Consider the following 47,315-nt stretch of genomic DNA (forward strand, 5'->3'; position numbering starts at 1 on the left):
GAGCCGTATGACGGGAAACTGTCACGTACGGTTCTTAGGCGGGAAGGCGGTGGTAACACCGCTGACCCAGCCGATTACTCTCCGCTGGTGAATCGTCTGAAAGGTCAGGTCATCAAAATCAGCCCCAACAGCACCCAGTTCATCAACCCTATGGACATCAATGCCAACTACTCCGAGGAAGATAACCCGCTTTCCTTGAAAGCCGACTTTATCCTTTCCCTGTGCGAACTTGTGGTGGGTGGCAAGGAAGGGCTGCTGCCGGTGGAGAAAACCGTCATTGACCGCTGTGTGCATCTGATTTACCGCAAATATTTTGCAGACCCCTGCCCGGAGAATATGCCCATTCTTGAGGATTTGTACAACGCCCTGCTCCAACAGGACGAGAAGGAAGCCCACCATGTTGCCACGGCGTTGGAAATCTATGTGAAAGGCTCCCTGAACCTGTTCAACCACCGCACCAATGTTAATGTCAACAACAGAATCGTGTGCTATGACATCAAGGAATTGGGCAAACAGATGAAGAAACTCGGTATGCTCATTGTGCAGGATCAGGTGTGGGGGCGTGTCACCGCAAACCGCAGCAGCGGCAAGTCTACCCGGTATTATATGGATGAGATGCACCTCCTCTTAAAAGAGGAACAGACCGCCGCTTATTCCGTGGAGATCTGGAAGCGTTTCCGTAAGTGGGGCGGTATCCCGACTGGATTAACGCAAAACGTCAAAGACCTCCTTTCTTCGCGTGAGGTCGAGAATATTTTTGAAAATTCAGACATGATCATCATGCTGAATCAGGCGGCGGGAGACCGGCAAATTCTCGCAAAGCAGCTCAACATTTCGCCCCATCAGCTTTCCTATGTGACCCACTCCGGCGAGGGTGAGGGGTTGCTTTTTTTCGGCAATGTCATTCTGCCGTTCGTTGACCGATTCCCCACCGATCTGGAACTCTACCGGATCATGACCACCAAGTTGGGTGAAGTCTCGGAGGGTGCACAGAAATGAGCAAACCGAAACTGAACATCAAAGAGGAACCATCCGTCAAAAAGACCCGTTCTCCCCCGAAAAAAACCAAGGTGGAGCAGTCGGTGCCCAAAAAGAAAAAGCTAAAAACGGATGTAGACAAGGCGGCAGAAAAAGCCCAGCATCTGCGGTTCGGCAAGGCGGAACTGACCCCGGACGAGTTGAGCCGGTTGAGCAAGGCGCAGAAATGGGAAATGTACGCCGCCCATGCCGCCCGGTCTGCGGTGCACCGGGAAGTTGACCAGTACGAGGATGAAAACGTCGGTGTGCAGGCTCTGAGCGAGGGCGAAAAAGCCGCCGAGACCACCCACGATATTGCCAAGAGTCGCTATGCCCGGAAGCTGAAAAAGAAAGCCAAGATGCAGGGCAAGAAGGGCACCAAAACCGCAAAATCTTCTGCACGAGAGCCGACTGCGGCACAAGATGCAGGCGCACCCGGCACCGGTGAGGGCGGCTCCAACTGGCTTTCACGTTGGAAACAGCGGCAAGAAATTCACAAAAGCTATTATACCGCCGCCCGGTCGGGCACGGCGGCGCAGACCGCAGGCGGCAAGGCGGCATCCAACGGTGCATCTGCTGCCCGGTCCGGCGTGGAACAAGCCGTAGAAAAAGGTAAAACCGCCGTCAGCACTGCCGTAAAGGGGCTGATGAATGCCGCCAAGGGCAACGCACACGTTCTGGTGATCGTGGGCGTTTTTCTTTTGCTCATCCTCATGGTGATGTCCGGCTTTTCCTCCTGCGGCATCCTCTTTTCCGGCGGTACACAGGTATCCGGGCAGACCATGTACTCTGCCGAGGACCGGGACATCCGGGGCGCAGAACAGGACTACAAGAAGCTGGAAAAGGAACTGGACAAAAAGATCAAGCGCACTCCCACCGACCACCCCGGCTACAACGAGTACCAGTACCACCTTGACCCCATCGAGCATGACCCGTGGCAGCTCACTTCGTTCCTGACCACCTTGTATGATGACTACACCCGCAGCGAGGTACAGGGAAAACTGAAGGAGACATTCAAAAAGCAGTACAAGCTGACCACATGGGTAGAGGTGCAGATACGGTACAAGACCGTTTGGGTCATCAGTCCGGCAGGAATCCCGGTTCCCACGCAGGTGCCATACGAGTATCGAATTTTTCACACAAAGCTGGTGAACAAAGGGCTGGAAGTGGTTATCCGGGAGGAACTGAATAACGATCAGTGGAAAAGGTACGAGATCTTTCAGGACACCTTGGGTGGCAGACCTTATCTGTTCAACGGTGGTCTGCCGCCCGGTGGCTCGGATGGCTCCGGCGTACCGGGTATTGATTATCAGGTTCCGGCAGAAGCCCTGACAGACGAGGAGTTTGCCGCCATCTACAAGGAAGCCCAAAAATATGTAGGCACACCCTATGTGTGGGGCGGCTCCACCCCGGAAACCGGGTTCGATTGCAGCGGCTATGTCTGTTGGGTGTACAACCAGAACGGCTACAATGTAGGGCGCACCACTGCCAACGGCCTGTGGAACAAGAGCCAGCATATCAGCGAGGCAGAAGCAAAGCCCGGTGATTTGGTCTTTTTCAAGGAAACCTACGACACCCCCGGCATGAGCCACACTGGAATCTATCTGGGCAACGGCATGATGGTGTCCGCTGGCGACCCCATCAAGTACGCAAACATTCACTCGTCCTACTGGGAGAAGCATCTCGCCGGGTTCGGACGGCTTTCAAAATGATTGGAGGGTTCAACTATGAGCGAAAAACTGGATAAGCTGCGAGCAATGCTCAAGAAAGAGCAGGAGCGCCGCATCAAGCTGAACAATCGCATTGCGGTTTTGGAGCGTCGGATTCAGGAGGAAGAAGCCGCTGAGGTCAGCAACATGGTCCGCACGGCGAATGTAACCCCGGAACAGCTTGCTGCTCTGCTGCGGCAGTCGGCAACCGCTACCCCGAACCCGGCTGCGCTGTCTGCCGTGGGTGCAACTTTTGAGAAGGAGGTCGATGCTGATGAAGATTAAGAAACTGGGTGCGCTGCTGGTATCGGCGGCACTGTGCGCTGGCATAGCGGCTCCCGCCTTTGCCTTTGAGGGCGAAGCTGCCCCGGTGGAACAGCCGGTTCTGGAAGAAGTCGTGGAGGAAGATGTTGTCACCATCACGGACGAAACCTCTGGTGCCCTGACCCCGGAGGGCAATCTGACGCTGGTGGACGACTATCACACCTCTTACTCGGACGGCTCTGGACAGCAGTTCATTACGCTGGTGTCGAAGTCGGGTGCCACCTTCTATCTGGTCATTGACCGCAACGCCAAAGGGCAGCAGACCGTCCACTTTATGAATCTGGTGGATGAAGCCGACCTGTTGGCTCTTATGGAGGAAGAAGATGCGGACGCTTATACCGCCGAAAAGGAAGCGGCGGCGCAGGCGGAACAGGACAGGCTGAAAGCCGAGGAAGAAGCGAAGAAAGCCGCAGAAGAAGCGGCGGCATCCGGCGAGGAACAGCCCAAGGAAAACAAGGTCACAAAGATCGCATCAGGCTTTCTGGGGGTAGTCGTGCTGATCGCACTGGCGGCAGGCGGCATTTTCTACGCTTTCGCAAAGCAGAAGCAGAAAAAGCAGGCCGAAAAAGAAGCCCTTGACCCTGATGCAAATTACACCGAGGACAAGGGCGATTTTGAGATTCCGACCGATGTGCCGGACGAGGACGAAGCCCCGGACGAGCAGGACACCGAACCCATCTGATCTCAAGGCGGCATTTGCCGCCGTACATAGAAAAACGATTCAAATCGTCCAAATCGGAACGATATAGTTGTCCCGGTCGATCACACCGACTTTGGGCTTCATGCAGACAATGGCACCTTTTCCGCGCGGAACGGATGCCTTGTCCAGCAGCGAAAACACCTTTGTCAGCTCCGTTCCGGGGTTGGAAGTCTTTTTGATCTCGATGGGATTCAGGACACCATCTTGCTCCAGCACAATGTCGATTTCCTTGGCATCCTTATCCCGATAATAGTACATGAACGGCTCCCTGCCGGTATTCAGATAGGTCTTGGCGATTTCGGAAACGACATAGTTTTCGAGGATAGCCCCATTCATGGCACCGCATTCCAGAACTTCGGCACTGCTCCACCGGGTTAGATAGCAGACCAGCCCGGTATCGTAGAAATAGAGTTTCGGGGTTTTTACCAGACGCTTCAGCAAGTTGTTGGAATACGGGTGCAGATAGAAAATGATTCCAAGCGTTTCCAGAATGTGCAGCCAGTCTTTAGCCTGTTTCTGGTTGATGTCCGCATCCTGCGCAATGTCCGAAACGTTCAGCATCTGAGAACACCGAGCCGCAACCGCCGTCATAAAACGCAGGAACTTCAAAGCATCAATCGCATCCGAAAGCTCTTTGACATCGCGCTCGATATAGGTGGACAGATAGCTGCTGTAAAAAATATGGCTGTTCGTATTCTTTCCGCTTGCGATTGCCGGCATGGAACCTTGATAGATTCGCTCAAAAATACCTTTGGTATCCACAGGCTTGCTCAGACTTTCCCGCTTCAGAAGTGCATCCAGATCTACCCGGAACGGCTCTGTTTCCGTTCCGTTCAGCTCTGACTGCGAAAGAGGGGTCATGGACAGCACAGCAACACGCCCGGCAAGGGATTCCTGTACCCCACGCATCAGCTTGAACACCTGCGAACCGGTCAGCCAAAAGGCACCCGGCTCCTGATGGGTATCGGCATACACCTTGATATAGGTGAACAGCTCTGGGGCGTACTGCACCTCATCAATCAGAACCGGCGGCTTATGCAGCTGCAAAAACAACTCCGGGTCATTTTTTGCCAGTGCCCGCTCGTTCAAATCATCCAGCGATACATAACCGCGGGAACTGCCCTCCATGAGCTTTTTCAGCATGGTCGTTTTGCCAACCTGTCGGGGACCCGTCACAAGGACAACCGGGTATTCCCGCGTGACCTGCTCTACAACCTTTTCAAGACTTCTTCGGATATACATCGTATCATTCACCGCCTTTGTTCTTCGGCTAATTTTTCTTCTGATTCCATTTTAGCCGAAATAGCTGTAACTTGCAAGCACATTTTGTAATCCATAAAAAACAAGGAAGGAGTCGATGCTTATTGCCTTATCGCTTAGTTGTCAGCGAAAAGCCCTCCGTTGCGATGGCTTACGCAAAAGTCCTCGGTGCGACCCGCCGCAAAGACGGTTATCTGGAGGGCGGCGGTTATCTGGTCAGCTGGTGCATCGGGCATTTGGTAGAGCTTGCACCGCCCAACGTCTATGACGAAAGGTTCGTCAAATGGAGCATTGCCGATTTGCCCATCCTGCCGCAGAAGTGGCAGTACCTTGTGTCTGCATCCACAAAGAAGCAGTTTGGCATCCTGAAAGACCTGATGAATCGCCCAGACATTGACAGTATTATCTGCGCTACGGACGCAGGGCGCGAAGGAGAACTGATTTTCCGGCTGGTTTACCAGCAGGCGCAGTGCAAAAAGCCATTCTCCCGGCTCTGGCTTTCCAGCATGGAGGACAGTGCAATCCGGGAGGGCTTTGCAAATCTGAAACCGTCAACTGAATACGATGCGCTGTACAACGCAGCACTCTGCCGGGAACGTGCCGACTGGATGGTCGGCATCAATGCGTCCCGGCTTTTTTCGTGTCTGTACGGGCAACCGCTGGCGGTGGGGCGTGTTATGACCCCGGTGCTTGCCATGACGGTGGTGCGGGAAGCCGCCATCGCCGCCTTTGTGCCGGAGAAATTCTACACGGTGGATCTGGAACTGACCAGCGGCTGCACGGCATCCAGCCGCCGCATTCCCGAAAAATCCGTTGCCGAAAACCTGCTGGAAGCCTGCCGGAAGGAGATGGTGGCAACGATCCAGCGCATCACCCGCAAGGAAAAGTCCGAGAATCCACCGTCGCTGTACGACCTGACCACCCTTCAGCGGGATGCAAACCGCTTGCTGGGGTACAGCGCACAGCAGACTTTGGACTATGTGCAGAGCCTGTATGAGAAGAAACTTACCACTTATCCCCGAACTGATAGCTGCTATATCACCGACGATGACGAGGAAATGCTGGAGGAACTGACTGAGGAACTGGAAAGGTTTCTCGATATTACTCCGGCAGATGTAGACGAGGCTGTGCCCCGGACACGGCGCACCGTCAACCGGGAAAAAGTCACCGACCACCACGCCATTCTGCCCACCCGCAGTATGCTGCAAGCCGATCTGGAGGCTCTGCCCAAGGGTGAGCAGAACGTTCTGAAGCTCATCATCGCCCGGACGCTGATGGCGGTCAGCAAGCCCTTCCGGTATCTGGAAACTCTGCTGACCACCGAATGTGCCGGGGAGGAGTTTACCGCCAAGGGAAAGGAGGTTCTGGACGAGGGCTGGAAAGCGGTGGAGCGCAAGATGCTGGCAGACATCCTGAACCGGAAACAGGAACTCACTGCCCTGCCCAATGCGGCAGAAAACGAGTGCGGAATCCTCAATGCAGAGCTGAAGGAGGGGCAAACGTCCCCGCCAAAGCACTTTACGGAGGACACCCTGCTGCACGCTATGGAAACTGCCAGTGCGGACAGTATGCCGGAGGGTATGGAGCGTCAGGGTATCGGCACTCCGGCAACCCGTGCTGCCACCATCGAAAAGCTGGTGCAGAAGGGCTTTCTGGAACGCAAGGGCAGCAAAAAGACCAAGGTGCTGCTGCCCACCGACAAGGGCAAAGCCCTCATCACCGTAATGCCCGAAGAAATTCAGTCCCCGGAAATGACCGCCGATTGGGAAACGAAGCTGCTGCAAATCGAACGCAACGAAATGGAGCCGGAAACTTTTATGACTGAAATCAAGGAAATGATCTCCTCGCTGGTAACGACCACCGAGGCCGCGAAAGGAGCGAATGCGCTTATGAAAAACAAAATCGTTGGTGTCTGCCCGAACTGTGGTAAGCCTGTCGTGGAACGTGAAAAGGGCTGGTTTTGCGAGAACCGAGAGTGCCGTTTCGTGCTGTGGAAGGACAATGCGTTCTTCAAGCGTCTGGGCAAGCGGCTGGATTCCCATATTGCCGATAAGCTGCTGCGGGATGGCCGTGTCCGCCTGAAGGACTGCCGCAGTGCTAACTACAACGCCACCGTGCTGCTGTCCTGTGAAGCCGATGGCCGCAGCAAGTTTTCTCTGGAATTTGAGGGTGGCTGCTGATGGAACAGAAAACCGAAGCCCTCTACCTCATCAATGGGGACAAATTCCTGCATTTGCGGGAAAACGGTGCCGGTGTCGGCTTTGCAACTTATGATTGTGCCACCGGTGCGCCACAGGAGTTCGGGCAGGTTTCCAAACAGAATCTTCCGCCCGATGGCCGCAACGCCATTCCTGCCGCCCGGAACTGGTATCTGTTTGAGCTTTCCAGTGATGACCGCAAGGCGATTCAGGAGGTCAGCTTGCAGCACCTCGACACCATCCCGCAGTCTGGTGTCCGCAGGCGGCGCATCTGGGATGACCCCACGATTCCCAGAGATGATGTCCGGCTTATCAACAGCCACTATGATGATCTCTACCGTGTGCCGAATCATGGTGTGATTCAGGTTGACCGTTCCGATGGCAGCAGTTACACGGCACGGGTCGAGCATCTGGACGACTATCATTTTGATCTGGGCGAGTACGGAAACGTCTATCACATCTGTCAGTTCGGCGAGATGATGGAGCGCACCGGCTCGACCGCCTATCCTGAAATTCAGACGCAGGACGAGCAGGGTGCATGGGAACTGGGCGGCAAGGGCTATCTTGCTGTTCAGTCCTGCGAGGATGGCTGGGATTATACCCTCTATCACAGCGATTATTCTGTGATGGATGGTGGGCAGATCGACGCACCCGAATTGACGATTCAGGAAGTCCGGGAGCAGATTCTGGAAGCGCACCACATGGAAAAGGGGCGGCGTGTGCTGAAGGACTATGACCTCATCATGGACAAGGTTTCCGAAGCCGAAGAACTGGGGCTGTCTGACCGTCCTTCCACACTGGAAAAGCTGGCAGAACTGGCTGGTGCAAAAGAAAAATGCGATGCCCCGGAATGCAACCCTTTTGGGTGTAAGAAAGCGAGGGATGCCCATGAACTTTGACCATGACGAGCTGATGCTGATGATGCTTTACAACACGGGAAGTCGGCTGGGGCTGATGCAGGAATTGCAGCTCATGCAGTGCTACCTGATGCCGGATGAAACTGCCCTGCGGGAACTGTCCGAGGGCGTTATCGAAAAGCTGAAACTGCTGACCGATGCGGAGTTTTCCAATCTGGAATTTTCCCCGGACTGACTTTTGCCGCCTGCAGGCGGCGTACATAAGGACTACCAATTTCTTGAAAACATGATATACTTATTGCTGTACCTTGTTTCCATCAAGGCCCGTGGGAGATGATTGTAGAAATGAATAAAATAACATTAAAAGAAATCCGTTTCAAAAAATTAAAAGGGTTGTCAAACGTAACCATCAAATTCTCAAAGCCTCTAACAGCTATTATGGGCGTCAATGGGTCCGGAAAAACAACTGTAATACATGCATTATCATGCTTGTACAATCCAGACGGGAACGGTGAGAATCATATATTTCCTGAATTTTTTACTCCAAATACAGATGCTTCATGGTCTGGCAGTGAATTGGAAGCCGTTAACGAAATTATTGGAACCGATGGTGTTCCTACATTGCTTCCACCTAAAAAGTATTACAAGGCGTTCGACCGCTGGGCACCACGTTATCAGACTCGTCCAAAGAGAAACGTATATTATATTGGAATAGAAACCTGCCTCCCGGATATTGAAAAGAAAAACCAAACAACAAAAATTTCATATGTTTCTCAATGCCAAACCAGCAATGTGGCACGAAAAACAATTCAAGGTGCAGCGGGTATTCTAAACAAAAATTATACTGCATTGATGGACAATTGCTATAAAGGAACTCATTTTCCGGGCGTTGAGTTAAGCGATAGTCTCAAATACTCATCACTTAGCATGGGGTCAGGTGAGCAGCGCACAATTAAAATTCTTGAAAAAGTCACTCGTGCAGAAAAATATTCACTAATTTTAGTCGATGAACTTGATTTGCTACTTCATGTATCTGCTTTTCGGAAATTAGTTAAAGAACTCAATAGAATAGCTGTTGAGAAGAAATTACAAATTGTATTCACAACTCACTCATTAGAAATTCTTTCTATGTCTGAATATATCGGAATACAATATATTGAAAATGTAACGTCCCCCACAGGATCAGCAAACTCATTCGTTTATGATAGACTCAGTGAAGAACTGATTTATAACATGTCCGGCGAATGTAATAAACCCGTCAAAATATATGTGGAAGATTCCCTTGCGAAAGATATTGTTCACGAAATTGTTAGAGACTTGCAAATGACATTTCTTGTTGAGATTTGCAAATTTGGCGCAATCGAAAACGCTTTCACCCTTGCCGCAAGCTTTATCATAGAGCAAAGAGATACTAGAAACATCCTTATTGTCACTGATGGTGATAAATACTGTACTGATTCCGAAAGGATGGATCACATTGAGAAAAAATTATGTGGGACAGAAGATGATGCTGAAGACAAACGTCAGGCAGCACTTCAGTTGATTCATCAATTTTCCTTACCCACTAGCACCCCACCAGAAAAATTTTTACATCAAATAATATTGGAAACATTTCCTCAAGATAATAGTATCTATCAAGCTGCTCAAGCGATTCAGGGCGTTAATGATTCGCATGAATGGATTAGTAACATTTGTGATCGATTGGATGAAAGCCAAGAGACAATTATCAGAGAAATTTTTAAATACGCAAGCAGCCATGAACTGTTCCTTTCTTATATTGACAATATAAAGACGTGGCTGAGCCAACACCAAAACATCTAACTGTCTGAAGGTACAATCAAAAGCTGAGATTGATAGTCACTGTGCATCTTCCGAGCCTGTGTTTTTCGCCAACTGATTTTTGCCGCCTACAGGCGGCGTACATAGAAAAAAGTTACAAACCCTAAAAGATGCGGTCTTGATAGCATCACTCCGTTCGTGTTATACTATTATTACTTTACCATTTCAGATTCAAAACAGAAAGCGAGGAAAGCCAATGGACAACGAACGCCGCTCCCCCATCGACCGACTGCTTTTTGCTACCTTCTTGAAGGGTCGTACATCTTCCCGTGACCTTTGGGATGAAAAGGGTGAGATGTCCCCTGAAGATAACCAGAAGATTGTGAACGAGACCAACGAGATCATCAACGATGATTCTACCTACCCGTTCATCAGCTATCTGACCGATCTTCTTGCAAAATCCAAGCCTTCCGATGCCGCTGTCAAAAAGCTGCATGATCTCATCGACCAGATTGCCGCAGCCACCGGGCATGACAGCATCGATATTTTCCGGGTGCTTCTGGCGAAGCTGATTGAAAAGCCCGAAGAACAGCAGACATTCGACACTCTGCTGGAACTGGCTGAAAAGATTGCCGCAAAACACTAAAATAACTTTACATGGAATCCATGGCGAGTGACCTATATGGTTGCTCGCTTTTTTCTTTACCCTAAAATCGGAAGGAGGAACGCAATGCCAAACAAAACCGAAGAATATCTTGCCCTTGCCCAGCGCACGGTCAACGGCCTGACCCGCTACTGGGAAAGCTGGACGGACTACCTGACCACCGCATCCCGGCTGTACAAGTACCCGTTTGCAGACCAGCTGATGATCTACGCCCAGCGCCCGGATGCCACCGCCTGCGCCGACTACGATGTTTGGAACAACCGAATGAACCGCTATGTGCGCCGGGGTGCCAAGGGCATTGCCCTGCTGGACGAATCCAGCGGATTCCCCCGTCTGCACTACGTTTTCGATGTGTCGGACACCGGGGTGCGCCGCAATTCCCGTGACCCGGAGGTGTGGCAGTACAACGATGACCTGAAACAGCCTGTTTCGGAGATGTTGAGCAAGACCTACGGCATCAGCGGAGATCGTGTCAGCCAGCAGCTTGCGGATGTTGCCGGAAAATTGGTGGCGGATTACTGGGACAACAACGGCGGGGACATTCGTGCCATCGTTGACGGTTCGCTCTTGATGGATTATGATGAAGCCGGGGTGGAGATGCAGTTCAAGTCCGCTGCCGCCATCAGCGTCACCTATACGCTGCTGGAACGCTGCGGCTTTGAGCCTGCCGGGTGGTTCGACAAGGACGACCTCCGAGCCATCCACGAGTTTTCCACCCCAGACAGTGTTTACGCCCTCGGCGCAGCCGTCAGCGACATGAGCCGGGAGGCCTTACGCCAAATTGAGCGCACCGTAAAAACAACCATTCGCCGCCGCAATGCAGAAAGGAGCCAGCATGAATATGAGCAGCAATCTGAGTTACACGCAGACCGGGGATTATCTTCTCCCGAACCTGACCCTGTATCAGCCGAAGACCCCGCTGGGCAAGTACGGCAGGATGCGCCTGAGCTTTCTGAGGCAGCAGCACCCGGCACTGTACAACACGATGCTCCTGAACGGGAGCCTGTACCCGCACCTGATGGAGGTGGAGCAGACGGCAGAGAGCCGGATGCAGCAGACCATGGAGCAGCTTCTGAAACAGAACCCGGCCCCGGACAAAGAGAGCCGGCAGATGGCGTGGGTGCAGCACATGAACAGCCTGAAAGCGCAGGCAGAGGAACTGGTGCTGACGGAGCTGATCTACAGCTAAGTTTTCTGGATGCCGTCCTTCCCACCGAAGCCCAGCAAATTGAAGCAATCGACCGAGCGGAGAGCGAAAAAACGCCCTCCGCTTTTGTTTTGTCGCAGGCGGAAATTGAGAACGAACTGCGTAAGCATGGTTCTGGGTTTGCAGGTGGCAAGCAGCGCATTATGGCACTGTACCAGACCCAGCCTGACCGAAAACTCCGTGCCAAAGCGTTGGCAAAGGAGTACGGCATTGGCGGGCACTCCCACGATTTTCTGGACGGTAGCCGGGGTTTTGTGAATCACGACTGGAAGGGACTGGAATTTGACCATTACCCCGACCACCAGAAAATCACCCTGAAATGGGCGCAGGTGGAAAAGTATATCGACCTGATGATCCAGTCCGACCGCTACCTGACAGATGATGAAAAGGAGCAGCGAGCGGCCATACAAGAGGCTGAGCGGCTGCTCCCGATGCTGGATGGTACCACTGTCGAAGAATACCGGGCATTGAAAGAGCAGTACCCGGACACGCTGGTTGGATTTGAGCTGAATGGAAACTATCTGTTCTATGACAAAGATGCCATTGCCGTGGAGCGGATTCTGCACAACCGGTTACTGTCACAGGAGAATGCGCTCGGCAAGGTCAAAGTGACCGGTTTTCCCCGCGGACTGTGGGCAACGGAATCCAAAAAGCTCTGGGCAGAGGGCAATAATATTTACCTCGCCGGGTTGAATGAGGATGGCACCCACCACGAAACAAAGCACCTGCGGGCAGAAGATTATCTCCCCATCGGCAGCATCATCGAGATGGATGGCCGGGATTTTCGCGTGGAACACGTTAATTTCATGTTCAAGTCTGTCGGTTTGCAGGATATGGATTCCGCCAAGAATGGATACCCGATTTTCCGTAACGAGCATCTGCCGCACATCCGGGAACTGTACGAGGAACAGCCGGACAGCGACCGGGAAAACTTCATCAAGTATATGGTCGGAGATGAAGTTATAGTAGACCTGCCCACCAGAACGATTGAGGGAACCATCGGCTATGTTGGTGACACCGATGTGCGCATCGACACCAGTGCGCACGGTCATTCTTGGGATAATGAGGTCATCAACCGGCAGCAGTTCGAGGAGGGACTGCGACAGGAGGAGCCGGACGAGCCTGAACTGACCGATGAGGAACTGGACGAACTGCCCATCTCAACGGTAATTGACGGCGAGGTACAGACTTTCCCGAATGCCGCAGCCTTGGATGAAGCCCTTAACACTGCGTCTGTCCCTGAGCCTGCCGGAAATTTCCGAATCACGGATGAGCATTTGGGCGAAGGCGGCGCAAAGCAGAAGTACACCCGGAACATCGAGGCCATCAAAACGCTGTTCCGTCTGGAAGAAGAACACCGTGGTGCTTCTGCCGAGGAGCAGGAAGTTCTGGCGCAGTATGTCGGCTGGGGTGGTCTGGCGGATGCCTTTGACCCGAACAAATCCAACTGGTCGGAGGAATATGCCGAACTGAAAGGGTTGCTTTCGGAGGACGAGTACGCCGCCGCCCGCAGTTCGGTTTTGAACGCCCACTACACTAGCCCCACCGTTATCCATGCCATTTATAATGCAGTGGAACAGATGGGCTTTAAGGCGGGCAACATCCTTGAGCCGTCTATGGGTGTGGGCAACTTTTTCGGAATGCTGCTGGACACCATGCAGGCCAGCCGTTTGTACGGTGTGGAACTGGACAGCATCACCGGGCGCATTGCGCAAAAGCTGTACCCGCAGGCAGATATTACGGTAGCCGGATTTGAAACCACCGACCGCCGGGATTTCTATGACCTTGCGGTAGGCAATGTGCCTTTTGGCCAGTATAAGGTCAACGATAAAGCGTACAACAAGCTGGGATTTTCCATCCACAACTACTTTTTCGCCAAGGCCATCGACCAAGTGCGGCCGGGCGGTGTGGTGGCGTTCGTCACCAGCCGCTACACCATGGACAGCAAGGACAGCACTGCCCGCAAACACATGGCAGAACGCGCCGATTTGCTGGGGGCCATTCGATTGCCCAACAATGCGTTCAAGGCTAATGCAGGCACGGATGTTGTCAGCGACATCATCTTCCTGCAAAAGCGTGACCGCCCTATCGACCATGAGCCGGACTGGGTGCAGCTCGGCAAGACCGAGGACGGCTTTGCCATCAACCAGTATTTCGTAGACCACCCGGAAATGGTGCTGGGGCAGCTTACCACCGAAAGCACCCAGTACGGACGAGAGGAACTGACCGTTGCGCCCATTGAGGGTGCAATGCTGGCCGACCAGCTTGCCGAAGCGGTACAGCATATTGAGGGACAGTACACGGAAGTCGAGGTGGAAACACCAGATATTGCAGATGCCGAGGCAGAACGCAAGACGCTTCCAGCAGATCCGGATGTAAAAAACTTTTCCTATGCCGTGGTGGACGGCGAGGTTTTCTATCGTGAAAACTCCATTATGACACAGGTGGAACTGTCCGATAATGCCAAGGCTCGTGTCACCGGTATGGTGGAACTGCGGCAGATCGTCAACCAGCTGATTCAGGAGCAGTTGGACGATTACCCGGATTCTGCCGTGCAGGAAACGCAGGTGCGCTTGAACGATGCCTACGATGCGTTTTCCAAGAAATACGGTCTGCTGAACGACCGCCGCAATGCACGGCTGTTTGAGCAGGATTCTTCCTATTATCTGCTCTGTTCTCTGGAAAATCTGGACGAGCAGGGACAGTTGAAATCCAAGGCGGATATGTTCACCAAAAGGACGATTCGCCCGGAGCGCACTGTCACCAGCGTGGATACCCCCAGCGAAGCACTCGCGGTGTCGATGGGCGAACACGGCAGAGTGGACTTGCCGTATATGGCAGAACTGCTCGGCACTCCCGGCGAGTATGAGCGCATCACCACTGAACTTTCTGGTGTGATCTTCAAAGACCCCAGTGCAGACCCCACTGACCCGGAAGCAGGCTGGCAGATGGCAGACGAGTATCTTTCCGGCGATGTCCGTGCGAAACTCCGCTTTGCCCGCCTTGCCGCCGAAACGAACCCGGAATTTGCAGTCAATGTTGACGCGCTCACTAAAGCGCAGCCCAAGGAACTGGAAGCATCCGAAATTGATGTGCGGCTGGGCGCAACGTGGCTCGCACCTGAAATCATCCAGAAATTTATGCAGGAGACCTTTCAGGTTCCGTACTATCTGCGCCATGATGTGAATGTGCGGTTCTCTCCGTATACGGCAGAATGGCGTGTGCAGGGAAAATCCGCATTGGGTCACGGCGATATCATGTCCACGGAAACCTACGGAACGCACCGTGCCAATGCCTACAAGATTCTGGAAGATACGCTTAACCTCAAGGATGTCCGCATCTATGACACCATTGAGGATGCCGAGGGTAAACCAAAACGTGTGCTGAACAAAAATGAGACTACCCTCGCCCAGCAGAAACAGCAAGCCATCAAGGATGCTTTTGCGAACTGGATCTGGCAAGACCCGCAGCGGCGTGTATCGCTGGTAAGGCAGTATAACGAATTATTCAACTCTACACGCCCCCGCGAATACGATGGTTCTCACATTCATTTTGTCGGCATGAACCCGGAAATCACCTTGCGGGAACATCAGCGCAACGCCATTGCTCATGTGCTTTATGGCGGTAATACGTTGCTTGCACACGAAGTAGGCGCGGGCAAGACTTTTGAAATGGCGGCATCCGCAATGGAAGCCAAGCGGCTGGGACTATGCCAAAAATCGCTCTTTGTGGTGCCCAACCATCTGACGGAGCAGTGGGCATCGGAGTTCCTGCATCTGTACCCCAATGCAAAACTGTTTGTGGCACGGAAAAAAGACTTTGAAACGGCGAACCGCAAAAAGTTCTGCGCCCGCATCGCTACCGGCGATTACGATGCTGTTATCATCGGTCACAGTCAGTTTGAGCGCATCCCGCTTTCCTTCGAGCGGCAGGAGCGCATTATTCAGGATCAGATCGCCGAAACCCTTTTGGCTATCAACGAACTGAAAGCCAATGCAGGCGAGAATTTCACCATCAAGCAGATGGAAAAGACCCGCAAAACTCTGGAAGCAAAGCTGGACAAGCTGCGCGCCGACAGCCGCAAAGATGACGTTATCACCTTTGAACAGTTGGGCGTTGACCGCTTGTTTGTGGACGAATCGCACAGTTTTAAGAATTTGTTCCTCACGACCAAAATGCGCAATGTCGCAGGATTATCCACCAGCGAAGCACAGAAGTCCAGTGATATGTTCGGCAAGTGCCGCTATCTGGATGAGATTACAGGCGGGCGCGGAGTTGTTTTTGCGACCGGCACCCCGGTCAGCAATTCCATGACCGAACTGTACACGGTCATGCGCTACTTGCAGTACAGCACTCTCCAACAGAAAAAGCTGACCCACTTTGACTGTTGGGCATCGACCTTTGGAGAGACCACCACCGCCATCGAGCTTGCGCCCGAAGGAACCGGCTACCGTGCGCGCACCCGGTTTGCGAAGTTCTTTAATTTACCCGAACTGATGTCGATGTTCAAAGAGGTTGCCGACATCAAGACCAGCGACCAGTTGCATCTGCCTGTGCCGGATGCAAAGTTTGAAACCGTGGTTGTAAAACCGTCCGAGACCCAGAAAGCAATGGTGCAGGAACTGAGCAAACGCGCCGCCGAGATCCACTCCGGCAACGTGGATGCGTCCGTGGACAATATGCTGTGCGTCACCAACGATGGCAGAAAAATAGGTCTGGATGTGCGCCTGATGAACCCTTTGCTCCCGGACGACCCCAACAGTAAACTCAACATCTGTGTGCAGAACGTCCTGAAAATTTGGGAGGAAGGCAAAGACCAGAAGTTGACGCAGCTTGTGTTCTGCGACCTCTCGACACCAAAAAACGATGGCAATTTCAACGTCTACGATGATATTCGCAAGAAGCTGGTTGCCGCCGACGTGCCGGAAAACGAGGTGGAGTTCATCCACAACGCCGATACCGAAGCAAAAAAGGCTGCGCTGTTCTCCAAAGTGCGCTCTGGTGATGTGCGCATTCTGCTGGGCAGTACCGCAAAAATGGGTGCGGGCACCAATGTTCAACAGCGTCTTGTGGCAGTGCATCATCTGGATGTCGGCTGGAAGCCCAGCGACATGACCCAGCGCAACGGTCGCATTATTCGTCAGGGCAACATGAATAAGGAAGTCAAGGTGTTCAATTATGTCACGGAGGGTACGTTCGATTCGTACCTCTATCAGACTTTGGAGAATAAGCAACGGTTTATCTCGCAAATTATGACCTCCAAATCCCCGGTGCGTTCCTGCGACGATGTGGACGAGCAGGCATTGTCTTATGCCGAGATCAAGGCGTTGTGTGCTGGCAATCCTCTTATCAAGGAGAAGATGGATTTGGATGTTCAGGTTGCAAAGCTGAAAGTGCTGAAAGCCGATCACCAGAGCCAGAAGTTCCGCTTGGAGGATAAGCTGCTGACGAAGTTCCCGGCTGAGATTCAGGAACAGACTGCAAAAATCGCAGCCCTGAAATCGGATGCTGAAATCGCTGCGGCGCATCCGCAGGACAAGGAAACCTTCTGCGGCATGGTCATTAAAGGCATAACCTATGACGAGAAAAAGACCGCTGGCGAACGGCTGATTCTCGCCTGCATGGAACTTCCGAACACCGAGGAGCAGCTGGTGGGCAGCTATCGAGGCTTTGAACTTTCGTTGCGGTTTGATACCTTCCACAAGGAGCATCAGGCGTTGCTGAAAGGAACTCTGAAATACCCGGTATCGCTCGGCTCCGACCCGTATGGCAACATTGTCCGTCTGGACAACGCCCTGAACGCTTTTGCCGACCGCATTACCGCAGCAGAGAACGAACTGGACACCCTGCAACAGCAGCAGGCGGCGGCGCAGATCGAAGTGGAAAAGCCTTTCCCGCAGGAGGACGAACTGGCGCAGAAGTCCGCACGGCTTGCCGAGCTGAATGCTCAGTTGGATGTGGATGAAAAGCACCATGAACCGGAGCAGGACGAGGAAGAACAGGAGGATGCACCTCGTCGCTCTGTGCTGGCCGCTCTGGAAGAAAAGGCAGAAAAAGCGGAACCCGTCAAGCCTTTCAAATCCTATCCCGACAAGGACGGTGATGCCCGGTGAGAGAAAAACGGGATGAGGTCATTATCCTGCGCCTGACAAAAACGGAGAAGCACCGCATCTATGAAAAAATGCGGGGCATGGGCATCCGCAGCCTGAGTGCCTATATCCGCAAGATGACTCTGGATGGTTACTGTCTGCATCTGGACTTGAAAGAACTGCGCCGCATGGCGTATCTACTCCAGATGTGCAGCAACAACCTCAACCAGTATGCCAAATGTGCCAACGAAAGCGGTCAGGTCTACGCCGCCGATCTGGAGGACTTGCGCACCCGGCTGGATGAGTTAATCTCCATTGGCAAGCAGATTCTTTCCCGGTTGGCTGACCTCTGACCCAGCCCCACGGCTTCGGCTGTGGGGTACATACTATCTGGCATCGTTGACAGTGCGCAGAATCTTCTATATACTGAACACAGAAAGGCGGTGTCAATCATGAGGTTCGTGGTAAAAGTTCTTCTGCTCCCTCTGGTGCTGGTGAGTGCATTTCTGGCTTTGATGCTGCGGTGGACGCTGAATCTGTCCGCTTTCATCCTTGCGCTGCCGATGATGTATATTTTCGGCTGTGGGCTTTATACGCTGTACTGCCGGGAGTGGACGCAATTCTTGATCCTGTTGGCAGCAGAGTTCGGTTGTTTCCTGCTCATCACTGCTGGAACGCTCATTGTGGAAGCCGTGGAATGGTTCAGCGGCTGGATTGCAGAACTGTGACGGGCAAAGTTTCTGCATATCGCCCGTATTCCCGCATCGATTTTATAAGTTTTGCGATTTGAAACCGCAAAACTTATTTATTTCTTTCGATTTTGCGGTAAACAATATATCATCATGCCGCCATTGTGCGGCATTTTCTTTTTGCCGGGAGGTGGTAGAACTGGCAGCAACCCGATTGATTGCACTGCACAAAAACAAGGGAAAATCCGTTGCGGCCTGCCTGAAAAGCCGCACGGATTACGCACAAAACCCGAATAAGACGCAGCAGGGCGAACTGGTCAGCAGTTACGAATGCAGTCCCTTGACGGTCGATGAAGAATTTATGCTCTCCAAACGCCAATATGAACTGATGACCGGGCGCAGGCAGAAAAGTGATGTGATCGCCTACCAGATTCGGCAATCGTTCAAACCCGGAGAGATCACCGCCGAAGAAGCCAACAAGGTCGGTTATGAGCTTGCCATGCGGTTTACAAAAGGCAAGTATGCCTTTATCGTTGCGACCCATACCGACCGAGAACACATTCATAATCACATCATTTACAACTCTACTGCGCTGGACAGCACCCGGAAATTCCGGGATTTTTTGCTGTCCGGGCTTGCGGTACAGCGGCTGAGCGATTTGATTTGTCTGGAACATCAGTTGTCCGTTATTGAAATCAAGCCGTACCGGGAGCGGCAGAAGCGCACCCTTTATCCACCCAGAGAAAGTAATCGGGATAAGCTGTGTGCCGTAATCGACAACATCCTGTTGAACGAGAAGCCTGCGGACTTTGAAGTCTTTCTTCAAAAGCTGGAACAGCAGAGCTACGAGGTCAAACGAGAAAAGCACACTTCCGTCAAAGGCACCCGGCAGAAACGCTTTATTCGTTTTCGGACACTGGGTACAGGGTATAGCGAAGATGAAATCAAGGCGGTCATCGCCGGAGAAGCAGAACACCGTCCACATCAGAAGCAGCCGCCGAAAGAGCAGCCGTTCCACCTGTTAGTGGACATTCAAGCAAAACTCTCTGAGGGCAAGGGCGAAGGCTATGCACGTTGGGCGAAACGCTACAATCTGAAAGAAATGTCCAAGACACTGATCTTCTTGCAGGAAAACAAAATTGGCAGCATCGAGGAAATGCAAGAGAGAGTGAATGCGGTAGCTGCTCGATATCATGCGTTAGGCGATTCCATCAAGGCCGCAGAGCATCGCATGGCAGAGATTGCTGTCCTGCGGGCACACATCGTCAACTATGCCAAAACCCGACCCGTGTACGATGCTTACCGCAAAACTGGATACAGCAAAAGGTTTCTGGAAGAACATCGGGAGCAGATCACACTGCACCGGGCGGCAAAAGCCGCTTTTGATGAATCTGGACTGAAAAAGCTGCCAAAGGTAAAGGAACTGAACACGGAATACTCCACGCTGTTTTCTCAGAAGAAAGCCGCTTATCCAGCCTACCGCAAGGCACGGGACGAGATGCAGGAACTGATGAAAGCACAGAAGAATGTAGAGATGTTTTTCGCCGAAGAAAAGGCTACCGAGGAAAAAGTGCAGACCCGATAAACAGAGGCCACCGAGGATTGCTCCTACTTTTGGGGAGAGTCCTCGGTGGCCTTTTTCGTTATAGAAGCATTTGGTACAAATGCGCAGCCTGCATCCAGCGGATGCAGTACACAAAGGGTTTGGGACTACCCCAACAAGCATTTTGCAACGCAAAAATGGCGTTTGTATATACGAACGCCCTGCTTGCACACGCTACGCACCCTTTTAGAGTGCTTCCTTTATACACAGACCGTATCGTGTCAACACGCACTGCCACAAAGGTGGTGCTAAAGATTTGTGGCAGTAGCACATTGATTTTATATATGGAAAAGTGTACAATAACAATTGATTAACAGAACACATCTGACGAAATAAATTATAAATTCACAAGCAAACATTACTTTTCATGGGCAGAATGGTATGTGTCTGATCGGATTGCCGCAGATTTCAGGTATAGTGCTGCTCGTTTACGGAATGTTGGATTGGATAACACAATGAGCAGAGATACCGCACTTTCCAATTTAATAGCTCTGGCACAGAGGCAAGGATATGTTTTGACCGATGACATCCTTGATGAGGGTGACGATCTTTCGCTAATGGACATCGACTGGCTTTCCTCGGCGTTGGTGTCAAAGGGTGTCTTGGTATATGATGAGGCTCCCGCTATAAAAGACACGGTCAGCACAAGCGCAGCAGAAACTTATGATTACGCTCAAAGCGATTATGAAGAAACATACAAGAAAGCAATCGCTTTATCCCCGGAATCTCAAGGCATTATTGACTCAATAAAATCCATACTTCCGCCGCAACGAGGAGAATTTGACACACTAAAATATCAGGTCGTAGATGGAAATTCGTATGCGCGCCAACGTGTTATTGAAATGCACCTTCGTTTTGCTGTGCGCGTTGCAGTGTCGTTTGTCGAAAGATATGGCATACAATTCGAGGACGCGTTTTCTCTCGCCTGCATTGGGCTAGTGACTGCGGTTGATAAATATGATCCAGATACAGACGGCTCCATCGGTTCGTTCATCTCATACTACATGATGCAGGTCATCAATCGTGAGATGCCCTTGCCATGTAAGGAAGTGTACTATCCCGTCCACGTTAAAGAGCGGTGGACACCTGTCTATTTGCAGTTGAAAAAAGATGGTTGTGTCGGGTGCAATGATCTCCCGTGCTGCAAATACGAAAAGGAAAAAATAAAGGAAACATTTCCAGACATATCGTTTCCAGATATTCAGGAGATGATTCGGATGTCTATGAGCGAAATTTCTCTTTCAGAATTAGCTGAGAACGAGGAAGAACCAACTACAACCTCTGCCCTAGAGCAAATTTCCGCTGATTTGAAGCAGCATGAGCAGACTAAAGCCTTAAATAAAGCGTTGGAAACGCTAACACCACGCGAAAAGGATGTTATGATTTTACGGTATGGTCTACTTGATGATAACCCTTTTACTCTCGAAGAAGTAGGTCAGAAGTATTCAGTTACCCGTGAGAGAATCCGGCAAATCGAAGCGAAAGCTCTGCGCAAACTCAACACAAAAAAGACTCTTAGGATACTTGAAGAAAACCTGTAATCTTTTGCGGATTTAAAATGAAAGTGAGAATTTAGATGTGGTGCAAGAACTGCAACATCGAAACGAATGACCCAATCTGCCCGATCTGCGGTAGCAAGACGGTTGAAGATATTCCTGTTGAGGTGTACTGGTGCCCAGAATGTAAAGTGCCAGTTATCAATACAACCACGCAAGCGGATAAGGGACTTTGCCCGCTTTGCGGTCACAAGACGAAGTATTTGTCTGCCGATCTGCGTCCTGTATTCCCGGAGGAACGTCTGTTGCTGGAGCTTTTGCTGGGAAAAAAGCCCTATGAGTATATGCAGAAGTCTGTCTGGGCAGCGAACAGCAGCTATTATATTGATGGTAAGCGCGTGGCACTTCCCGCAAAGTTCTTTGAAAAAGCAGACACAGACGAGCTTTCAAAGCAGTTGGAAGAATATAAAGGCGAAAACAGCTACGAATACTTCAATGTTTACGCAGAACGGTTCTGTGAAGCAAACAGAAACCGCTTGAATTATCTTGTTGATGAAGCATCTGAGTTCGTGCGAAATGCTGCTTCCAAATTTGATGAGGAACGGCTGGTCGTGTCCTTTTCTGGAGGAAAGGATTCCACCGTCACGGCAGATTTGGCAATCAACGCACTGGGGACATCCAGTATTGTTCATATTTTCGGCAACACGACGTTGGAATTTCCTACGACTGGCGAATATGCTGAACGCTATCGCCATAATCATCCTCATGCCATTTTTATGGTGGCAAAAAATGAGGAGCAAAACTTTATAGATGTCTGCGAGGACATTGGGCCACCCGCCCGGATGATGCGCTGGTGCTGCTCAATGTTCAAAACAGGGCCTATTACGCGGACACTAAACAGTCTGTTCCGTAATGAGCAGATTTTGACTTTTTATGGTATCCGCAAAGCAGAATCTGTCAGCCGCAGCAAGTATAATCGTATCGAGGATGATGCGGAGTCTGTTAAAATCCAAAAACAGACGGTTGCATCTCCCATCTTCTTCTGGAAAGATATTGATATTTGGCTGTACATTTTGAGCAAAAAGATAGATTTCAATTACGCATACCGCTTGGGCTATGACCGTGTGGGATGCTGGTGCTGCCCGAACAACAATCAACGCGCACAGTTCTTGTCCAGAATCTATATGCCGGAGAAATCAAAGGCATGGCGAGAATTTTTGGTTCGCTTTGCAAAGAAAATTGGAAAGCCGGATGCCGAGGAATACGTTGACTCTGGCAAGTGGAAGGCGCGTCAGGGCGGCAACGGTCTGGCAACTGCCGGTGATGTGAAGATTAAATTCACGAATTGCACAGCAGAGGATCATGCGAAGATTTATCGACTTGTTCGCCCCTATGATGACGAACTGATTGGGATGTTCGTTCCTTTCGGTCGGGTGGCACCTGAACTCGGTCAGAAACTTCTGAATGAAACTATCGTTCTGGATGTGCGAACGAATGTCCCCATCCTTTCGATTCAACCCTTTACGCATGATGGATATGAGTATGCGGTAAAAGTGCGTACAATGAATGTTGCAGACCACGATGACCTGCAACGGATGGTTGGTTATCAGATTCGCAAGTTTAATGCTTGCCGAAAATGCCTGAAATGCGAATCGCTTTGCAGAGCCGGAGCGATTTCAATCATCGGAGATTACTATTACATCAATCCTGCCAAATGCGTTCATTGCAAAATGTGCGTAACCCCTAAATACCTAGATGGCGGATGTATGATGAACAAATATTTGAAAACAAAATGATAAGGCGGGAATTTTAGCCATGAAATTTAGAGCACATGATACCTTTTTCATCCGAAAAGGATGGTTGAGCAAAGGAATGAAAGCTGTCCAGACGAAACCAGATGTCTTTGTTGCAAAAGATGAGAATCCGATGGATGTTCTTGGCATCGGCTCTAACATGGTAAAGGCTCTCCGCTACTGGCTTGTAGCAACAAATCTTACGGAAGAAGCGATTCAAAACAAAAAAAGAATTCAGAAGTTCACGGATTTCGGAACACAGGTTTACAAGAACGACCGTTACATGGAAGAATACGGTACGCTGTATCTTTTGCACTATATGCTTTCCAAAAATCAAGAGGACGCAACTGCATGGTATTTCTTCTTCAACGAATTCAATATGTCTGAATTTACAAAGGAGGATTTCGTTTCTGCTTTGCAGAATTATGTGTCCATGAATGGCGAATCTGTTGCCATTCGCTCTATGTCAGATGATTTTGCCTGCATCCTCAACACCTATCTTCCGCGCTATAAGACAAGCCCGACACGAGTTAATCCTGAAAACAATATCGACTGTCCGCTGGGTGAACTTGGACTTGTGGATATTTTGGATAAAAGCAAGAAAACCTATCGGAAGTCTATTTCAATGCCAGAAACCCTCCATCCGTGGGTCTTGATGGCCGTTATGTGCGATCAAGCAGAGGGACGAACTGAAATTGGTCTGAATGAGCTGCTTACCGCAAAAAGCAACATTGGTAAAACATTCAATCTGGATGCGATTACTATGTTGGATGCACTTCATCGGGTCGAAAAAATGAGATTGGTCAAGATCATTCGCACCGCAGGTCTTGATGTTATCCGTCTTGAGCAGTGTTACTCTTTTACAGAATGTGTAGATAAATACTACGAGTGCATTTCCAAAATTGATTAAGGGGAAAGTTTAATGAGTGAAATGATTTCGGTAGCGGAAGGTTTTCAGTATTCCGTAAATATTGCCTATGACCTTCACGCAGACGATAAATTAAAAAGCTATATTCCTACACAGTCTGCACTCCAGCTGATGGAGGATATTTTACAGAGTACTCTGCCAACATCTACAGATCGGTCGCGCGTTCTGATTGGCGCGTATGGCAAGGGAAAATCTCATATTGTTTTGACGATTCTCGCCCTTCTGATGAAGCGAGATCTGCGCCTCTTTGAAAAGCTGATGCCGGCAGTCCAGAAGCGTGACAAGCTGAATCGACTCATCCAGAACTATTATGAGAGCAACAACAAGCTGCTGCCCGTTATCATTACTGGCAGCAACACAAGCCTCACGCAGGCTTTTCTTTTGGCACTTCAGCAGACATTAAAGGAAAATGATCTGCTGGACATCATGCCGGAAACGAATTATAAGGCGGCTATTTCTGTTATTGAACGCTGGAAAAAAGATTTTCCTGATACCTATCAGCAGTTCAAGGATAAAATTTCTGATACCTTGCCTTCGTTTATCTCTCGCTTGGAAGATTATGACATCAAAGCGTATGAGGCGTTTGAACGCATTTATCCTAGCTTGACAGCAGGCAGCACATTTAATCCTTTTGTTGGATTTGATGTTGTACAACTGTATGAGAGCGTGGTTCAGGCACTGAAGCCTCTCGGTTATACGGGTGTATATGTCATATATGATGAGTTCAGCAAGTACCTTGAAGCCAATATCTCGGAGGCATCTGTCAGCGACACAAAGATGCTTCAGGATTTCGCAGAAAAGTGTAATCGTAGTGGCACAAGTCAGATGCACCTTATGCTGATTTCCCACAAGGAAATTGCCAATTATATTGACCGACTGCCAAAGCAAAAAGTCGATGGCTGGCGCGGTGTTTCTGAGCGGTTCACTCATGTTCATCTAAACAACAACTTTACGCAGACATACGAAATTATCGCAACGGTCATTCAGAAAAAAGCTGATTTATGGAATCAGTTCAAAGAGAACCATCAGAAAGAGTTCGCTGAATTAGCAAAACGATATGCAACGCATCGAATTTTTGCAGATATGCAGGCTGAAGATATTGAACGTACAGTTCAAGCCTGCTATCCGCTTCATCCGGTGTCTACGTTTGTTCTGCCGAGATTGTCTGAGCGTGTAGCCCAGAATGAGCGTACCCTCTTTACCTTTTTGTCCTCGAATGGGTCGGCAACGCTGCCTTCGTTCTTAAAGCAGTACGATGATACTTCGTTTGAAGTAGTTACGCCGGATCAGATTTATGATTACTTTGAGCCACTGTTCAAGAAGGAAATCGCAAACGGAACCCTGCATGATATTTACTTTCTGACCAGCGTTATCCTGAATCAACTCGACGATGGCTCGCTAGAGGAAAAAATTGTAAAGACCCTATCCCTGATTTATATGCTGGAGCAGTTTGAAAAGCTCACTCCGACAAAAAATGAATTGATTGGAATTTACTCCATCCAGTATCCTGTTCCTGAAATCGAGCGGGCATTAAATAATTTGATCGATGACGAGTATGTCATCTACCTCAAGCGCAGCAATGACTACCTCCAGCTGAAGGAAAGCTCTGGGGTGGATATTGAAGCCAAAATCAAGGATACGATCGCATCTCAGCAAAGCAGCACTGTTGTCAAAAAGGTTCTGAATGCATCGAACTTTGACAGCTGCATTTATCCGCTTCGCTACAACGATGAAAAAGAAGTCACCCGATACTTTGACTTTACATTCATTGATGAATCGGAGATCACGGAAGATGTCAACTGGCAGGCAAAGCAGCTGAATACTGAAGCAGATGGCATCGTATATGCGGTCATCCCCCACAGCAGGGAAGCAATCGGTCGAATCGCAGACATTATCAAGCAAACCAGCAGATACTGCTCGAATTGTGTATTTATTGTTCCTCGCAAATTTGTTCCGATTGACTTTACTGTTCGGGAATACAAAGCAGTGGAAACGCTGAAGGAACTGGCGGCATCTGACAAGGTTCTTTTTGATGAATATGAGGTGATTTACGAAGATCTCCGTGAAATCATCAACCACTATATCAGCGATTATACTCACCCAGAGAAAAGAGCAGCCACCTATATCTACAAGGGCGAGGAAAAGCAGATCGTCCGTAAGGCTGCATTGACCGATTTGCTGTCTACGATTTGCGGCAGTCTTTACTTCAATACCCCTGTTATCATCAATGAGGCAGTAAACAAGAATCATCTGACCGCGAATTCTCTGAATAGCCGCAGTAAAATTGTCATCGGTCTGCTGCGCTCGGAATTAGAGCCTAATCTCGGCTTGGCTGGTTCCGGTCAGGAAGTGTCGATTCTTCGGAGTACGCTGATCCGAACTGGTGTGTTAGAAACCGAGAATGGCGTACCCAGAATCAACCTGCACCCTAAAGATTATCTCATGTCGAAGCTGATGGGTGAGATCGAAGGCTTCGTACAGGAAGCACGAACTCAAAAAATGAGTTTTTCAGACCTGTATGAACGGTTGACTACCGCTAAGTGCTATATCGGATTGAGAAAGGGACTTGTCCCCATTTATGTCGCGGCGGTATTCCACGAATACAAGAAAGAAATTATAATCTATGATCGCTTCTCGCAGGTTCCTCTGAACAACGATACCCTGCTCCAGATTGAAGCGGCTCCGCAGGATTTCACATTGCAGTGTCTGGATTGGAATGGCGAAAAAGACAAGTATGTCGAAGCACTGGCAAATGTGTTCAAGGATTATGTTATCGAAGCGGAAAAAACGGCAGCGGGTTATGGATATGTCGTATCTGCGATGCACAGATGGTATATGGAACTGCCCAAATATGCAAAGGAGTCCAAGCATTCGCCAGATGGACAGCAAATCGATAAGGTAAAGCGTCAATTCCTCCGTATGCTGAAGCAGAACATCGGTACACACACGCTCTTGTTTGAACGGCTCCCCATTCTCATCACGGGACAAGCCGACTGCAATGTAGAAATCGCAGATGCCGTTGCTGAAATCAAGTTCTTCTACGATCAGATTCTTGGGCAGTTGGAGTCCACATTCTGCAAAGAGGTGAAGAAACTCTTTGGCTCTGAACAGGATGATGCGATGATGGAGAAGAAATCTCTGCCGAGTGTGGTTTCCGAATGGGCAGGACAGCTTGATTCGACGATTCGCAATCAGCTTTTTGCAGATGGAACGGACAGAATGCTCCAGCTTTTCTTTGCAGATGAAAGTTTAAGCGAACACGCCCTTACACTGAGATTGGCAAAACTGGCAACAGACCTGAATCTAAGCGATTGGGATGCAGATACGCAGGCGGAAGCACTGGAAAATGTCAAACGCTATAAGGCAACGGCTGAAGGGTTCCATGCCGAAGCCGAAACGGATGCAGCGGAGGCAGTTAATGGCTACCAGCTGACCTATGAGGATGAAACTGGACGTGCTGTGACAAAGCGTTTTGATAAGGTTGAAACCAGCAGCCGCGGAAAGCTGCTTTATAATATGATTGAGACAGCAATCACTGGTATGGGACAGGCTGTTTCTGAACAGGAAAAGCGTCAGATTCTCATGGATGTTCTGAGAGAACTGTGCTAATCCCTAAAGGAGAGAATAAGTATGGCTTACTTTGATAACGCTGCAACAACATACCCAAAGCCAGATAGGGTCTACTCTTTCATGGATGAGTTCTATCGCAAGTGTGGCGGCAATGTTGGGCGCGGTGATTATGGCATTGCTAAATCTGCTGGTGCGCTCGTTGCGGACACAAGAATGCGCCTTCAGGAACTTTTGCACTGTCCGGCAAAGCAGGTCGTATTTACTCCGACAGCAACGATTGCGCTAAATATTATCCTTCAGGGACTGTGCAGGATGGGAAAGAAGAATTTCTATATCAGCCCTTTTGAACATAATGCTGTAACAAGGACACTGCATTATTTTGAAAACACAGGCGAAATCAATGTGACACAACTCGCTGTGACATCCGATTTTCGATATGATCTCGAAAAAATACGGTATCAGTTTGATGATTGCAAGCCGGATGTTGTTGTTGTCAGTCATGCCAGCAATGTGATTGGCTTGATTGCGCCTGTTGCTGAAATCTTTGAATTGGCTAAAAAGTACGGCAGCTACACTGTCCTCGATATGTCACAGACCGCTGGACTGGTAGATTGCGATGTTGGCCGAACTACATTCGATTTTGCAGTGTTTGCTGGGCACAAAACACTGTATGGCCCGACCGGAATCTCTGGATTCGTGATGAAGCCAGAAATTCAGCTGCCGGCAGTGCTATTTGGCGGAACAGGATATGACTCTGCCAATCAGGATATGCCAGACAGCTTGCCCGAAAGATATGAGATGGGCACATCCAACATTGCCGGTATTGCAGGGCTGAACGCAGCGTTGCAGTGGAGTCAAGAAATCGGATTGCAGATAATATTCGAGCATGAACAACAAAATCGTAAAAAGCTGCTGGATATTCTATCACAGTACGATTTTATTACTGTCGTTGGCAATTCTCCTGAGCAGCAGTATGTGGGCATCGTTTCCTGCCTGTTTGAAGGAATCAGCAGTGACATTGCAGGCAACCTTTTAAGCAAACAGGGGGTATCTGTGCGGACAGGTCTGCACTGTGCGCCGCTTGCGCATAAGTTCTTGGGCACCTACCCGGCTGGCACGATTCGGTTCAGCGTAGGGTATTTTACAAGCGAAGATGATTACAAAGCCTTAGTCGAGGCTCTCGATTATATCGAACAAGCCATCTGAAGGAGATCACATCATGTCCTTTCCTGACCATAATATAAAAAGTGAATATCGATCCCTGATTGATAATGTTGTTCAGGATTTTTATCTTCCTATCCTTGGCGATGCAATCTGCTATAAGAGAGCTGTGGGGTTCTTTTCTTCTTCCGCACTGGCAGAAATTTCAAAGGGTATTTGCAAAATGGCTAGTCACGGCGGAAAAATCGAAATCGTAGCATCTCCATATCTTTCGGAAGAAGATATGAAAGCCATACAGCAGGGCTATCAGAACAGGGAAACTTATATCAAGGAAGCGATTTTAAGACAAATTCGTGAGGAAGATGTATCAGACGACTATTATACATTAGAACGACTGAATCTTCTTACGAAGCTGATAGAAGATGATATTCTTGATATAAAAATTGCCTATACCGAAAAAAATGGCGGTATTGGAATGTACCATGAAAAGATGGGTCTTATGGAAGATTCATCCGGAAATACGATAGCGTTCTCTGGCTCAATGAATGAATCCGCAACCGCCATGGAAGTAAACTATGAAACAATTGATGTCTTTTGCGGTTGGAAAAGTGATTATGAACGAGATCAGGTTGCACTAAAGAAGAAGGCTTTTGATTCTATTTGGAACGATAAGGAGTGCGGAATAAAGGTCATTGCTGCCCCGGAAATAACGCAAGCACTGATAAAGAAGTTTCAAAGACAGGCTCCTGTGAGCTTCCGGTTGGATGAAGAACAGTTCAAAAAAGATAAGAAGTCTGCCACAAGAGTTGCCACTGAAAATCCGATTGGCGCACGGATGCCCGAAGAAATACAGTTGAGAGACTATCAGCAAGCTGCCGTTGCTGCATGGGCTGGCTCAAATTATCGTGGAATATTCTCTATGTGTACGGGTGCTGGCAAAACAATCAGCGGTCTGGCAGCTGTCGCAAAGTTATCGCAAGATTTGAACGATTGCCTTGCAACAATTATCGTCTGCCCATACCAGCACCTTGTAGAACAATGGGTCGAAGATATTGTCAAATTCAATATTAAGCCTATCATAGGGTATAGTTCATCCTCTCAAAAAGATTGGAAAAAGAGACTCGAAAAGGCCATTCGAGATCAGCGCATGATACCAAAGAAAAGTTTTTTCTGTCTTGTTTGTACCAATGCAACATTCTCTAGTGCTTTTGTGCAAGAACAGATAGATAAAATCAAAGCTCCAATACTCCTAATGGTTGACGAAGCACATAATTTTGGCGCACAGAGAATCCGAAAGCTCCTTGATGATCGCTTTACATATCGATTGGCTCTGTCCGCAACGATGGATCGCCATCGAGATGAAGAAGGCACGGCAGCTTTGTATAACTTTTTTGGAAAAAAGTGCATTGATTATACGCTGGAACAAGCTATTAGAGATGGGAAGCTGACTCCGTACAAATATTATCCCGTAGTCGTATATCTTTCTGATGACGAGTTGGAAAAATATTCGGAGATTTCTTCGGAAATGGCAAAGCACATCATTCAAGGTCGAAGCGGCAATGCCAAATTAGATTCTTATGGTGAGATGCTGGCAATCAAGCGGTCACGAGTAGTTGCGGGAGCAATCGCAAAGATTTCAGAATTGCGAAAACAGATAGAGCCATATAAAAATCAAAATAACATTTTGGTTTACTGTGGTGCGACCAATATACTTGATGAAAAATCTGACGATTCGGATGTTGATAGTGGAGACATCAAACAAATTGATGCCGTTACTCATATGCTCGGTAATGAATTGGGAATGCGAGTGGCTCGCTTTACGTCACGCGAAAGCATAGAGGAACGAACTACTATCAAGGAAAAATTTCAGGATGATGGCAAACTTCAGGCAATTGTTGCGATAAAGTGTCTGGACGAGGGTGTTAATATTCCCGGAATCAAAACGGCATTTATCCTCGCTAGCACAACGAATCCGAAAGAGTATATCCAACGCAGAGGTCGTGTTTTAAGAAAAGCTCCGGGAAAAAGTTATGCGGAAATCTATGATTTTGTGACGCTTCCAAGACCATTGGATGAAGTACCGGGGTTAACGATTGAACAAGCAAATCGGGATGTTTCGCTTGTGAAGAATGAATGCGCAAGAATGCAGGAATTTGCAGCGCAGGCGCTGAACGGAATGGATGCCCAGACATTGATCTGGGACATTCAGGAAGTCTACCATATTGAAACCATCGAAGATGTTGGGGTTGAAGCTGAGTTTGCAAAAGAAATAAAGTCTAGTGACTGAGTTTAGTATCCATAAAGGAGGATTAACAATGGCGGATTCTAACCAAGTTGATGAAAAAGTTGTTCGTAGGCTGATGAACAAAATCATTATTCAGGAAAATCGGAACAACAAATCGAGGGCAAAATCGGACTCGCAGATGGTTACGGAAATCAAAAAGATGATTGAGGAGGAAGTAAAATGCTTATCGAATCAATAAAGCTGCAAAATTTTCGGCAATTTCAGAACGAGTTTATCTCTTTCGCAGATGGCTCTGATGGAAAGAACGTGACCATTATCCTTGGCGAAAACGGCAGCGGAAAAACGACTTTTGCGCAGGCTTTCTTTTGGTGTATGTACGGTGAGACTTCTTTCTTGGACAAAAAATTGCTCAATACAAAAGTAGCAAGCAAGATGATTCCGGGAGCAAAAGAGACTGTGCGAGTGGAACTCTGCCTCAAGCATGGAGTGCTCGATTATGTTTTGACAAGAGAACAGGTCTATGTGAGAGACTACACTAAGATCACACCTCAAAATTCAGTTTTTGCCGTTGCGACAAAGCAGCCAGATGGAACACTTTCCTATGAAAAAAAGACTGCTTGTGAGGATGCGGTAAAGAATATTCTTCCCAAAGAACTGTCACGCTATTTCTTCTTTGATGGCGAACGCATCGAGAAGATGAGCAAAGACATTGCCGGCAACAAGAAAAGCGACGATTTTGCTCAGGCGGTCAACGGTTTGCTCGGCTTGAACGGAATGCTCTCTGCAATCAATCATTTCAGAGGCTCCTCTGGTGTTATTGGCAGCTTTGACAAAGCCTATGACAGAAACAGTGATTCCAAGATTGCACAATATTCGGAAACGATTGTGCGCTGTCAGGACAGAATTGATGAGATCACAGAGGCGCTTGAACTAGCACGGGAACAACAAGAACAAGCTAGCAAGCGTCTTGTTGAGAAAGCTCAAGAAATCAAGAAATATGATGATGGAAAGAAACTGCAAAAAGAAAGAGAAGAACTTGAGAGAAGCATCGAGACAGCTAAAAAGCATCGTGCGCAGACCTGTCGGGAAATGTTTCAGGCGTTTAATGCAGGAGCAAGTTCATTCTTTTCTAAAAGCCTGATTTACCGTGCCATGCAGGTGCTGAAAGACGAAACCATTCCGAATGCAGATATTCCGTATATGCATGTCAAGACAATCGAATATCTTCTCCGCCAGAAAAAATGTATTTGTGGAACCCATTTGGATGAAGGCACAGTTCCTTATGAGAATGTCAAGGCTCTGATGGATTACCTACCCCCTCAATCAATTAGCACAACGGTTTCTCAATTCAAAAAGGATGCAAAAAGCAGGATTTCTGCGCTTAATAGAACAAATATTCCTGATGCAATTTCGGCATCCTATACTTTTATCAGTGACGATGATGACACAATCACCGATAAGGAAGATGAACTCCGCCGACTGGAAAGTAAGATGGCATCTAGCGATGACATAACAGCAGCCGTCAGAAAATTGGAAATGGAAATCCAGCAGTGCAAGAAATCCATTTCTATGCAGACTAGTACAATTGCAGACCTTACTTCGGAGCGGGATGACAAAATCAGTACGCGCGACAGCGCTGAAAAGGATCGGCGCGAACTCAGTCTAAAGGATGACAAGAACCGTTTGATTGAAGTTTGTCGCCTTTACGCAGGTGAAATTTTCAATCAGCTTACTAGTACATATCAGGCAAGCGAAAAAGAAGTGCGCGATAAACTTCAGGCTACGATCAATAGTATTTTCAACGACATTTATGATGGTGGGTTGGAGCTTTCCATTGATGAAAAGTATCACATTACAGTGACGGTCACTGGCTTTGGCGATGATAATGTGGAAACGTCTACCGCACAGAGCATTTCGGTTATTTTTGCGTTCATTGCAGGTATCATCAAAATGGCTCGTGAAAACAAGAATGCAAGCTCTGAGAACCTGCGGATGCTTGAATCTGAGCCGTATCCTTTGGTAATGGATGCACCTTTGTCCGCATTTGACAAGAAGCGTATTGAGGCTGTATGTAAAGCATTGCCTGATGTTGCTGAGCAAGTTATCATCTTTATAAAGGATACGGATGGTGATTTGGCAGAGAAATACATGAGTGACAAAATCGGTAGCCGACATCATTTTGAAAAGATCGATGAGTTTGAAACGCATCTTGTATAAAGGGGGCAAGTACGATGTTTGACAAGCAATATAGATTCAAAGGCTCCCATGCGGTTCGCGTTACAAAGCTAACGAGTATATTTGAATCCATTAAGGGCATTCCGACCAAAGTATTCGAGCGCAATGTTGATGTCCTGTGTAATGCTCCGTTGATTGGATTTTTGTATAATCGTACAGCGGAGCTTGATAACACAAAGAACCCGACAACGGGTGAAGTAGACACTACGAATATCATGGGTGATCGTGTGATCTACTCCTCTGAAGAAATGCTTTTCAACTTCAGGCTGATTATGCTTTTGGATAGTGTGTATGAGCCTGATGCTCAGAAACGACTTGATAAAGCATTCCGCAAACACGAACCAGCGGATGAAGAACACTATGATAGTTATGTGCGTGGTGGCGTAGATGTTCTCTACGAAAAGCTCGTGGATGGAGCCACCTCTACAGATGATTTTGTCAACCGTCTCTCTGATTTCATCACTGAATTCGATGAGCGATTCAATGCGGATATTTCGGATGAAGCCCTGGCAAAATGCTTCATCCCGTCAGAAAATAATAACTAACACGGTGGACAAGCCTGTGCTCATATCGGGCACAGGCTTTTTTGTATATGAATAAGACTTGCAAAGAAATCCAAAATGAACTAATTCATTCGGAAACTAAAATAAGTCAAAGCGACTTTCTGAAAATTTGCGAAAAGCATAACCTATCTCTAATTGAAGTAGATGAGCTTTCTAAAAGTATTTCTGATTTGCAGTTGTTTCTCAACGATAATACGGAATCTGCCGATGAAGATGAGCTTATCAAAGCATTGAAAGGCTGCAATCTTCCGTATATTGATAATCGTCCTAAAAATGGTGTGCTGTGGGTTATAGGTGGAATTGAAATCAAGGATATTATTGAGCAGCTTAGTGAAACAGGGTATGTGTTTCACTTTAAGGAATGCGGAGGAAAAGCAACAAAGAAACGTGCGGGCTGGTGGACGAAATAAAATATCAGATTGAAAGGATGTTTGGATGAGTGAACAGTGTTTGGCATTAGTCGATTCCGTAAAATTGGCTAATAAAAAAATATCAATGGACGATCTCTTGGATTTGTGCGATGAATACGACTTGTCTCCTAATGAAGTCGATTGGGTGACAAATTCTCTGTCTGCCTATCTGTCAGATTTTGATGAAAATTCATTTGAAGATGTATCCGATGATGATTCATTAGATGACCGCATTGACCTGACAGATATTTCATCCGTTAAGATTCTTGACATTGACAGCGGAATAACCGAACTTCCAGAACATTTTTTTGAAAATGACAGCGACTTAGTCGAAATTCGTATTCCAGACAAGATCAAATCCATTGGAGAATTTTGTTTTTCAAAATGCCAAAATCTTGAAACAGTTGTTATTCCAAAATCGGTATGCTCTATTCAAGACGGAGCATTCACAATGTGTCCGAAGCTGAAAAGAATGGTGTTTTTAGGAAATCTGCCAGAAAGCCTTCCTGCTAGCCCTACTGTTCTGGTGGTTTATGGAAATAGTAAAAAGTCTAGTTACATCTCCCTTCCCAATAATGCCCTTGTCATCCTTATAAATGAAGAAATCAAAAAGTGGGCACATGAGTTTGATAATTTTTCTGTGGTAAGAGGATTTGCATATGCGACTTATAGCAGTGCGGCTTTTTCCGATAAAGTGATTCAAGGCAACAGAGAGTATATTGCAAAACATCACGAAGAATTATTCTACTATTCTATTGTGCGAAATGATAGAATCATCCTGCGCTATTTAATTGATAATAATCAGCTTCCAGAAAAAATAAGGTCTTGCACATTGGACAGATTATTATATGATGACTATCGAAAAGAAATCGAAGAAAAGGTACAAATCGTTTCTAATTATATGGAACTTCACCCGTCAGATGTTGAATCCGACTGGGGTTACAAAATCGACCCAAAAAGGAACACTATCCTGTTGCAGTTTAGAGGACATTCTATTGACTGCGTGGAGGTTCCATCTGCAATAAAGGATTGTCCGGTGACAAGAATTGGTGCAAATACTTTTTCTCCAATAAATCCCAGTCGTGGTGTTATTCCAGAAGAAGTCACTATGCGACGCGAAATACGGAAAATCGTATTACCAACATCAATTAAGAAAATTGATGAAAACGCATTTTCCGACTGTAAGTATGTAACAATTTATATTCCGCATACAGTTGAAAGCATTCATCCCAATGCGTTTGGCTCTAGAGTGACGATGAGCCGTATTCGATTGGTTGTCGAAAAGGGTTCCTGCGCCGAGCATTTTGCGGTAGATAATAAAGTATACTATTATTATGATTATCCAGAATACGATCAGTCTGTGAATTTTATTATTTATAGAGCCTTAGAAAAGAAAAGAAGAAAAAAGAAAACTAGCGATGATGATAACGGCCCTTTTCAGAATGGGCTGGATGTCATCATCACCAAAGAAGATAGTACGCCGTTCTCAAAGTCAGCCCTTCAGGTAAGTGCTGAAGGATACGGAGTGATTGGCAGCGTTGGACTTCCCCAAACCATAAATCAGTTACCGGCTAGACTACTGGGAGAAAAATTCTTTTGTGTGGATGCAGATTATCTTAGTGGAATTATCGACGATAAGATGAATGCAAAAATCCTTGAAGCTTATCCTGAATATGCCGTATGTACTCTCCTGAAAAAATAACAATGGTGGAGATCACAAGATGGAAAATAAGACAAAATACCGAATTGTTTATCTGTACCAGCTTCTTGTCGAAAACTCAGATGAAAGTCATCCGCTTTCGACCATAGAGATTATCGACCGGCTAAAGACAAAATATGACATTGATGTAAATCGAAATACTTTAGGAAAAGATTTGGAAGTCATGAAGCAAGGCGGCCTCCCTATCGAAATCATACATTCAACGCAAAATAAATACTACTATGATGGTCAACTGTTCGACCTTGCTGAATTGAAAGTCCTGATTGATGCCGTTCTTTCATCTAAGTTTATTACAGAGAAGAAAAGTCAAGAACTGATAAAACGTCTGTTGGCCTTAACTAGCGAGCAGAATGCAGATCAACTTCGTAGACATATTGATGTTTCTGACCGTGTGAAATCCGAAAATGAAAAAGGCTATTATATCTTAGATGCTATCAATTCGGCTATCGACTCCAAAAAGAAAATATCGTTTCAATACATTGATTATGATGTCAACAAGCAGGTATTCCTAAAGCATGGCGGAAAAGCATACGTTGTAAGCCCCTATGAATTGATTTGGGATGGCGATTTTTACTATGTTGTCGGATATAATGATGCTCGCCAGAAAGTGCAGAATTTTAGGCTCGACCGGATTTTCAAGCGTCCCGAAATCCTTGCTGAGGCATCCACACCGATACCAATCAATTTTGATCTGAATCTGTATAGGAAGTCGATTTTTCAAATGTTCGGCGCAGATGACACGGCAGAGGTCGAACTTTTCTGTCACCAGATCGTTATGAAGGCTCTGATTGACGTTTTTGGGCAAGATATTAGTACATGGGCTGTTGATTCGGAACATTTCATTGCAAAAATTAAAGTTTGTGTGAGTCCTACATTTTTGAGGTGGGTTTTTGCATGGAACGGCTTGGTTAAAATTGTGTCCCCTGAAGAAGTGTGCAATCGTTACTGTAAGATGCTAGAGACAGCCATAAATATACAAAGAACAGAATAAATATGACTAAGACTCCACGCCCGCAGACCCATAAAGATCTGCAATAAATCTTGGATTGACCTTAACGAGACACCAGATGATGACTGAGCAAAAACAAAATAAGGTCATCAACAGCCAATGGTGTGGGAAACCCACATTGCCGGACGTACTGACTTACCTGTTGCTTTGCCTTATCAGCATCAGGCTTTAGGGCACGTAAAAGAGTATGCTTTTCCTTATATCTGGAGATGAATTCTCCTTCTGCATTTGCGGTGCAAAGCAACTCGGTATCCAGCGATACTAGAATCTTAATCAGTATATAGGAAAAGCCAACGACACCACGCAAACTAAGTCTAATCTCCTCGCCTAAGACGGGAGCTGGAAATTCTGGAACTTCCGATACATCTAATGCCTCAGGTGTTGCAAAAGGTGAATATTCGGCATAGGCATTTGTCAATTTTGTGTCAGCTTTAGAACCATTGTGCATATAACAGTTTCGTGCTTCTTTGAACACTCTGTAGCAGTGCATCAATGCAACGATTTTGCTATAACATCTCTCCCTTTTCCCAAGGTAAGTGGAATGAAACGAGTTGGACAAAACAGTGGATGGATTTTTTTTCAAACGGTCAATCTCGTCTTTTACCTTTTTAGGAAATTGCAAATGCTTGATATTCATATCATGGAAATAATCCCGCTTTAGTTCTTCTAACCATTCTTCAAAAATCGGTATGGTGCTGTTTAATAATATCCATGCAAACTTTTCTTGTTGCTGTTCCCATGTGTGTTCTCCAAATGCACGCTTATAGTTTACCCCGTGGATACCACTGCCTAAGCTGAATTTTGCGGCTAGTTCGGCTTCTGTAATAGTAGGATACTCTTTTCTTACACCATTGACCAGACAGCGCAGATTCCATAATCCAACTGCGGTTGGCCATACAGTATCATAGGTTGCAGTGATATTACCTAATGCTTTTTTAGTAGCGGAGAAAAATACGTCGATCAATTCAATCACCTCTTTTATCGTAAAACAAGACCGGAAATTAGCGCAGTCAATACAGCATATCTGCGATATACAAACCAATGTTTCTTCTGTTGTATTAAAAGAACCGATTTGCTATAAAGCCGAATGGCATAAGTGGATTCTTATGTCATTGATAGAATGCCCACCAGCTTTCAAGCCGGTGGGCATTCTCTTACTTATACCGTATTATAGGCAGCTGCTTTACCTTGCTGCCGATCTTTTTGCGCTCAAGTGCAAAAATCATATCCGGGGTACGCTCAAAGAAACCAATATCACGTTTCCAGCTTGTCCCGCACTTGCAATGAAACAGCCCGATGAACTGCTGCTTCATCTTGCGCCCGCAGTTCGGGCAGATACGCTTGCTCGCGCCCATGTTACATCACTGGAGCTTTGCAAGGATTTCTTCAGCAGTCATGCCACTGGCCAACAGCTTCTTCAGCACATCCTCGGCTTCGCCTTTCTTGGCTTCCTCTGCTGCCTTTGCTTCAGCAGCAGCCTTCTTCGCTTCAGCCTTCGCCAGATCTTTAGTCGCAGCCTTTAGCTCAACCTTTTTGGTTTTCAGCTGCGCTTTCAGATCATCGATATTGGCAATCAGCGCAGCAACCTCAGATTCGATTTTTTCCTTTTCTGCGGCCTTTTCTGCAACGACTGCTGCATAATCAACGGCAGCTTTTACGGTACGGGTCTTGTTCTTGCTTCCCTTGGGTCTTGCCATGATAATGTCCTCCTATACGGTGGAATGATTTGGTACTTATAAGTATATTTCTATATAGTTAAAATTGCAATAGACAATTCGCACCGCCTAAGACATTGATGAAATATTGTCATATTTTCGTCAATATACGCAGGTGCGTACACGAAAAATTTCAATATCCGTTACTATCATGCAAAGGAGGCGCAGCATGATAGTAAAAGATGTTGTTGAGCTGTCTGTAAAGGACGCTGTGGCGATTCGTTTCAAAGAGATTTGTGACCAGCGGGGGATTCGTCCAAATGAACTTGCTGTCCGTTCCGGCGTTACGCCATCTACCGTTTACAGTATGCTCGATTCCTCCCGACATAGTGTTTCTATCGGGACAATCAAAAAACTCTGCGACGGCCTTAATATGTCTCTTGGAGAGTTTTTCTCCTGCCCTTTGTTTGATGACCTTGAGCAGGAAATTCAATAGGAGTACTTACACTCCCTTGATTCGATTTCGCCAACAACCTGACCGGATTTGAGGAAGCCTATGCCTACGATTAACCTGAAAGAGCATTATCCCACCACATACACTGAGGATTTTTTTGTTGAAGTTTCGGAGGAAATCCATCAGTTATTTATTGATTTTAAGCATCAAGAAGATGCTTTTCTACGGCAAGTAAGCCGATATCATGCATATCATTCACTGGATGATCCGAATTTTCCAGTAGAGCAATGTGTCCTTTTTCAGAAACCGGCTCTCGTGGATGCTGTCGAACAGCGGCATTCTGCTATGAGCATTTATGAAGCCATTCTGTCCCTCCCACCCAAACAGGCCAAACGGTGCTACGATCACTATTATCAGGGATTTAAGATATCGGATATTGCGCAAAAAGAGGGGGTAACAGCAGGAAGCATTTCGGAATGTATGAAATCCGCTTTATCTGCACTTCGAGAAAGATGCAACTTTTTCAACTTTTATGATTGAACCCTAACTTTTATCCGTTTTTTGTCCTATATAGTATAGGGATGTTTTTCTCTATCATGGAGAGCGCACCGTGCATTCTCCATGCTCCGCCCCATAACATTGCCATAATCGACAAAGGAAAGGACGAAGAAAGCAATGAAAAGAAGATTGATTGAGTACGAACCTAGCCCCGGCAGTCAAATGAACTGCTGGTGTCGAATGTCCGCCCGCGCTCTAACCCTGTGGTGTGGCCTGTGGCTGCACTCCTGCATGGTCGGAGGGCTGGCTTATGTACTTTAATCCTTACGCCGCTGGTTATAGAATCCAGAAATTACGCAAAGCACATGGACTAACACAAGAAGAAGCCGCAATCAAACTGAACATTAGTGATCGGCACATGAGAAGTCTGGAAAAAGGCACTTATGCACCGCTGGACTTGTTTGTTGAGATTGCAGTACATTTTGATGTCACTCTGGATTACCTCATTCTTGGGAAAGTTGAAACAAAAACTGAGCTGGCACTCAGTAAAAAAATCAATGACCAGAAGCAGGCTATGAAATCGTTGAGGGAACAGCTTCTGGCATTTGCAATGGAGATTGAGGTCGAATAACAAATCTACGGGAAGTCGGAGAGTGATCTCCGGCTTCTTTTTTGTTGTCAAAAAATTAAACGTGTCTATGTGAAACCGGAAGGAAAGCTTCCGGTTTTGCTGCTTTTTTCAGCTGAAAAAGCCCAAAAAGCGGAAGGAATGCATCCTAAAAAGGCAATCAGTTTTCAGGTACACTATGATCACAGCAAGGGCAACACCCCAGACGGGGAGAAACCCAAATCTGGAAACCGTACCTTGAAAATTGAATATCATTCCCTCGGACAAAATAATGAAACTTCCGTAACTCGCGGCCCGGTCATAAAGAAGACGGGGTGGCTGAAGAAGCCAATGTGGAGTGGGGTGCAAGTCCCCACTTACCGAGGTGTATTCCAAATCCAACGGGGGTCGAGGACAAATAGGTTGGAAAAACTTAAAGCAAAACTTCAAAGCCCACCACCGGGATTCTTCTGAACCACGGCAGTGGGCTTTTTCCATACCGAACACTCACCTATACGAAACGGAGGTAATGATTATGAGCCGTAATTTTACTCGCCAGCCCGATGAATCGACCCTGACCACCCTCTGCCCGCACTGCCTGAGTGCTTTCCGCAATGCGCGCGGCATCCGTGTCCGCCGTGCTGACCCCTACCAGCTCACCAAGGAACCCTGCACCTACTGCCAGACCCGTTTTGGCTACGACTACTACATCCAGCCCACCAGCCCGAAAGCCACCTATTTTAAGAAAGGCCGGTTCGATGATGAAATTGACTGCGCTTAAGATTGACCCTGAGTTTCAGGGCAAGATTCCGCCGCTGACATCTGAGGAGCTGGATCAGCTCGAAAAGAACATCGTCAGCGATGGCAAGGTTATCAACCCCATCATCGTGTGGAATGGACTGATTATTGACGGTCATAACCGTTACGCAATTCTTCAGAAGCATCCCGACATCCAGTATGCCGTCCACGAGAAAGAGTTTGCAGACCGTTATGAAGCAATCGTCTGGATTTGTAAAAATCAGCTAGGGCGACGTAACCTGACAATTGAGCAAAAGAAATATCTTGTCGGAAAGCAATATGAAGCAGAAAAAGCACTTGTTCCTAATGAAAAAGGAACGAATCGCTATACAGTTTTAGTTGGTGCTCAAAATGAGCACCAACTAAAACGTCAGAAAACTTGCGAGAAAATTGCTACAGAAATCGGTTCAACACCAATATTTGTTCGACGATCTGAAGAATTTGCAAAAGGAGTAGATGCTGCCGAGGAAGCAGTTCCCGGAACACGCAGGAAAGTCCTTTCCGGCGAGGTAAAACCGACCGCAGCCGAGATTGCATCCGTTGCTCGCGCACCGCCCGAAGATCGTCCGGCACTTGTCGAAAAAATCTGTACTCCCAAAGAAACAAAAAAGTCCAGCAGTAAATCAACATCCAAATCAAAGAAAGTTGAAAAGTCCACTACTTCTACCGCTCCATGTGAAGTCCAAGCAGAGCCGGCAGTCATTGAAGTCCCGCCTGAACCGATCATTCAGTCAAAGCAAAAACAGACTGCATTGCAAACGATTCGTACGCTATCTACAAAAATGGAATCAGTCGAACAGGTGGCTGATGCCGAAGGAATGCTCAGCGAAGTGGCATCGGCAGCGGACAGCATGATCTATCGGCTGGATGTCTGCTTTGAGCACTACCCGGAGTTCCTCAAAAATCCGAAAATCCGTCAGAAAGTCGTTGGACTTTTGCAGAAAGCAAAGGATTATATCGTAAAATTGGAAGGAGAATTTGCCTATGATTAAACTTGTTCATCACGAAATGGTCATCAACAGCAAGTTTCTGGAAGTTCCGCGCAGCTACTACCAGAGGAACCTCAACGCTAACCGTATCAAGCGAATCGCCGCCGAGTTTGACGAGCGCATCGCCAATGCTCCCAAGGTCAGCTACCGGGACGGTCACTACTATGTTTTCGATGGTCAGCACACCATCGCCGCCCGCAAGCTGCTGAATAACAACTGCGACTTAAACATCGTCTGTAAGGTTTATTCGGGATTGACGGAACAGCAGGAAGCCTTGCTGTTTGCACAGCAGACCGGTGTTTCTGCCCCGCTGACCGCAGGCGCAAAAATGCGCGCCAAGATTCGCGGCGGCGACCCGGAAGCCATTGCTTTCCTGAACGCCACCAACCGTGCAGGTTTTGGTCTGAGCTTTGCTCAGAGTCACGCAAAGTGGAAAATCGCCTGCATCGCTACGGCATTTGCCGAGTATCGGAAACACGGTGAGCGCATTTACACTGATGCGCTCCGTGTACTGGCAGAAGCATGGGAGGGCGATATCGATTCTATTCGTGCCGAAGTGTTGCAGGGCGTGACCCAGTTCGTTGCTCTGTACGACCATGAATACGACCCCATTCGCCTGATTCGGCAGCTCCAGCGCACCAGCCCGGTGGCGATTTATCGCAGCGGTCAGGCAATGACCGGGCCGAACTATCAGAAGTATATGCTTCAGATTCTGAAAGCCTACAACGGCTCCAGTCGCACGAAAAGCCTTCCCATCAAGCAGTAAGTTATTTCCCTGCTTATGGCAGATTTCCTTTCTCACTGCAAAAGCCGTCCTGCTGGGCGGCTTTTGTTACATATTACAAAGGGGGCTTGGTCATTATCGTTTATGTGACAAGAAATTTCGGATTCCGCCGTGGAGAAATCTACTTTGCCGATTTAGACCCACACTATGGTTCAGAGCAGGGCGGCAAACGTCCTGTTATTGTTATTCAAAATAATACAGGAAACAAATTTTCGCCGACTGTCATTGTAGCCGCAGTGACCTCTAAGATTTCCAAAAAGCCCAATCAGCCGACCCATGTTCTTATTGATAAGAATCCGGCGTTCAATCGTCCGTCTGTTGTCCTGTTGGAGCAACTTTTCACCATCGATAAAGAGCGCATCAACAATTTCATGGGTCTGACGAGCGACTGGGAAATGACACAAATTGAGAAAGCTCTGAAATGCAGTCTGGCACTGGATCAGGAGAATCCGGTCAAAAACGATTCCAAAACAGCATAACAGATGCAAAAATCACAAATAGTAAATTCGCAATTTTGGCATCCTTGCAATCATGGAACAATCTGGATATCCTTGGAGCAGGATGGCATTCAATGGCATCTGGAAAGCAATCACTCATAATAGAAAAGAGGTACAATATGGCATTTGCAAGAACTGAAATCAAGGAACTGGAACCCATGGTCAAGTCGGGCAAGAAGCGTTTTGTCCGCTATCAGGAGGGTGCAGAACTCTACTCGATGGGTCTGCATACATTTGAACAGCTCGCAAAGGAAGCAGGAGCAATTTACAAGATTCGCCGTGTGGTGCTGGTGAATCTGGACATCTTTGATGAATATCTTGACACCTTCCGTATGTGAGAGTTTTGCACCTCCGGCGCACTGCCGGAGGTCTTCCATAAAACCCTGTTACCCGTTCTTGTGATTCTAGGCAGATTAGAGTATAATGAACATAATAATATTCGCACGATGGGAGGTTCCTGCATGGGCAGTTATCTGAATCCGGGCAGCAAGGGCTTTCAGGAAAGCCTGAACTCTGAGATCTATGTGGACAAGTCCGGGCTGATCGAAAAGACGAACGCTGTCATCAACACCCGGCAGAAGTTCATCTGCGTTAGCCGCCCCAGACGCTTCGGTAAGTCGATGGCTGCGGATATGCTGACAGCTTACTACGACCGTGGTGAAGATACCGCATCCCTGTTCGATTCTCTGAAAATCAGCAAGACAGGTTCTTATCAGCAGCATCGGAACCAGTACGATGTCCTCAAGGTCAATATGCAGGAATTTTTGAGCATGACGCACAGCATGGATGAAATGCTGACCATGCTGCAAAAATATCTGGTCTTTGACCTGACCGACCATTTTCAGGAGGTGCGTTTCCGGGATGAGAACAATCTCATTCAGGTGATGAAGGACATCTACGCAAAAACAAAACGGTCGTTTGTGATCCTGATCGATGAATGGGACTGCCTGTTCCGTGAATATCAGCAGGATCAGGATGCGCAGAAAAAGTACCTCGATTTCCTGCGGGCGTGGCTCAAGGATAAGGACTATGTTGCGCTGGCCTATATGACGGGCATTCTTCCTATTAAAAAGTATGGCTCCCATTCTGCGCTGAATATGTTCACGGAGTATTCCATGACCGACCCCGGTGATCTGGCAGGATACTTTGGTTTCACCGAACAAGAAGTGGCTGCTCTCTGTGACAAGTATCAGATGAACTTTGAGGAAGCCAGAGCATGGTACGATGGCTATGACCTGATTGCCCACCGGCAGTCCGGCGATGTGCATTATTCTATGTACAGCCCGAAATCGGTTGTGGAAGCCATGCTGCGGCACAAGTTCGGCACCTACTGGAACCAGACCGAAACCTACGAAGCCCTAAAAATTTACATCCAGATGGATATGGATGGTTTGCAGGATTCCGTAGTCAGAATGCTGGCTGGTGAGCGTGTGAAGGTCAACACCGGCACGTTTAGCAATGATATGACCACTTTCTCCTGCAAAGACGATGTGCTGACGCTGCTGGTGCATCTGGGTTATCTGACCTACGATAGTTCCAGCGAAACCGTGACGATTCCCAACAAGGAAGTTTCGCAGGAGTACGTCAATGCCATCAGCACGATGAACTGGAAAGGTGTTATGGATTCCGTTGACGCATCCCGCAAGCTGCTCGAAGCATTGTGGGCAATGGATGCGGATGCCGTGGCCGCCGGCATCGACAAAGCACACGAAGAAGTTTCCATTCTGCAATACAACGACGAAAACTCCCTGAGCTGCACCATCAATCTGGCGTTCTATTTTGCGCGGGAGTATTACACACTGGTTCGTGAACTGCCCGCAGGCAAAGGTTTTGCGGATGTGTGCTTTATTCCCCGCAGGCTGCATCAGGATAAGCCCGCTGTTGTGATCGAACTGAAATGGGACAAGAGTGCATCCGGTGCATTGGCTCAAATCAAGAACAAGAACTATGGGGATGCCTTGAAGGACTATCGGGGAAACCTGCTGCTGGTAGGCATCAACTACGACAAAACCACGAAGAAGCATGAGTGCCTGATTGAAAAGATTCAAAAGTAAATATTCCATACCGGGTCGCCGTTTCATTTGAAACGGCGATTTTTTTGTTTCCCAGAATCCGACATCCTTGCAATGATGGAGAACATAGAGTATCCTTGGAGCAGGACAGCAAAAAGTGATTGCAAAATCTCTGATGCAGTCCATCAGGATATGGCTGTTTTCCTCTAATCTGAAAATGAGGTGAGAAGAATGGCAACAAAAGCAAGAAAAGATTCCCGTGGATACGCTTTGAAAAAAGGCGAATTCCAGCGTAAAGATGGTCGCTATGTGTTCCGCTATACTACGATTCGCGGTGAGCAAAAAGCGGTCTATGCAAAGGAGTTGAGCGAACTAAGAAAAAAAGAGGTCAAAATTCGCAGAGCAATCGAGGATGGTCTTGACCCCGACCGTGCAGAGCGCATTACGTTGAACGAACTGTTTGACGAGTACATTTCCCAGAAGTACGACCTGAAGCAATCCACCCTGACCAACTACAAATATATATACAACCACTATGTCCGTGTCGATTTCGGGAAACGGCGCATCAGCAAGATCAAATATACGGATGTGAAGAAGTTCTACTACTCCCTGATCATGGAAAAAGGCTTTAAGCCGAACAGCATGGAGATTGTGAATACTCTGCTGCATCCGACCTTTACAATGGCCGTCCGTGATGGACTGCTGCGTTTGAATCCTACGGAGGGCGTTATGACCGAAATCAAGAAAAGCCATAGCTGGGAAAAGAAAAAGCGTCATGCGCTTACCATTCCCGAACAGAAAGCATTCACCAATTACATCGCCAACAGCGAAGAGTATCGCGGATGGTATCCACTGTTTACGGTAATGCTCGGTACTGGCTGTCGCATTGGCGAAGTGTTGGGTCTGCGGTGGCAGGACATCGACTTCAAGAATCGAACGATCAGCATCAATCACAATCTGGTCTATCGCGTTCAGGAAGATGGCTCCTGCACGAATCATGTCAACTCCCCTAAAACCAGCGCAGGCATCCGTATCATCCCGATGCTGGATGACGTGTTCAACGCATTTCTGGAAGAATATCAGTATCAAAAGGTGATTGGATTCTCCACGGATGAAATTGATGGTTATTCTGGATTTGTGTTCTGCACGGGGGAAGGCAAGGTCTATCTGCCGGGAATGATCAATCGCACGATTCATACAATCTGCGCAGACTATAATAAGGAAGAAGCAGCCAAGGCTGATGCAGAAGATCGTGACCCGATTCTCCTGCCCAACTTTAGCTGCCATCATCTCCGGCATACGTTCTGCACCCGCTTCTGCGAAAACGAAACCAACCTGAAAGTCATTCAGGAAATCATGGGTCATGCGGACATCACCACCACAATGGATGTGTACGCAGAAGCGACCCAAGAAAAGAAGAAAGCATCTATGACCGCATTGCAGAGTGCGCTGCTCGTGCGGTAAAATCGGATGCGATATAACCGAAATGTTCTCCTCTGCTGGGCAATGAAGCACGTCGCGGATATCTACGTCCGACCGCCTGCCCCGAAAGCCGTCCTTGTCACCGTCAGAACCCCTGAAAATGGGGTCTTGACCAGAACCGTGTACAACTTTCGTGGACAGTGTTGGAGCTTGTTGGATTGTTCCCACCGAAATCTCCCGATTTCGTGGATGCTGTTGGATTCTGTTGGACGAAAACAGAGCCGAATCTTGCCACATCCCCACGATGAAGCCGATTGAGCAGTAAAACGCAAAATTAAAACGCAGATACGATGAAATTTCGGACAAAATTCAA

At 47.8% G+C, this 47,315-nt stretch carries 40 protein-coding genes; 36 read left to right on the forward strand and 4 right to left on the reverse strand.

Annotation, left to right across the window (positions count from 1 at the left end):
- The 4 genes from C7J97_RS12175 to C7J97_RS12190 form a co-directional block, all read left to right on the forward strand.
- A partial coding sequence (locus tag C7J97_RS12175; RefSeq protein WP_423240881.1) for a VirB4-like conjugal transfer ATPase, CD1110 family occupies window positions 1-999 on the forward strand: 999 nt, incomplete at its 5' end.
- On the forward strand, window positions 996-2,729 hold the full coding sequence (locus tag C7J97_RS12180; protein ID WP_113993114.1) for a C40 family peptidase: 1,734 nt from the start codon (window positions 996-998) through the stop codon (window positions 2,727-2,729). The genes C7J97_RS12175 and C7J97_RS12180, both read left to right, overlap by 4 nt.
- A gap of 15 nt (window positions 2,730-2,744) precedes the next feature.
- Window positions 2,745-3,011, forward strand: coding sequence for a DUF4315 family protein (locus C7J97_RS12185; protein ID WP_113993115.1), 267 nt, complete (start codon window positions 2,745-2,747; stop codon window positions 3,009-3,011).
- Complete coding sequence (locus tag C7J97_RS12190) at window positions 2,995-3,732, forward strand: DUF4366 domain-containing protein (RefSeq protein ID WP_113993116.1); 738 nt, start codon at window positions 2,995-2,997, stop codon at window positions 3,730-3,732. The genes C7J97_RS12185 and C7J97_RS12190 overlap by 17 nt, the downstream gene beginning before the upstream one ends.
- A 39-nt stretch (window positions 3,733-3,771) precedes the next feature.
- On the opposite strand, the gene C7J97_RS12195 is transcribed toward C7J97_RS12190, so the two are convergent.
- The gene (locus C7J97_RS12195) at window positions 3,772-4,992 is read right to left on the reverse strand and encodes an ATP-binding protein (RefSeq protein WP_113993117.1); all 1,221 of its coding nucleotides are present in this window, start codon (window positions 4,990-4,992) and stop codon (window positions 3,772-3,774) included.
- Between the two features lie 164 nt (window positions 4,993-5,156).
- Between C7J97_RS12195 and C7J97_RS12200 the strand changes: the two genes are divergently transcribed.
- The 21 genes from C7J97_RS12200 (at window position 5,157) to C7J97_RS12295 (ending at window position 37,208) form a co-directional block, all read left to right on the forward strand.
- Window positions 5,157-7,190, forward strand: coding sequence for a DNA topoisomerase 3 (locus tag C7J97_RS12200; RefSeq protein WP_242983514.1), 2,034 nt, complete (start codon window positions 5,157-5,159; stop codon window positions 7,188-7,190).
- Window positions 7,190-8,107, forward strand: coding sequence for an LPD16 domain-containing protein (locus C7J97_RS12205; protein WP_170126671.1), 918 nt, complete (start codon window positions 7,190-7,192; stop codon window positions 8,105-8,107). Before C7J97_RS12200 ends, C7J97_RS12205 begins: the two co-directional genes overlap by 1 nt.
- Window positions 8,097-8,300: a transposon-transfer assisting family protein gene (locus C7J97_RS12210; protein ID WP_113993147.1), complete on the forward strand. Its 204-nt coding sequence runs from the start codon at window positions 8,097-8,099 to the stop codon at window positions 8,298-8,300. The genes C7J97_RS12205 and C7J97_RS12210 overlap by 11 nt, the downstream gene beginning before the upstream one ends.
- A gap of 110 nt (window positions 8,301-8,410) precedes the next feature.
- A complete protein-coding gene (locus tag C7J97_RS12215) occupies window positions 8,411-9,886 on the forward strand; it encodes an ATP-dependent nuclease (protein WP_170126672.1) in 1,476 nt (491 codons plus the stop codon).
- Window positions 9,887-10,100: 214 nt separating this feature from the next.
- Window positions 10,101-10,490 (forward strand): hypothetical protein, encoded by a 390-nt coding sequence (locus tag C7J97_RS12220; RefSeq protein WP_113993120.1) that lies wholly within the window; start codon window positions 10,101-10,103, stop codon window positions 10,488-10,490.
- A gap of 84 nt (window positions 10,491-10,574) precedes the next feature.
- A complete protein-coding gene (locus C7J97_RS12225; protein WP_113993121.1) occupies window positions 10,575-17,828 on the forward strand; it encodes a DEAD/DEAH box helicase family protein in 7,254 nt (2,417 codons plus the stop codon).
- Window positions 17,825-18,157, forward strand: a complete 333-nt coding sequence (locus C7J97_RS12230) for a plasmid mobilization protein (protein WP_113993122.1) — start codon at window positions 17,825-17,827, stop codon at window positions 18,155-18,157. Before C7J97_RS12225 ends, C7J97_RS12230 begins: the two co-directional genes overlap by 4 nt.
- Window positions 18,158-18,256: 99 nt before the next feature.
- Window positions 18,257-18,532: a hypothetical protein gene (locus C7J97_RS12235; RefSeq protein ID WP_113993123.1), complete on the forward strand. Its 276-nt coding sequence runs from the start codon at window positions 18,257-18,259 to the stop codon at window positions 18,530-18,532.
- A 160-nt stretch (window positions 18,533-18,692) separates the two neighbouring features.
- A complete protein-coding gene (locus C7J97_RS12240) occupies window positions 18,693-20,078 on the forward strand; it encodes a relaxase/mobilization nuclease domain-containing protein (RefSeq protein ID WP_113993148.1) in 1,386 nt (461 codons plus the stop codon).
- A gap of 401 nt (window positions 20,079-20,479) precedes the next feature.
- Window positions 20,480-21,637 carry a sigma-70 family RNA polymerase sigma factor gene (locus C7J97_RS12245; protein ID WP_207657572.1) on the forward strand — a complete coding sequence of 386 codons (1,158 nt, stop codon included), beginning with the start codon at window positions 20,480-20,482 and terminating at the stop codon, window positions 21,635-21,637.
- A gap of 35 nt (window positions 21,638-21,672) precedes the next feature.
- Window positions 21,673-23,388: a phosphoadenosine phosphosulfate reductase domain-containing protein gene (locus C7J97_RS12250; protein WP_113993125.1), complete on the forward strand. Its 1,716-nt coding sequence runs from the start codon at window positions 21,673-21,675 to the stop codon at window positions 23,386-23,388.
- A gap of 19 nt (window positions 23,389-23,407) precedes the next feature.
- Window positions 23,408-24,295, forward strand: a complete 888-nt coding sequence (locus tag C7J97_RS12255) for a DUF4007 family protein (protein WP_113993126.1) — start codon at window positions 23,408-23,410, stop codon at window positions 24,293-24,295.
- Between the two features lie 12 nt (window positions 24,296-24,307).
- On the forward strand, window positions 24,308-27,922 hold the full coding sequence (locus C7J97_RS12260; RefSeq protein ID WP_113993127.1) for a restriction endonuclease subunit S: 3,615 nt from the start codon (window positions 24,308-24,310) through the stop codon (window positions 27,920-27,922).
- A gap of 21 nt (window positions 27,923-27,943) precedes the next feature.
- Entirely contained in the window at window positions 27,944-29,089 is a 1,146-nt protein-coding gene (locus tag C7J97_RS12265; RefSeq protein WP_113993128.1) for an aminotransferase class V-fold PLP-dependent enzyme, read from the forward strand.
- Window positions 29,090-29,102: 13 nt separating this feature from the next.
- A complete protein-coding gene (locus C7J97_RS12270) occupies window positions 29,103-31,331 on the forward strand; it encodes a DEAD/DEAH box helicase family protein (protein WP_113993129.1) in 2,229 nt (742 codons plus the stop codon).
- Between the two features lie 28 nt (window positions 31,332-31,359).
- Complete coding sequence (locus C7J97_RS15065) at window positions 31,360-31,527, forward strand: hypothetical protein (protein ID WP_170126673.1); 168 nt, start codon at window positions 31,360-31,362, stop codon at window positions 31,525-31,527.
- Entirely contained in the window at window positions 31,509-33,506 is a 1,998-nt protein-coding gene (locus C7J97_RS12275; protein ID WP_113993130.1) for an AAA family ATPase, read from the forward strand. Before C7J97_RS15065 ends, C7J97_RS12275 begins: the two co-directional genes overlap by 19 nt.
- A gap of 14 nt (window positions 33,507-33,520) precedes the next feature.
- On the forward strand, window positions 33,521-34,069 hold the full coding sequence (locus C7J97_RS12280; protein WP_113993131.1) for a hypothetical protein: 549 nt from the start codon (window positions 33,521-33,523) through the stop codon (window positions 34,067-34,069).
- Between the two features lie 47 nt (window positions 34,070-34,116).
- On the forward strand, window positions 34,117-34,497 hold the full coding sequence (locus C7J97_RS12285) for a hypothetical protein (protein ID WP_113993132.1): 381 nt from the start codon (window positions 34,117-34,119) through the stop codon (window positions 34,495-34,497).
- Window positions 34,498-34,522: 25 nt separating this feature from the next.
- Entirely contained in the window at window positions 34,523-36,199 is a 1,677-nt protein-coding gene (locus C7J97_RS12290) for a leucine-rich repeat domain-containing protein (RefSeq protein ID WP_113993133.1), read from the forward strand.
- A 19-nt stretch (window positions 36,200-36,218) separates the two neighbouring features.
- Entirely contained in the window at window positions 36,219-37,208 is a 990-nt protein-coding gene (locus C7J97_RS12295) for a helix-turn-helix transcriptional regulator (RefSeq protein WP_113993134.1), read from the forward strand.
- Window positions 37,209-37,269: 61 nt separating this feature from the next.
- Here C7J97_RS12295 and C7J97_RS12300 read toward each other — a convergent pair whose 3' ends face one another.
- The 3 genes from C7J97_RS12300 to C7J97_RS12310 all read right to left on the reverse strand — a co-directional run bounded on the left by C7J97_RS12300 (window position 37,270) and on the right by C7J97_RS12310 (window position 38,923).
- A complete protein-coding gene (locus C7J97_RS12300; RefSeq protein WP_113993135.1) occupies window positions 37,270-38,190 on the reverse strand; it encodes a hypothetical protein in 921 nt (306 codons plus the stop codon).
- Between the two features lie 190 nt (window positions 38,191-38,380).
- Entirely contained in the window at window positions 38,381-38,581 is a 201-nt protein-coding gene (locus C7J97_RS12305; RefSeq protein ID WP_113993136.1) for a hypothetical protein, read from the reverse strand.
- A gap of 6 nt (window positions 38,582-38,587) precedes the next feature.
- Window positions 38,588-38,923 (reverse strand): hypothetical protein, encoded by a 336-nt coding sequence (locus tag C7J97_RS12310; protein WP_113993137.1) that lies wholly within the window; start codon window positions 38,921-38,923, stop codon window positions 38,588-38,590.
- A gap of 187 nt (window positions 38,924-39,110) precedes the next feature.
- Here C7J97_RS12310 and C7J97_RS12315 point away from each other — a divergent pair, with 187 nt between their 5' ends.
- The 11 genes from C7J97_RS12315 to C7J97_RS12365 all read left to right on the forward strand — a co-directional run bounded on the left by C7J97_RS12315 (window position 39,111) and on the right by C7J97_RS12365 (window position 46,984).
- Window positions 39,111-39,377 carry a helix-turn-helix domain-containing protein gene (locus C7J97_RS12315; RefSeq protein ID WP_242983516.1) on the forward strand — a complete coding sequence of 89 codons (267 nt, stop codon included), beginning with the start codon at window positions 39,111-39,113 and terminating at the stop codon, window positions 39,375-39,377.
- A 60-nt stretch (window positions 39,378-39,437) separates the two neighbouring features.
- Complete coding sequence (locus C7J97_RS12320; RefSeq protein ID WP_113993138.1) at window positions 39,438-39,875, forward strand: sigma-70 RNA polymerase sigma factor region 4 domain-containing protein; 438 nt, start codon at window positions 39,438-39,440, stop codon at window positions 39,873-39,875.
- Between the two features lie 268 nt (window positions 39,876-40,143).
- Complete coding sequence (locus C7J97_RS12325; protein WP_113993139.1) at window positions 40,144-40,464, forward strand: helix-turn-helix domain-containing protein; 321 nt, start codon at window positions 40,144-40,146, stop codon at window positions 40,462-40,464.
- A gap of 69 nt (window positions 40,465-40,533) precedes the next feature.
- A complete protein-coding gene (locus tag C7J97_RS12330) occupies window positions 40,534-40,914 on the forward strand; it encodes a hypothetical protein (RefSeq protein WP_207657573.1) in 381 nt (126 codons plus the stop codon).
- 61 nt (window positions 40,915-40,975) lie between these two features.
- Window positions 40,976-41,221: a hypothetical protein gene (locus tag C7J97_RS12335; protein ID WP_113993141.1), complete on the forward strand. Its 246-nt coding sequence runs from the start codon at window positions 40,976-40,978 to the stop codon at window positions 41,219-41,221.
- Window positions 41,199-42,230 (forward strand): ParB N-terminal domain-containing protein, encoded by a 1,032-nt coding sequence (locus tag C7J97_RS12340; protein WP_113993142.1) that lies wholly within the window; start codon window positions 41,199-41,201, stop codon window positions 42,228-42,230. The genes C7J97_RS12335 and C7J97_RS12340 overlap by 23 nt, the downstream gene beginning before the upstream one ends.
- Window positions 42,223-42,993 carry a DUF6551 family protein gene (locus C7J97_RS12345; protein WP_113993143.1) on the forward strand — a complete coding sequence of 257 codons (771 nt, stop codon included), beginning with the start codon at window positions 42,223-42,225 and terminating at the stop codon, window positions 42,991-42,993. Before C7J97_RS12340 ends, C7J97_RS12345 begins: the two co-directional genes overlap by 8 nt.
- A gap of 92 nt (window positions 42,994-43,085) precedes the next feature.
- Window positions 43,086-43,490, forward strand: a complete 405-nt coding sequence (locus C7J97_RS12350; RefSeq protein ID WP_394371856.1) for a type II toxin-antitoxin system PemK/MazF family toxin — start codon at window positions 43,086-43,088, stop codon at window positions 43,488-43,490.
- Between the two features lie 137 nt (window positions 43,491-43,627).
- Window positions 43,628-43,846, forward strand: a complete 219-nt coding sequence (locus tag C7J97_RS12355) for a DUF6462 family protein (protein WP_113993144.1) — start codon at window positions 43,628-43,630, stop codon at window positions 43,844-43,846.
- A 123-nt stretch (window positions 43,847-43,969) separates the two neighbouring features.
- Window positions 43,970-45,562, forward strand: coding sequence for an AAA family ATPase (locus C7J97_RS12360; RefSeq protein WP_113993145.1), 1,593 nt, complete (start codon window positions 43,970-43,972; stop codon window positions 45,560-45,562).
- A 189-nt stretch (window positions 45,563-45,751) separates the two neighbouring features.
- A complete protein-coding gene (locus tag C7J97_RS12365) occupies window positions 45,752-46,984 on the forward strand; it encodes a tyrosine-type recombinase/integrase (RefSeq protein ID WP_113993146.1) in 1,233 nt (410 codons plus the stop codon).
- Window positions 46,985-47,315 lie beyond the last annotated feature (331 nt).

The sequence above is a fragment of the Faecalibacterium prausnitzii genome (assembly GCF_003324185.1).
Classification (GTDB): domain Bacteria; phylum Bacillota; class Clostridia; order Oscillospirales; family Ruminococcaceae; genus Faecalibacterium; species Faecalibacterium prausnitzii.

Bases quoted from the DNA above. Each gene is read 5' to 3' on its own strand.
- C7J97_RS12285 (WP_113993132.1), top strand. From the start codon at position 34,117: ATGAATAAGACTTGCAAAGAAATCCAAAATGAACTAATTCATTCGGAA.
- C7J97_RS12205 (WP_170126671.1), top strand. From the start codon at position 7,190: ATGGAACAGAAAACCGAAGCCCTCTACCTCATCAATGGGGACAAATTC.
- C7J97_RS12270 (WP_113993129.1), top strand. From the start codon at position 29,103: ATGTCCTTTCCTGACCATAATATAAAAAGTGAATATCGATCCCTGATT.
- C7J97_RS12280 (WP_113993131.1), top strand. From the start codon at position 33,521: ATGTTTGACAAGCAATATAGATTCAAAGGCTCCCATGCGGTTCGCGTT.
- C7J97_RS12180 (WP_113993114.1), top strand. From the start codon at position 996: ATGAGCAAACCGAAACTGAACATCAAAGAGGAACCATCCGTCAAAAAG.
- C7J97_RS12255 (WP_113993126.1), top strand. From the start codon at position 23,408: ATGAAATTTAGAGCACATGATACCTTTTTCATCCGAAAAGGATGGTTG.
- C7J97_RS12275 (WP_113993130.1), top strand. From the start codon at position 31,509: ATGCTTATCGAATCAATAAAGCTGCAAAATTTTCGGCAATTTCAGAAC.
- C7J97_RS12345 (WP_113993143.1), top strand. From the start codon at position 42,223: ATGATTAAACTTGTTCATCACGAAATGGTCATCAACAGCAAGTTTCTG.
- C7J97_RS12200 (WP_242983514.1), top strand. From the start codon at position 5,157: ATGGCTTACGCAAAAGTCCTCGGTGCGACCCGCCGCAAAGACGGTTAT.
- C7J97_RS12315 (WP_242983516.1), top strand. From the start codon at position 39,111: ATGATAGTAAAAGATGTTGTTGAGCTGTCTGTAAAGGACGCTGTGGCG.
- C7J97_RS12190 (WP_113993116.1), top strand. From the start codon at position 2,995: ATGCTGATGAAGATTAAGAAACTGGGTGCGCTGCTGGTATCGGCGGCA.
- C7J97_RS12265 (WP_113993128.1), top strand. From the start codon at position 27,944: ATGGCTTACTTTGATAACGCTGCAACAACATACCCAAAGCCAGATAGG.
- C7J97_RS12290 (WP_113993133.1), top strand. From the start codon at position 34,523: ATGAGTGAACAGTGTTTGGCATTAGTCGATTCCGTAAAATTGGCTAAT.
- C7J97_RS12185 (WP_113993115.1), top strand. From the start codon at position 2,745: ATGAGCGAAAAACTGGATAAGCTGCGAGCAATGCTCAAGAAAGAGCAG.
- C7J97_RS12260 (WP_113993127.1), top strand. From the start codon at position 24,308: ATGAGTGAAATGATTTCGGTAGCGGAAGGTTTTCAGTATTCCGTAAAT.
- C7J97_RS12250 (WP_113993125.1), top strand. From the start codon at position 21,673: ATGTGGTGCAAGAACTGCAACATCGAAACGAATGACCCAATCTGCCCG.
- C7J97_RS12360 (WP_113993145.1), top strand. From the start codon at position 43,970: ATGGGCAGTTATCTGAATCCGGGCAGCAAGGGCTTTCAGGAAAGCCTG.
- C7J97_RS12220 (WP_113993120.1), top strand. From the start codon at position 10,101: ATGGACAACGAACGCCGCTCCCCCATCGACCGACTGCTTTTTGCTACC.
- C7J97_RS12210 (WP_113993147.1), top strand. From the start codon at position 8,097: ATGAACTTTGACCATGACGAGCTGATGCTGATGATGCTTTACAACACG.
- C7J97_RS12305 (WP_113993136.1), bottom strand. From the start codon at position 38,581: ATGGGCGCGAGCAAGCGTATCTGCCCGAACTGCGGGCGCAAGATGAAG.
- C7J97_RS12310 (WP_113993137.1), bottom strand. From the start codon at position 38,923: ATGGCAAGACCCAAGGGAAGCAAGAACAAGACCCGTACCGTAAAAGCT.
- C7J97_RS12365 (WP_113993146.1), top strand. From the start codon at position 45,752: ATGGCAACAAAAGCAAGAAAAGATTCCCGTGGATACGCTTTGAAAAAA.
- C7J97_RS12225 (WP_113993121.1), top strand. From the start codon at position 10,575: ATGCCAAACAAAACCGAAGAATATCTTGCCCTTGCCCAGCGCACGGTC.
- C7J97_RS12195 (WP_113993117.1), bottom strand. From the start codon at position 4,992: ATGTATATCCGAAGAAGTCTTGAAAAGGTTGTAGAGCAGGTCACGCGG.
- C7J97_RS12215 (WP_170126672.1), top strand. From the start codon at position 8,411: ATGAATAAAATAACATTAAAAGAAATCCGTTTCAAAAAATTAAAAGGG.
- C7J97_RS15065 (WP_170126673.1), top strand. From the start codon at position 31,360: ATGGCGGATTCTAACCAAGTTGATGAAAAAGTTGTTCGTAGGCTGATG.
- C7J97_RS12235 (WP_113993123.1), top strand. From the start codon at position 18,257: ATGAGGTTCGTGGTAAAAGTTCTTCTGCTCCCTCTGGTGCTGGTGAGT.
- C7J97_RS12340 (WP_113993142.1), top strand. From the start codon at position 41,199: ATGATGAAATTGACTGCGCTTAAGATTGACCCTGAGTTTCAGGGCAAG.
- C7J97_RS12325 (WP_113993139.1), top strand. From the start codon at position 40,144: ATGTACTTTAATCCTTACGCCGCTGGTTATAGAATCCAGAAATTACGC.
- C7J97_RS12355 (WP_113993144.1), top strand. From the start codon at position 43,628: ATGGCATTTGCAAGAACTGAAATCAAGGAACTGGAACCCATGGTCAAG.
- C7J97_RS12320 (WP_113993138.1), top strand. From the start codon at position 39,438: ATGCCTACGATTAACCTGAAAGAGCATTATCCCACCACATACACTGAG.
- C7J97_RS12295 (WP_113993134.1), top strand. From the start codon at position 36,219: ATGGAAAATAAGACAAAATACCGAATTGTTTATCTGTACCAGCTTCTT.
- C7J97_RS12335 (WP_113993141.1), top strand. From the start codon at position 40,976: ATGAGCCGTAATTTTACTCGCCAGCCCGATGAATCGACCCTGACCACC.